Genomic DNA, 57,671 nt, shown 5'->3' on the forward strand with positions numbered 1-57,671 from the left:
AGTTAGCGGGTTTACCTAAGCCAGCGAAATGTTTATAAACTCTATCCGCTAACAAGAGCTGCCTGTAAATACTGTAGCAACGCGCTACAGTATTTTAAACTCTCCAACAGAAACAGTCCGTTTATCCGCCTCACTGATTTGATGCTTAACAACCTGCTCTACTGTGGCGCTAGACGGCCCTAATTGTAACCAAGCGTATAACTTCTCAATCTGCTCCACATCCCCAACCGCTAATACTTCGACGCGACCATCGTTTAAATTTTTTGCATAGCCCGACATTGACAAGGCTTGTGCTTGCCTGCTTGTGTGATAGCGAAAGCCAACACATTGAACTCGGCCTGATACGACAAATATACATTGTGAATTTTTCATAACGTTGCCTCATAAATTATATGAATGATATAGTTGAGACTCTATTCATTCACCGTTTGGCGGTGGCATTACTTCGAGTATAACGATTATGAAAGAAATCCCATTTCGTTGGATTGACAAATATCTCATTCACCTAAAAATCCAAGAAAAGTTCTATCTACTCTTCTTATTACCTCTTCTCGCCCTGGTTATTTTAACGCTTGTTTTAGATAGTGCTGCGGACTCTTTACTGGCTCACCTTTACCAAGAAGAAATGCTCTTGATGAAAGGGCTAATCGAGGCAGGTCAACTCACTAAAGATCAAGTGGCGCAGCTTGTCAGTAACTCTGACACCATCTCCCTAGGTTATGGCGCTGGCTCAGTTTCGGTCATGAATGGTGCATTCAGCTTAATCGCCAACCACGATCAAAACCTTTGGTCAGCGCTCTCAGCGACTCAAGTTTCAATCATTGCTATTACGCTATCTCTGATCGCGCTAGGTGTTTATTACATCATGACGTTCATCGGCGGTGCGATGTTCTCTATGAATAAAGCATTAAGCACGTTAGCGAATGGTGATCTCACCTGTCGTATGAACTACTTTCTCGTTCGTGATGAATTCAGTGAAATCGCAATTACTATTGATAAAGTAGCAGAACGTGAACAAAACATGGTGTTATCGATTCAAGAGTCTGTCGCACTAATGCAGCAAATCAGTTCTGACTTAAACCAATCGACACAACAAAGCTCAGACATCTCAGGTAATCAACAAGAACACCTGAATAGCCTAGCAAGCGCCACGGAACAAATGGCAGCAACGATTCGCGAAGTCGCAACACTTGCTCATGAGTCGAGCACTCAAACGATGGATGCTCGTGGTGTAGCGCAAAGCGGACAGTTGAAGGTTTCTAATACTCTAGAGTCTATCTCTAACCTTTCTCAAGAGATCCAATCGGCTTCGCAAGCGGTAGAAGAACTTGATGCCAACGCAGCACAAATCGATGAAGTAGTGGCGACCATTAATGGTATTTCAGAACAGACCAACCTATTAGCACTCAACGCGGCTATCGAAGCCGCTCGAGCTGGAGAACAAGGTCGAGGTTTTGCTGTTGTTGCTGACGAAGTTCGCGCTCTTGCGGGACGTACTCAACAAGCTACCGTCGAAATTCAAAGCATGATTGAATCATTACAACGTAACAGCCAATCGCTTACCAAACTGATGGAAGTGACGGTTAACAACGCGAATGAAGGCCAAACGTTGATGTCAGAAGTGAACGTTGAGATCGGCTCGTTAGCTGAGAAGAATCAATCAATATCTGACAGCAGTACCCAAATTGCGACCGCCTCTGAAGAACAAGGTGTGGTAGCTGATAATATTGCACAGAGCGTTGCGGAAATTCGTCACCAATCAGATAGCATTTGCGAAATGATCAGTAAGAGTAATTCCAATGTCGATCAGCTACGCAAGCAGAGCGACACCATGGAAGGCCTACTAACCGGTCTGAAAGCTTAATCATTAAGATCTGAACATAAAATATCGATACTTGGGCTGCTTCTGCAGCCCTTTCTTATTTGCTTTTCGATTTCACTTCCCCGACAATACGTCTCCTTCAAATTTCAACCAACAGAGTAAATCATGACTCCTTCTATTCATCTAGCTAAAGCCCGAGACAAATCGTTACGCCGCAAACACCCATGGGTATTTTCACGCGGTATCGATAAAGTTGAAGGCGAGCCACAACAAGGTGAAACTGTAGACGTATATGCTCAAAATGGTCAGTGGCTTGCGAAAGCAGCTTACTCTCCTGCTTCTCAAATTCGAGCTCGTGTTTGGACATTTGAAAAGGAAGAAATCAATAAAGCGTTTTTCATCAAAAGATTTAAAGACGCACAATCACTGCGTGAAGATATTATCGAACGCGATGGTTTGACAGGATACCGCTTAACGGCGGCAGAATCTGACGGCCTGCCAGGTATCACTATCGACAAATACCAAGACTTCTTAGTTTGCCAACTACTGAGCGCTGGCGCGGAGTTCAACAAAAGTATTATCGTTGAAGCGTTAGTTGAGTGCTTCCCTGATTGCAATATTTACGAACGCTCTGACGTAGCGGTTCGTAAAAAAGAAGGCTTGGAGCAAACTGTCGGTGTACTGCATGGCGAAGAGCCACCTAAATCAGTAATCATCGAAGAAAACGGCGTGAAGATCAGCGTGAACATCATGGAAGGTCATAAAACAGGCTTCTACATGGATCAACGTGATAGCCGTAAAGAATCGATGAAGTACGTTAAAGGCAAAGATGTTCTTAACTGCTTCTCATACACTGGTGGTTTTGGTCTGTATGCCCTTAAGGGTGATGCAAAGCGTGTAATCAACGCAGATGTATCTCAACTGGCTCTTGATACAGCTAAGTTCAACGCTGAGCTGAATGAGTTCGACATCTCGAAAAAGCGTGCTGTATTCTTAAACGCAGACGTATTCAAACTACTTCGTGAATACCGAGATCAAGGTACTAAGTTTGATGTCGTTATCATGGATCCACCAAAGTTCGTTTCAAGCAAAAACAACCTAACATCAGGTGCTAACGGCTATAAAGACGTTAACATGTTAGCGATGCAAATCCTGAAGCCAGGTGGAACACTACTTACCTACTCTTGCTCAGGTTTGATGGGTGCTGACCTATTCCAAAAAATTATTGCTGATGCCGCTCTAGATGCAGGCAGAACAGTGAAATTTGTTGAACGCTTCGAGCAAGCTGCCGATCACTTGATCGATACAGCTTACCCAGAAGGTTTCTACTTGAAAGGTTTCGCTTGTAAGGTGCTTTAATTTTAGAGTCTTAGAATCAAGCTTCTATAGCAAAACAGATGTATTAAAAAAGGGCCTTTCGGCCCTTTTTTGTTATTGGTCTGGTAAGTTCACAAAGAGTTGATTAACCAAGTTACTCAAATCACTACTTATCACACTGCCATCGCCTTGAGCGTTCACAGAGTCAAACTGATTCCCCGTATTATCAAGTACAATCGTTTGAGTTTGACCACTGTTACCTGAATCTTCAGAAATAGTGATCACTAAGTCCTTATCCCCTCCACCGTTATCCACTTTTTCAATAGCGATGTGTTCTAAAAGATCTGACATATTATTCTCAGTCGGCAGCAGTTGAGAGATATCCAAATGGTCTTCACCCAAAGCAAAGTCGGTAATGGTATCAACATCGCCTTGGAATGGTTGGTCAACCCATTGGAACAAGTCATCACCTTCTCCACCAACTAAGATATCGTCTCCTAGCCCACCGATAAGCGTATCTTCACCACCTTGGCCATAGAGAATATCGTCTCCTTCGCCGCCAGATAAAATGTCATCCTTATCGTTGGCTCGAGATTGGTCAAAGTCTTGTACATTGTCAGAAATATAATCGTGAATATCTCGCGCTGACACCGAAGACAATTGCTCACCAGTTTCCTGAGCTACATATTTCTGTATCGCTGCGACACCTTGACCTGAAATACCGTCAAATTGCACTAAGTCTCCGAACATGATGTCATCACCAGCTAAAGCATCAATTTGATCTTCACCTTGCAATAAACTCACTTCTTTACCAAGAATAACCTCTGACAATTTCGTTACGTCTATTGACGTTTCAACTAGGCCATCAGAGTCGTAATCTTCGAGAACATCTTCATCTAATGAGTTACCGAGCCCAATAGCGTCAACAGATGACATCAATGCGAGCAATTGATACATATGCTGACCTTGTTTATTAACGCCACCCTTATCATAGTAATCGTAAGAATTGCCATTAATGCTTAAATCACCAATTCTATCTCCTGTTAATGGTGAATATAGCTTGGCCTTATCGTCAATTAATACATTACCTTTATAATTAACAACGCCACTTGTATATCCGGCAGGCAATAAATCAGCCAGTGTTATAACTTGGTTCGTACTCAGATCATAATCGATCAATATTTCATCGAACTCACTTTTCATTAACCTACTGTCAGTAAAGGAAGTCGGCTCACCGTCAGAAATGAAATATGAAATGTTGTTCCCACCGCTTTGGTCAGCGAACCATTCAACAGCAGATTGGAATCCAGCTTCATAATTGGTACCACCTCCGCCAGCATCAGTGATCGCATCAAGTGCTGCGACGAACTGCTCTCTTGGGTTTTGACTGCTCAAGTCGACAGATACTGACGTATTTGAATTGTCTGAAAAATCCGTTATTAGAATATTAACTTGGCCGGAATGTTGCCCCTGAGAGCTAGCTAAAATCGCATCAAAAACAACCAACAGTTCATCTTTTGCGGTTTCAACATCTCTTCCCATGCTGCCCGACGTATCGAGAATAAACGCGATGTTGTAATCCTCACCAGCAACAATTTGAATCCCTTGAACGTCACCAACAATCAAATCGTTGTTCTCTGTCCCTTTGATATTATCATCACCGTGAGAGCCAGATTCCAAATCATAGCTTCTGAAACTTATATCTGCTGACGTGTTAGTTATTGCTTCATCACTATTAACCGATTCAGAGGATGAGGCAGATACAGCAAGCTCAAAGTCTAGGTCTCCTTCATAAGAGTAAGGAATGCGAAGCTCTGCACTAACATCACCAGAAACAGGTATAACAATAGAATATGATCCATCAATGTTTGGAGATATAAGCTGTCCCCCGATGTACAACTCAACGCCTTGAGGTATACCTACAAGAGTAAATTCATTACCTAACGATTCACTTCCATCGTTATCAACAAGTTCCGCTGAAATATCTAGTGGTATTACACTATCTTGAAGAACCGTATATTCTCCAGTCTCATTATCAATCTCGATTATCGAATCCGAGAAAATAATACGTTCAATACCATATAAATGGTCACCATCTTCGGTGGAAGGCGAATTATCACTAGATGTGTCTCTTTCAAGAGAATCTTTAACTAACCAATAAGGTACTTGGCTATGTTCTAGGCCTCTAAAATCAAGCTCGTATTCAGACAATTTGCCTTGATAGATAACAGTATCAGTTTCAACTTCGCTATCCTGAGACCCATTACCACCATAAAACGAATCGTTGCCACTAGTCCCAACAAACGTATCGCTACCCTGTTGACTCAAGTTAACGGCTTGCTGATCGCCAACAAACTGCTGAGCCGCCGCATTGTCAGGTGCAATCATCAAGTCATCACCTTGATTGCCATCATTAAAACCTGGAGACTGGTCAACATGGTCGAAATTAATACCACCAATAGATGTCTCACCGTTACTTACAAGGTTTCTAATATCGCTAGGTGATGTACCGAAATCAGGCACAGCTTGTGATTGTTGCAACTCCCCGACCGCAATAGTTATACGAGGAGCATCAGCAACCGCACTGACCGTAATATCGAGAGTATCGCTTACACCAGTGTTTGTAGTGTAAGTCACTGTCGGAACGTTACCTGACCAATGCTCAGATGGTACAAACGAGTAACTACCATCTTGCTCAACCGTCAACTCACCACCGGTTAGCGTGATAGTGTCACCAACGTTATAGGAAGTTCCTCCTACTTCAATTGACTGCAGTGATAATGTGTTATCTGTATCAGTATCGTTTGCTAACACGTTACCAGAGATACTTGTATCTTCATCTACAGTACGAGTATCTGGCTGCGTATTTGTAGCATTGTATTCATGAACAACCACATCAATACTGGTCGTAGTCGTAGCAGTACTTGCTGAGTCCTTTTCACTAGCGATCGCTTCTACATCAATAGTAAAATCGTCGTGACTTCCCGAAGGCGGTAAGACCGTTAGACTTGTCATATCCCAACTACTGATATCAAATGTCTCATTGGTAGTAGTGAATGTGTGAGAATTAACTCCATCACTTAGCTCAGAACCAATAGGGAAACCACTAACATTGACAGCCAAACTTTCAGAACCATCAGTATCATTTAAAGATGCTTGCAGCTCTGTCAGTGGAATACGTGTGTCTTGTGGACCTTCATTCGTTGTATAGACTTGATAGAACTCAACGCCATTTTCGTTTATTAGTTGTGATGTACGTATGTCAATATTATCGAGCTGAGATACATCACTGACTACGCCAAAGTTTGTGTTGTCTAAGTTGACAGGGCTCGCGCCATCTACAGAAACATTGACATCGAAATTACCAGGGCCACTTTGGTTATGATGGTAAATTTCTATCGGATAAAAACCAGAAACAGTTGGGGTGAATGCTCCACCTTGAATACTCCCGCGACTGTCGCCCCATCGAGCATCATCTGTAAGTTCTCCGCCGATTTTTATCGCTAAACTGTCGTCTGCTTTACCAACGAAATCATAAGATGTACCGGCTTCTAGATAAATTAGACCAGTGATTAGTGTAGCTTGACCAGCTCCTTGACTAGGGTCTCGGACGTCATTCGTATTGCTTGAAGAGGCACTATTCGCATCCAAATCATCGATGACATTAATCAAGGTATCAGGGTCAACACCATTACCAACACCATATTGAGAACCAACAGAGACACCATTCCACATACTTACGTTGAATTGTTGGCCCGGAAGTTCAATTCCATCAATGCTGGTTAACAAGTTAGGGGCATCAGCAATTGGAGTAACATTTATCGCGACAGTCGACTCTTCGCCTATATTTACACCATCCGTTGGTTTGAAACCAATCTGTGCATAATCTTGTTGTTGGTCGCCGATACCTGGGGTTGAGTGACTATCGTACCCAGATTCATCTTCATCCGGAGTGAATCGAACTCTATCTGCATCAAATTCGCCCTTGTCGATAACTTGACCAACCGAAATGTCATGCCACTGACCATCATCACCGAAATACTCAAACTGACCGTTATCTGGCAAATCGGTAATCTCGATACCTAGAGCTGAATCAGGTGAATCAACATCGCTTATTCCAAAGGAATCCCACTCGATGAAGGTAGATGTGTCTTCGTTTGTGTCAACCACACCATCAGAGGCAATAGGTGACTCATTCAGGTTCTGCTCGTTCAGCGTCACGTCGATTTCGGTCGACTTCACATCGCCAAGACCGCCCGCTTCTGTCGCCGTCACTTTCAGATTGTGCACGTTCGCCAGCGCTTCGAAGTCGTTCGACGCGGCCAACACACCCGCATCCGTTAGGGTAATCGCACCCGTTGAAGCGTTGATTTCGAACCAGCCGTTGTCGTTACCCGACGTGATGCTGTACGTCACCGACTCACCGTCCGCGTCTGTCGCACTCACGGTGCCGATCACGGTCGTGCCGTCTAGGTTCTCGTTGTAGCTGAAGCTGTATTCACCGTCGTCGTTGGTCCCAGTGAACTCCGGCGCGTTGTCGTCCAGGTTCTGCTCGTTCAGCGTCACGTCGATTTCGGTCGACTTCACATCGCCAAGACCGCCCGCTTCTGTCGCCGTCACTTTCAGATTGTGCACGTTCGCCAGCGCTTCGAAGTCGTTCGACGCGGCCAACACACCCGCATCCGTTAGGGTAATCGCACCCGTTGAAGCGTTGATTTCGAACCAGCCGTTGTCGTTACCCGACGTGATGCTGTACGTCACCGACTCACCGTCCGCGTCTGTCGCACTCACGGTGCCGATCACGGTCGTGCCGTCTAGGTTCTCGTTGTAGCTGAAGCTGTATTCACCGTCGTCGTTGGTCCCAGTGAACTCCGGCGCGTTGTCGTCCAGGTTCTGCTCGTTCAGCGTCACGTCGATTTCGGTCGACTTCACATCGCCAAGACCGCCCGCTTCTGTCGCCGTCACTTTCAGATTGTGCACGTTCGCCAGCGCTTCGAAGTCGTTCGACGCGGCCAACACACCCGCATCCGTTAGGGTAATCGCACCCGTTGAAGCGTTGATTTCGAACCAGCCGTTGTCGTTACCCGACGTGATGCTGTACGTCACCGACTCACCGTCCGCGTCTGTCGCACTCACGGTGCCGATCACGGTCGTGCCGTCTAGGTTCTCGTTGTAGCTGAAGCTGTATTCACCGTCGTCGTTGGTCCCAGTGAACTCCGGCGCGTTGTCGTCCAGGTTCTGCTCGTTCAGCGTCACGTCGATTTCGGTCGACTTCACATCGCCAAGACCGCCCGCTTCTGTCGCCGTCACTTTCAGATTGTGCACGTTCGCCAGCGCTTCGAAGTCGTTCGACGCGGCCAACACACCCGCATCCGTTAGGGTAATCGCACCCGTTGAAGCGTTGATTTCGAACCAGCCGTTGTCGTTACCCGACGTGATGCTGTACGTCACCGACTCACCGTCCGCGTCTGTCGCACTCACGGTGCCGATCACGGTCGTGCCGTCTAGGTTCTCGTTGTAGCTGAAGCTGTATTCACCGTCGTCGTTGGTCCCAGTGAACTCCGGCGCGTTGTCGTCCAGGTTCTGCTCGTTCAGCGTCACGTCGATTTCGGTCGACTTCACATCGCCAAGACCGCCCGCTTCTGTCGCCGTCACTTTCAGATTGTGCACGTTCGCCAGCGCTTCGAAGTCGTTCGACGCGGCCAACACACCCGCATCCGTTAGGGTAATCGCACCCGTTGAAGCGTTGATTTCGAACCAGCCGTTGTCGTTACCCGACGTGATGCTGTACGTCACCGACTCACCGTCCGCGTCTGTCGCACTCACGGTGCCGATCACGGTCGTGCCGTCTAGGTTCTCGTTGTAGCTGAAGCTGTATTCACCGTCGTCGTTGGTCCCAGTGAACTCCGGCGCGTTGTCGTCCAGGTTCTGCTCGTTCAGCGTCACGTCGATTTCGGTCGACTTCACATCGCCAAGACCGCCCGCTTCTGTCGCCGTCACTTTCAGATTGTGCACGTTCGCCAGCGCTTCGAAGTCGTTCGACGCGGCCAACACACCCGCATCCGTTAGGGTAATCGCACCCGTTGAAGCGTTGATTTCGAACCAGCCGTTGTCGTTACCCGACGTGATGCTGTACGTCACCGACTCACCGTCCGCGTCTGTCGCACTCACGGTGCCGATCACGGTCGTGCCGTCTAGGTTCTCGTTGTAGCTGAAGCTGTATTCACCGTCGTCGTTGGTCCCAGTGAACTCCGGCGCGTTGTCGTCCAGGTTCTGCTCGTTCAGCGTCACGTCGATTTCGGTCGACTTCACATCGCCAAGACCGCCCGCTTCTGTCGCCGTCACTTTCAGATTGTGCACGTTCGCCAGCGCTTCGAAGTCGTTCGACGCGGCCAACACACCCGCATCCGTTAGGGTAATCGCACCCGTTGAAGCGTTGATTTCGAACCAGCCGTTGTCGTTACCCGACGTGATGCTGTACGTCACCGACTCACCGTCCGCGTCTGTCGCACTCACGGTGCCGATCACGGTCGTGCCGTCTAGGTTCTCGTTGTAGCTGAAGCTGTATTCACCGTCGTCGTTGGTCCCAGTGAACTCCGGCGCGTTGTCGTCCAGGTTCTGCTCGTTCAGCGTCACGTCGATTTCGGTCGACTTCACATCGCCAAGACCGCCCGCTTCTGTCGCCGTCACTTTCAGATTGTGCACGTTCGCCAGCGCTTCGAAGTCGTTCGACGCGGCCAACACACCCGCATCCGTTAGGGTAATCGCACCCGTTGAAGCGTTGATTTCGAACCAGCCGTTGTCGTTACCCGACGTGATGCTGTACGTCACCGACTCACCGTCCGCGTCTGTCGCACTCACGGTGCCGATCACGGTCGTGCCGTCTAGGTTCTCGTTGTAGCTGAAGCTGTATTCACCGTCGTCGTTGGTCCCAGTGAACTCCGGCGCGTTGTCGTCCAGGTTCTGCTCGTTCAGCGTCACGTCGATTTCGGTCGACTTCACATCGCCAAGACCGCCCGCTTCTGTCGCCGTCACTTTCAGATTGTGCACGTTCGCCAGCGCTTCGAAGTCGTTCGACGCGGCCAACACACCCGCATCCGTTAGGGTAATCGCACCCGTTGAAGCGTTGATTTCGAACCAGCCGTTGTCGTTACCCGACGTGATGCTGTACGTCACCGACTCACCGTCCGCGTCTGTCGCACTCACGGTGCCGATCACGGTCGTGCCGTCTAGGTTCTCGTTGTAGCTGAAGCTGTATTCACCGTCGTCGTTGGTCCCAGTGAACTCCGGCGCGTTGTCGTCCAGGTTCTGCTCGTTCAGCGTCACGTCGATTTCGGTCGACTTCACATCGCCAAGACCGCCCGCTTCTGTCGCCGTCACTTTCAGATTGTGCACGTTCGCCAGCGCTTCGAAGTCGTTCGACGCGGCCAACACACCCGCATCCGTTAGGGTAATCGCACCCGTTGAAGCGTTGATTTCGAACCAGCCGTTGTCGTTACCCGACGTGATGCTGTACGTCACCGACTCACCGTCCGCGTCTGTCGCACTCACGGTGCCGATCACGGTCGTGCCGTCTAGGTTCTCGTTGTAGCTGAAGCTGTATTCACCGTCGTCGTTGGTCCCAGTGAACTCCGGCGCGTTGTCGTCCAGGTTCTGCTCGTTCAGCGTCACGTCGATTTCGGTCGACTTCACATCGCCAAGACCGCCCGCTTCTGTCGCCGTCACTTTCAGATTGTGCACGTTCGCCAGCGCTTCGAAGTCGTTCGACGCGGCCAACACACCCGCATCCGTTAGGGTAATCGCACCCGTTGAAGCGTTGATTTCGAACCAGCCGTTGTCGTTACCCGACGTGATGCTGTACGTCACCGACTCACCGTCCGCGTCTGTCGCACTCACGGTGCCGATCACGGTCGTGCCGTCTAGGTTCTCGTTGTAGCTGAAGCTGTATTCACCGTCGTCGTTGGTCCCAGTGAACTCCGGCGCGTTGTCGTCCAGGTTCTGCTCGTTCAGCGTCACGTCGATTTCGGTCGACTTCACATCGCCAAGACCGCCCGCTTCTGTCGCCGTCACTTTCAGATTGTGCACGTTCGCCAGCGCTTCGAAGTCGTTCGACGCGGCCAACACACCCGCATCCGTTAGGGTAATCGCACCCGTTGAAGCGTTGATTTCGAACCAGCCGTTGTCGTTACCCGACGTGATGCTGTACGTCACCGACTCACCGTCCGCGTCTGTCGCACTCACGGTGCCGATCACGGTCGTGCCGTCTAGGTTCTCGTTGTAGCTGAAGCTGTATTCACCGTCGTCGTTGGTCCCAGTGAACTCCGGCGCGTTGTCGTCCAGGTTCTGCTCGTTCAGCGTCACGTCGATTTCGGTCGACTTCACATCGCCAAGACCGCCCGCTTCTGTCGCCGTCACTTTCAGATTGTGCACGTTCGCCAGCGCTTCGAAGTCGTTCGACGCGGCCAACACACCCGCATCCGTTAGGGTAATCGCACCCGTTGAAGCGTTGATTTCGAACCAGCCGTTGTCGTTACCCGACGTGATGCTGTACGTCACCGACTCACCGTCCGCGTCTGTCGCACTCACGGTGCCGATCACGGTCGTGCCGTCTAGGTTCTCGTTGTAGCTGAAGCTGTATTCACCGTCGTCGTTGGTCCCAGTGAACTCCGGCGCGTTGTCGTCCAGGTTCTGCTCGTTCAGCGTCACGTCGATTTCGGTCGACTTCACATCGCCAAGACCGCCCGCTTCTGTCGCCGTCACTTTCAGATTGTGCACGTTCGCCAGCGCTTCGAAGTCGTTCGACGCGGCCAACACACCCGCATCCGTTAGGGTAATCGCACCCGTTGAAGCGTTGATTTCGAACCAGCCGTTGTCGTTACCCGACGTGATGCTGTACGTCACCGACTCACCGTCCGCGTCTGTCGCACTCACGGTGCCGATCACGGTCGTGCCGTCTAGGTTCTCGTTGTAGCTGAAGCTGTATTCACCGTCGTCGTTGGTCCCAGTGAACTCCGGCGCGTTGTCGTCCAGGTTCTGCTCGTTCAGCGTCACGTCGATTTCGGTCGACTTCACATCGCCAAGACCGCCCGCTTCTGTCGCCGTCACTTTCAGATTGTGCACGTTCGCCAGCGCTTCGAAGTCGTTCGACGCGGCCAACACACCCGCATCCGTTAGGGTAATCGCACCCGTTGAAGCGTTGATTTCGAACCAGCCGTTGTCGTTACCCGACGTGATGCTGTACGTCACCGACTCACCGTCCGCGTCTGTCGCACTCACGGTGCCGATCACGGTCGTGCCGTCTAGGTTCTCGTTGTAGCTGAAGCTGTATTCACCGTCGTCGTTGGTCCCAGTGAACTCCGGCGCGTTGTCGTCCAGGTTCTGCTCGTTCAGCGTCACGTCGATTTCGGTCGACTTCACATCGCCAAGACCGCCCGCTTCTGTCGCCGTCACTTTCAGATTGTGCACGTTCGCCAGCGCTTCGAAGTCGTTCGACGCGGCCAACACACCCGCATCCGTTAGGGTAATCGCACCCGTTGAAGCGTTGATTTCGAACCAGCCGTTGTCGTTACCCGACGTGATGCTGTACGTCACCGACTCACCGTCCGCGTCTGTCGCACTCACGGTGCCGATCACGGTCGTGCCGTCTAGGTTCTCGTTGTAGCTGAAGCTGTATTCACCGTCGTCGTTGGTCCCAGTGAACTCCGGCGCGTTGTCGTCCAGGTTCTGCTCGTTCAGCGTCACGTCGATTTCGGTCGACTTCACATCGCCAAGACCGCCCGCTTCTGTCGCCGTCACTTTCAGATTGTGCACGTTCGCCAGCGCTTCGAAGTCGTTCGACGCGGCCAACACACCCGCATCCGTTAGGGTAATCGCACCCGTTGAAGCGTTGATTTCGAACCAGCCGTTGTCGTTACCCGACGTGATGCTGTACGTCACCGACTCACCGTCCGCGTCTGTCGCACTCACGGTGCCGATCACGGTCGTGCCGTCTAGGTTCTCGTTGTAGCTGAAGCTGTATTCACCGTCGTCGTTGGTCCCAGTGAACTCCGGCGCGTTGTCGTCCAGGTTCTGCTCGTTCAGCGTCACGTCGATTTCGGTCGACTTCACATCGCCAAGACCGCCCGCTTCTGTCGCCGTCACTTTCAGATTGTGCACGTTCGCCAGCGCTTCGAAGTCGTTCGACGCGGCCAACACACCCGCATCCGTTAGGGTAATCGCACCCGTTGAAGCGTTGATTTCGAACCAGCCGTTGTCGTTACCCGACGTGATGCTGTACGTCACCGACTCACCGTCCGCGTCTGTCGCACTCACGGTGCCGATCACGGTCGTGCCGTCTAGGTTCTCGTTGTAGCTGAAGCTGTATTCACCGTCGTCGTTGGTCCCAGTGAACTCCGGCGCGTTGTCGTCCAGGTTCTGCTCGTTCAGCGTCACGTCGATTTCGGTCGACTTCACATCGCCAAGACCGCCCGCTTCTGTCGCCGTCACTTTCAGATTGTGCACGTTCGCCAGCGCTTCGAAGTCGTTCGACGCGGCCAACACACCCGCATCCGTTAGGGTAATCGCACCCGTTGAAGCGTTGATTTCGAACCAGCCGTTGTCGTTACCCGACGTGATGCTGTACGTCACCGACTCACCGTCCGCGTCTGTCGCACTCACGGTGCCGATCACGGTCGTGCCGTCTAGGTTCTCGTTGTAGCTGAAGCTGTATTCACCGTCGTCGTTGGTCCCAGTGAACTCCGGCGCGTTGTCGTCCAGGTTCTGCTCGTTCAGCGTCACGTCGATTTCGGTCGACTTCACATCGCCAAGACCGCCCGCTTCTGTCGCCGTCACTTTCAGATTGTGCACGTTCGCCAGCGCTTCGAAGTCGTTCGACGCGGCCAACACACCCGCATCCGTTAGGGTAATCGCACCCGTTGAAGCGTTGATTTCGAACCAGCCGTTGTCGTTACCCGACGTGATGCTGTACGTCACCGACTCACCGTCCGCGTCTGTCGCACTCACGGTGCCGATCACGGTCGTGCCGTCTAGGTTCTCGTTGTAGCTGAAGCTGTATTCACCGTCGTCGTTGGTCCCAGTGAACTCCGGCGCGTTGTCGTCCAGGTTCTGCTCGTTCAGCGTCACGTCGATTTCGGTCGACTTCACATCGCCAAGACCGCCCGCTTCTGTCGCCGTCACTTTCAGATTGTGCACGTTCGCCAGCGCTTCGAAGTCGTTCGACGCGGCCAACACACCCGCATCCGTTAGGGTAATCGCACCCGTTGAAGCGTTGATTTCGAACCAGCCGTTGTCGTTACCCGACGTGATGCTGTACGTCACCGACTCACCGTCCGCGTCTGTCGCACTCACGGTGCCGATCACGGTCGTGCCGTCTAGGTTCTCGTTGTAGCTGAAGCTGTATTCACCGTCGTCGTTGGTCCCAGTGAACTCCGGCGCGTTGTCGTCCAGGTTCTGCTCGTTCAGCGTCACGTCGATTTCGGTCGACTTCACATCGCCAAGACCGCCCGCTTCTGTCGCCGTCACTTTCAGATTGTGCACGTTCGCCAGCGCTTCGAAGTCGTTCGACGCGGCCAACACACCCGCATCCGTTAGGGTAATCGCACCCGTTGAAGCGTTGATTTCGAACCAGCCGTTGTCGTTACCCGACGTGATGCTGTACGTCACCGACTCACCGTCCGCGTCTGTCGCACTCACGGTGCCGATCACGGTCGTGCCGTCTAGGTTCTCGTTGTAGCTGAAGCTGTATTCACCGTCGTCGTTGGTCCCAGTGAACTCCGGCGCGTTGTCGTCCAGGTTCTGCTCGTTCAGCGTCACGTCGATTTCGGTCGACTTCACATCGCCAAGACCGCCCGCTTCTGTCGCCGTCACTTTCAGATTGTGCACGTTCGCCAGCGCTTCGAAGTCGTTCGACGCGGCCAACACACCCGCATCCGTTAGGGTAATCGCACCCGTTGAAGCGTTGATTTCGAACCAGCCGTTGTCGTTACCCGACGTGATGCTGTACGTCACCGACTCACCGTCCGCGTCTGTCGCACTCACGGTGCCGATCACGGTCGTGCCGTCTAGGTTCTCGTTGTAGCTGAAGCTGTATTCACCGTCGTCGTTGGTCCCAGTGAACTCCGGCGCGTTGTCGTCCAGGTTCTGCTCGTTCAGCGTCACGTCGATTTCGGTCGACTTCACATCGCCAAGACCGCCCGCTTCTGTCGCCGTCACTTTCAGATTGTGCACGTTCGCCAGCGCTTCGAAGTCGTTCGACGCGGCCAACACACCCGCATCCGTTAGGGTAATCGCACCCGTTGAAGCGTTGATTTCGAACCAGCCGTTGTCGTTACCCGACGTGATGCTGTACGTCACCGACTCACCGTCCGCGTCTGTCGCACTCACGGTGCCGATCACGGTCGTGCCGTCTAGGTTCTCGTTGTAGCTGAAGCTGTATTCACCGTCGTCGTTGGTCCCAGTGAACTCCGGCGCGTTGTCGTCCAGGTTCTGCTCGTTCAGCGTCACGTCGATTTCGGTCGACTTCACATCGCCAAGACCGCCCGCTTCTGTCGCCGTCACTTTCAGATTGTGCACGTTCGCCAGCGCTTCGAAGTCGTTCGACGCGGCCAACACACCCGCATCCGTTAGGGTAATCGCACCCGTTGAAGCGTTGATTTCGAACCAGCCGTTGTCGTTACCCGACGTGATGCTGTACGTCACCGACTCACCGTCCGCGTCTGTCGCACTCACGGTGCCGATCACGGTCGTGCCGTCTAGGTTCTCGTTGTAGCTGAAGCTGTATTCACCGTCGTCGTTGGTCCCAGTGAACTCCGGCGCGTTGTCGTCCAGGTTCTGCTCGTTCAGCGTCACGTCGATTTCGGTCGACTTCACATCGCCAAGACCGCCCGCTTCTGTCGCCGTCACTTTCAGATTGTGCACGTTCGCCAGCGCTTCGAAGTCGTTCGACGCGGCCAACACACCCGCATCCGTTAGGGTAATCGCACCCGTTGAAGCGTTGATTTCGAACCAGCCGTTGTCGTTACCCGACGTGATGCTGTACGTCACCGACTCACCGTCCGCGTCTGTCGCACTCACGGTGCCGATCACGGTCGTGCCGTCTAGGTTCTCGTTGTAGCTGAAGCTGTATTCACCGTCGTCGTTGGTCCCAGTGAACTCCGGCGCGTTGTCGTCCAGGTTCTGCTCGTTCAGCGTCACGTCGATTTCGGTCGACTTCACATCGCCAAGACCGCCCGCTTCTGTCGCCGTCACTTTCAGATTGTGCACGTTCGCCAGCGCTTCGAAGTCGTTCGACGCGGCCAACACACCCGCATCCGTTAGGGTAATCGCACCCGTTGAAGCGTTGATTTCGAACCAGCCGTTGTCGTTACCCGACGTGATGCTGTACGTCACCGACTCACCGTCCGCGTCTGTCGCACTCACGGTGCCGATCACGGTCGTGCCGTCTAGGTTCTCGTTGTAGCTGAAGCTGTATTCACCGTCGTCGTTGGTCCCAGTGAACTCCGGCGCGTTGTCGTCCAGGTTCTGCTCGTTCAGCGTCACGTCGATTTCGGTCGACTTCACATCGCCAAGACCGCCCGCTTCTGTCGCCGTCACTTTCAGATTGTGCACGTTCGCCAGCGCTTCGAAGTCGTTCGACGCGGCCAACACACCCGCATCCGTTAGGGTAATCGCACCCGTTGAAGCGTTGATTTCGAACCAGCCGTTGTCGTTACCCGACGTGATGCTGTACGTCACCGACTCACCGTCCGCGTCTGTCGCACTCACGGTGCCGATCACGGTCGTGCCGTCTAGGTTCTCGTTGTAGCTGAAGCTGTATTCACCGTCGTCGTTGGTCCCAGTGAACTCCGGCGCGTTGTCGTCCAGGTTCTGCTCGTTCAGCGTCACGTCGATTTCGGTCGACTTCACATCGCCAAGACCGCCCGCTTCTGTCGCCGTCACTTTCAGATTGTGCACGTTCGCCAGCGCTTCGAAGTCGTTCGACGCGGCCAACACACCCGCATCCGTTAGGGTAATCGCACCCGTTGAAGCGTTGATTTCGAACCAGCCGTTGTCGTTACCCGACGTGATGCTGTACGTCACCGACTCACCGTCCGCGTCTGTCGCACTCACGGTGCCGATCACGGTCGTGCCGTCTAGGTTCTCGTTGTAGCTGAAGCTGTATTCACCGTCGTCGTTGGTCCCAGTGAACTCCGGCGCGTTGTCGTCCAGGTTCTGCTCGTTCAGCGTCACGTCGATTTCGGTCGACTTCACATCGCCAAGACCGCCCGCTTCTGTCGCCGTCACTTTCAGATTGTGCACGTTCGCCAGCGCTTCGAAGTCGTTCGACGCGGCCAACACACCCGCATCCGTTAGGGTAATCGCACCCGTTGAAGCGTTGATTTCGAACCAGCCGTTGTCGTTACCCGACGTGATGCTGTACGTCACCGACTCACCGTCCGCGTCTGTCGCACTCACGGTGCCGATCACGGTCGTGCCGTCTAGGTTCTCGTTGTAGCTGAAGCTGTATTCACCGTCGTCGTTGGTCCCAGTGAACTCCGGCGCGTTGTCGTCCAGGTTCTGCTCGTTCAGCGTCACGTCGATTTCGGTCGACTTCACATCGCCAAGACCGCCCGCTTCTGTCGCCGTCACTTTCAGATTGTGCACGTTCGCCAGCGCTTCGAAGTCGTTCGACGCGGCCAACACACCCGCATCCGTTAGGGTAATCGCACCCGTTGAAGCGTTGATTTCGAACCAGCCGTTGTCGTTACCCGACGTGATGCTGTACGTCACCGACTCACCGTCCGCGTCTGTCGCACTCACGGTGCCGATCACGGTCGTGCCGTCTAGGTTCTCGTTGTAGCTGAAGCTGTATTCACCGTCGTCGTTGGTCCCAGTGAACTCCGGCGCGTTGTCGTCCAGGTTCTGCTCGTTCAGCGTCACGTCGATTTCGGTCGACTTCACATCGCCAAGACCGCCCGCTTCTGTCGCCGTCACTTTCAGATTGTGCACGTTCGCCAGCGCTTCGAAGTCGTTCGACGCGGCCAACACACCCGCATCCGTTAGGGTAATCGCACCCGTTGAAGCGTTGATTTCGAACCAGCCGTTGTCGTTACCCGACGTGATGCTGTACGTCACCGACTCACCGTCCGCGTCTGTCGCACTCACGGTGCCGATCACGGTCGTGCCGTCTAGGTTCTCGTTGTAGCTGAAGCTGTATTCACCGTCGTCGTTGGTCCCAGTGAACTCCGGCGCGTTGTCGTCCAGGTTCTGCTCGTTCAGCGTCACGTCGATTTCGGTCGACTTCACATCGCCAAGACCGCCCGCTTCTGTCGCCGTCACTTTCAGATTGTGCACGTTCGCCAGCGCTTCGAAGTCGTTCGACGCGGCCAACACACCCGCATCCGTTAGGGTAATCGCACCCGTTGAAGCGTTGATTTCGAACCAGCCGTTGTCGTTACCCGACGTGATGCTGTACGTCACCGACTCACCGTCCGCGTCTGTCGCACTCACGGTGCCGATCACGGTCGTGCCGTCTAGGTTCTCGTTGTAGCTGAAGCTGTATTCACCGTCGTCGTTGGTCCCAGTGAACTCCGGCGCGTTGTCGTCCAGGTTCTGCTCGTTCAGCGTCACGTCGATTTCGGTCGACTTCACATCGCCAAGACCGCCCGCTTCTGTCGCCGTCACTTTCAGATTGTGCACGTTCGCCAGCGCTTCGAAGTCGTTCGACGCGGCCAACACACCCGCATCCGTTAGGGTAATCGCACCCGTTGAAGCGTTGATTTCGAACCAGCCGTTGTCGTTACCCGACGTGATGCTGTACGTCACCGACTCACCGTCCGCGTCTGTCGCACTCACGGTGCCGATCACGGTCGTGCCGTCTAGGTTCTCGTTGTAGCTGAAGCTGTATTCACCGTCGTCGTTGGTCCCAGTGAACTCCGGCGCGTTGTCGTCCAGGTTCTGCTCGTTCAGCGTCACGTCGATTTCGGTCGACTTCACATCGCCAAGACCGCCCGCTTCTGTCGCCGTCACTTTCAGATTGTGCACGTTCGCCAGCGCTTCGAAGTCGTTCGACGCGGCCAACACACCCGCATCCGTTAGGGTAATCGCACCCGTTGAAGCGTTGATTTCGAACCAGCCGTTGTCGTTACCCGACGTGATGCTGTACGTCACCGACTCACCGTCCGCGTCTGTCGCACTCACGGTGCCGATCACGGTCGTGCCGTCTAGGTTCTCGTTGTAGCTGAAGCTGTATTCACCGTCGTCGTTGGTCCCAGTGAACTCCGGCGCGTTGTCGTCCAGGTTCTGCTCGTTCAGCGTCACGTCGATTTCGGTCGACTTCACATCGCCAAGACCGCCCGCTTCTGTCGCCGTCACTTTCAGATTGTGCACGTTCGCCAGCGCTTCGAAGTCGTTCGACGCGGCCAACACACCCGCATCCGTTAGGGTAATCGCACCCGTTGAAGCGTTGATTTCGAACCAGCCGTTGTCGTTACCCGACGTGATGCTGTACGTCACCGACTCACCGTCCGCGTCTGTCGCACTCACGGTGCCGATCACGGTCGTGCCGTCTAGGTTCTCGTTGTAGCTGAAGCTGTATTCACCGTCGTCGTTGGTCCCAGTGAACTCCGGCGCGTTGTCGTCCAGGTTCTGCTCGTTCAGCGTCACGTCGATTTCGGTCGACTTCACATCGCCAAGACCGCCCGCTTCTGTCGCCGTCACTTTCAGATTGTGCACGTTCGCCAGCGCTTCGAAGTCGTTCGACGCGGCCAACACACCCGCATCCGTTAGGGTAATCGCACCCGTTGAAGCGTTGATTTCGAACCAGCCGTTGTCGTTACCCGACGTGATGCTGTACGTCACCGACTCACCGTCCGCGTCTGTCGCACTCACGGTGCCGATCACGGTCGTGCCGTCTAGGTTCTCGTTGTAGCTGAAGCTGTATTCACCGTCGTCGTTGGTCCCAGTGAACTCCGGCGCGTTGTCGTCCAGGTTCTGCTCGTTCAGCGTCACGTCGATTTCGGTCGACTTCACATCGCCAAGACCGCCCGCTTCTGTCGCCGTCACTTTCAGATTGTGCACGTTCGCCAGCGCTTCGAAGTCGTTCGACGCGGCCAACACACCCGCATCCGTTAGGGTAATCGCACCCGTTGAAGCGTTGATTTCGAACCAGCCGTTGTCGTTACCCGACGTGATGCTGTACGTCACCGACTCACCGTCCGCGTCTGTCGCACTCACGGTGCCGATCACGGTCGTGCCGTCTAGGTTCTCGTTGTAGCTGAAGCTGTATTCACCGTCGTCGTTGGTCCCAGTGAACTCCGGCGCGTTGTCGTCCAGGTTCTGCTCGTTCAGCGTCACCGTAGCTTCAGCTGTCGAGCCGTAACCGTCGGTCATCACCATCTGGTAATCACCACTGTTCGAGCCTTGATCGAAGTCGTTCACCTCCGCCGCCACGCCCGCTGCCGTGATGCTGATATTGCCGGCCGCATCCACACTGTAGAAGCCGTCTTCACTGGTGGTGCTTAATGTGCCGTCACTGTGTTTGAACTCGTATATGGTCACGCCATCCAGATCGCTGCCTGACAAAGTGCCAACCACCGCGTCCGCCACTTGGTTTTCCGCGTACGTCACCGTTTGCGCATCAAATGAAGATTGGTCATTTACTGGCGTAACCCCAACATCAACCGTAATGGTATCAGTACCACCTTGGCCATCATTAACCACAACAGTAAAGCTATCGCTTCCGTTGTAGTTCTCGTTTGGGGTGTATGTCCAATTACCATTTTCATCGACGACTACAGAGCCATTCTCTGGCTCTGTACCTTTACTGAACGTTAACTGATCATTATCTGCGTCTGTTGCATTGAGGGAGCCGCTGACTGGAGTATCTTCATCTGTAGTGACAGAAACATCGTCACCGACCGGTGAATCATTAATAGGAGTAACACCGATATTCACGGTTATTGTGTCTGTGCCACCTTGCCCGTCAGAGACTTCTACAGTAAAGCTGTCATCACCGTTGTAGTTTTCATTAGGTGTATAAGTCCAGTCACCGTTTCCATCAACGACGACGGTGCCGTTCGAAGGATCTGTAGCTTTAACGAAAGACAGAGTATCGCCATCTTCGTCTGAAGCCGACAAGGTTCCGTTCACTGGCGTATCTTCATCTGTGGTAAAAGAGACTGTGTCACCGATAGGTGAATTATTGTTATCAACGAAAGTGGGATTTTTATTAGGTTGCTCAAACGAACGGAAAGCATCAAGAAGACTCAAGCTTTGAGTACGAGACATTCCCAGCGCTTCAAAACCCGTTGTTACGAAGTCGGTACCAGGGATAGTTTCTTCGCCATCTCGCTCGATAGTTCCGCTCGCACTTAAACTAGAGCCATTCTGGCCTGCAGCGGTAGCGAACTCTTCACCTAACTCTGTTGGGTCTTGACCTTCTTCTAATGCAGCAAAAATATTCGCTATGTCTTGGTCAAGTTCAACTTCCCCACCTTCTTCTGGTGAAAAGCGCTTTGCTGATACCTGAGGTTCATTGGACCCGTTCTGAGATTCAAGAACGACATCCCCTGTTTGTAGTGGTTGGCCTTCTTCTAAGACTTTAATCGTACCATCTACCGAGATAACAATGCGCTGGCCAAGTGCTAATGCACCACCCAAATTCAATGTTGTCATGTCCATATAAACCCCTAAAAAAGCATTTCTTGTCATTAACGTCAAAATAGTGACATTATATTTATAATATTAGTTAAAATATAACACTTAAAGTCATATAATTCCTAGTTATGAATCTAGTATTTAACAACTTGAGTGACAAGCTAATGACGGTGATCACATCGCATAACAATCTTAGTGCTCACAACAGTAATATAAGTTATTGTGTTTGCGGAAAATAATAGATTTTAAAACGTAAGATTGACGTATCTAAAAATACCATAAAACGCACGATGATCGGTTAACATTTTAACAACCATTTGCGAACGCCAGCTTAGCGATCGTAATTTTTTTGGCGGTTCATCTAAATTTCGTATATAACATCACGAATTCAAGATTTAGATGCGAGCTAACTTTAGGGAGATGCACATTGAATAGGCTTCAAAAGACAATATTAGGGTTAGCTATAGCACTGAGTTTACCGACTAAAGCCCAGACCTTAGAGCAAGCCGTTGCGTTTACTTTAGAAAGTAACCCTGAAATTAAAAGTGCTTATAATGAATACGTCAGTAAGCGCTATCTTAATGACGCTTCTGGTGGTGCTTACCGTCCAAGTATAGACTTAGATGGCGGTATTGGTTATGAGCATACTGACCTTGCGACCAATTCAGACACAACAGACCTTACTCGAAAAGAAGCCACTATTACCCTTACTCAGCTTATCTGGGATGGAGCTAACACCTCGAATGATATTGATCGTACCGCAGCCGATGCCGAATCTGTTCGCTATCAGTTGCTTTCCAATGCGCAAGATATCGCGTTAGAAGTAACCAAGGTTTACCTCGACGCTGTAAAGGCCTATGAAGTACTTTCTCTTTCTGAAAACAACCTAGCCACGCATAAAGAGATATACAGCGACATTCGTAAACGTGTCGAATCAGGTATTGGTTCAACAGCAGATATGTCACAGGTAGAAGCTCGTATAGCAAAAGCACACGGTAATTTACTTGCGGCGCAAAACAACCTTTTTGACACTCATACACAATTCAAAAGGCTTGTTGGTCAATCTCCACTAGGGTTAACCTTCCCTCGAGCAGATTCGGGCGCTATCCCTTACACGGTTGATGGAGCATTAGCAAAAGCGTTTAACCAACACCCTGTGATAAAGATTGCACAAGCCGATGTAGACTCAGCGAAATTTCAGTACAAACAATCTAAGAGCACCAACTACCCAACTGTTTCTTTTGAAGCAGCTCAAACCTGGCGCGATGATGCCGGTGGCACTCCAGGCAGCAGTGACGAATTTTCTGCGATGGTTCGTTTAAGATACAACCTTTACAACGGTGGTTCAGACCAAGACCGCGCAGAAAGTGCCGCTTATCAACTAAACAAAGCGAAAGACCTCCGTGAAAGCACCTACCGCAATGTAGAAGAGAGCTTGCGTCTTTCATGGAGCGCGCTGGATTTAACCGTTCAACAAAAAGAGTTCTTATCTGACCACGTAGACTCGGCATCAGACACGGTAATCTCGTATGAGAAACAATACCGCATCGGTAAACGTACTCTCCTCGATTTACTTAACACCGAGAATGAACTATTCGAGGCCCGTAAGGGCTATCTGGATGCCAAATACGATGAACAATACGCGAAATACCGAGTAATGAATGCAACAGGAAACCTGTTAACAGGGTTACGCGTCGAAACCCCTCAAGAATGGAATGAAAAGGTAGAATATTAATGAAGCTGATTAAGACTGTATTTCCGCTTTGCCTCATGATTGTCTCTGCCAACGTTTTAGCTGAAACAAGCAATGAAGAATTTGAATATCGAGCTCTTCCAGACATCACGCAAATTTATGATCTCGAAGATGATGATAATGACGGCGTAATTAACGCTCGAGATTTATGTCCAGATACTCAAATTGGCGCTGAGATAGATAACGACGGTTGTGGTTCATATTTCGAGTCATCAGAGAAAAAAGAGCTTCACATACTCTTCGCCAATAACTCTACGGAAATTAACCCTGCCTTTCTTAGTCAGATACGCCAGATGGCAGCATTTTTAAAGCGTTACGAGGGCACGACAATTGAATTGCAAGGCTATGCCAGTAAAGTGGGTAATGCCGAACATAATTTAAAGCTATCAAAAGACCGTGCATCACACGTAAGACGTGCGCTTATCAGCAATGGCATTCAACCGTCTAGAGTGAACATCGTCGGTCACGGTGATTCTGATTTTAGTAGTGATGACACCCAAATCAATCACGCATTACATCGGAAAGTTGTCGCTTCTGTTGCAGGATTTAAAGGTAACATTAAAGAAGAGTGGCACATCTTCACCAAAATAAAAAAGTAGCTTCTACACTACTTTCACCATACTGAATCGCTATCTTAAGTTAACGTTTCAGTATGGTGATAATTCCTTGAATAGCATGTACCTAAGCCGTCTATAATGTTAATCTTGCCTCGTTATCAACATAGAGAATTAATCCATGAGCAAACTAACAGCTGATACTCAAGCAAATCTAGAACTTTTCGTTTCTGAAACACAAGAAACTAAACTGGTATGGGGCCTTCGCAATGAAGAAGGTTGGCTAGCATGTGACTCAAGTGAATTCGAAAGCAGCGAAGTGATGCCTTTTTGGTCTTCAAAAGAAGATGCTCAGACTCACAACGTTGAAGAGTGGGCTGACTTTGAAGTATTAGAAATTCCACTAGATATCTTTGTAGAAGATTGGTTACTGACTCTTGCTGAAGACGGCGTTCTTGTTGGTACTAACTGGAATGCAACACTAGAAGGCAAAGAACTTGAGCCTTCTGACCTAGCGAAATTATACATCTAATTTCCAATATCGGTCGTGCGAATGCGTACGGCCGATATGCCTTTGATAAATCGAAATAAATTAGAGACCTCCCTCGCACAAACTCCGACTTACACCACCCGAAATTTGAACCAAGATCAAATTAATCATAGAATATCGTTCTTTATCTGATTGATAGTCTCTTGTGATTCACTCCGTTTTTATTACCTTTCTGCTTTTCATTAGTTTTAATTCTTACAGCCAAGTCTCAACGTTAGATCGTGACCACAATTCATCAATCTATGCCTCCAATTTAGACGTCAATGCGACTCCAAATGCTGATTGGAACGCACTTTATCTCTCCACTTTAAATCATTCTCCTGAGCGCGCATTAAACATGCTGCAAACACGTTATATGAGCTCAACAGCATACGGAGATAAGCTTTACTTAGCGTCCCTTCTGTATCAATACATGAGCCACCGCGATCAGCCATTCTATGGGACAACTTCAAACGACAGTGAATACCAAGTAATAGAAGAAGCGTTTATTTTTGCTTTGATGAAAGACGGCCAAGGCCAATATAACGAAGCGCAACAAGGTTTTTTGACCCTACTGGCTAAAATGCAATCGCGCAGTGATTTGACTGGAAGAGCGCTATTAAAATACCAGCTATGTCGTTCTCTCAACGAACAAGCAAAATACCATCGAGCAAACTATTATTGCTCCGCGCTTCAATCGGACTTACACGACATCGCAGACCCAGTGTTGCCTAAGTTTGGCACTTATCGAGTCATCGCCAACAATCACCATTTTCGTAGCGACTATCAAGCGGCGTTAAGCACCTACCTCGCACTGATAAACGTGTTCCCACAAGGGCATGATATTTCGGGGATCTATAACGATGTGGGTAATTTGCTCAAAGAGCTAAAACAATACGATAAATCAGCGCAGTACCTAGAAGAAGCGCTCGAACTAAGAGCCGACTCTTCAGATTTGATGAAAGCTCAAGTCCATCATAGCTTGGCTGACTTATATCTTAGTCAAGGTCAAAGCGACCTAGCGATTACCCACTTTAAGCAAGCCAAAGTACTGTTGAGTACCTCATCCCATAACTACGGTATCGCTCTGACAAACCTTGGTTTAGGAAAAGCCTACACACAAACCAACGACTATGATTTGGCGAGAGACTATTTAGTCGAGTCTCTATCCGACTCCAACGCACTAAACAACGATGTCATTCGCATCAACGCGTACTTAGCGATCAGCGACATGTTCGAAGAAAGAAAACTAACGCAGGAAGCGCTCAATTATGCACAGCAAGCTTTAGAGTTGGCCGAGCAAGTCACAAGGCATAAGTACATTGCCCAAGCCCTTCTTCAACTTTCTGACATTCATCAAGCATTGAGCGATTACCAACAGGCGTTTTATTTTTACCAACGATACTCGTCGATACAGATGGAAGCACGAGACATCGATAATCGATTAGCCTTTGAAGCACTAGACCTGACTCACGCTAAGTATGAGCAACAACTAGAAAGCTCGTTCTTGGCCAATCAAACACGAATTGACCGCTTTCAAATCGAGAAAATGGAACACCAGCGATTGATGTACAACATCCTTATCATTTTATTGCTGTGTACTGCGAGCTTTACGATATTGGTGAACAAAACGGTTCGTGCGAAAGCGGCTGTTGACGCAATGACAAAAGCGTACGGCCGCACCGAAATAATACGAAGAATCAAACGAGTAAAACGCTGTAAAGGCGCGTATAAACAACACGTTCTGGTTTTGCTAGACCTTGATAAGTTCAAGAAGATAAATGACGAATATGGCCACCCTACTGGTGATCGAGCACTGGTCCATATCAGTGAGCAAATTAGAAAGCACTTAATGAGTGATGAATTGTTTGGCCGCTTAGGCGGTGAAGAGTTTCTTATCATGCTGACCGACACTAAACCTTCTGAAGTACGAGAGCGTGTTGAAGAGTTGCACTACGCAATATCAAGCACTGTCTTCTTATCAGAAAGCAAAAAGCCACTTAATGTAACCGCGAGTTTTGCTTATCTAGCAACCTCAAACGCATTAAGTGACTTTGATGACTTGTACTCGGTTCTTGACCAAGCACTTTATCAAGCGAAGAGTAATGGCCGAAACTGCATCATCGATGCTTATAACGACCCGATTGACTTACCTGATGTTATTTATTCTCAGCCTGCTTGCGAACCAACTCAGCCATAATACCCTTGCGATCACCTAGGTAATCGTTAAGGCCAACTTTTCTTAGTTCACATGCAGGGCAATCACCACAACCGTCGCCGATGATGCCGTTGTAGCAAGTCAGGGTTTTATTGCGAACAAGCTCAAGTGCTGAATATTGGTCGGCCATCGCCCATGTTTCAGCTTTGTTCAGCCACATCAATGGGGTTTTGATATCAAGCTTCTTGTCCATGCCCTGTACAAGCGCAGAATTCATCGCTTTTACAAAATCATTGCGACAATCAGGATAGCCAGAGAAATCTGTTTCACACACACCAGTAATCACAGTTTCAGCTCCGATTTGGTACGCGTAAATACCGGCCAGTGTTAAGAAAAGAATATTACGACCAGGAACGAACGAGTTTGGCAATCCATTCTCTTGTAGCTCGTGTGATACAGGAATATCGTCACGAGTCAGAGAGCTGATCGCCAGTTCATTCAACAGCGTCACATCCATCACTTTATGCGCTTTCACACCAAGCTCTTTTGATAATGACTCAGCCACTTCAATCTCTAATTTGTGGCGCTGGCCATAATCAAACGTGATCGCATGAACTTCATCATACTCTTTTAATGCTTGAACAAGACACGTTGTTGAGTCTTGACCACCACTGAATACTACAACTGCTTTTTTCATCTTAAATCCTTACGAAAATCTTCTACTAGCGACTTATCTAGGCCAGTAAACAAATGCAACCTACGCGATGCTCAAATACTTGTGAGTTTGGATTGATAAGCGCCAATTGCGCTCAATGCAGGTATCAATACAAAGCTGCGTCGCTCGATCTTTTTGGCTGATTGGTTGTAATGCGATAACAGTTTCACCCGAAACATCCGCTCGCTCTAATAAACCATCTAGCTGATCGATGTCTTTTCCGGTTCCTACTGGATGCTTAATCTCGTTAGCGCGTTGTAAGGCACTATCTAAGATTTCCAGTTTCGCTTTCATTGCCACTTTTGGTGACACCGTAACCCACGTATCACTTGTTGCTTTGACTTCTGATGTTCCGCTGGTCTCAATCTGACAACGACAACCGTGTTGCTCAAATGCTTCAGTAAGAGGGACAAGATCATAAATGCACGGCTCACCACCGGTAATCACAATGTGCTTAGCCGTGTAACCTTGCTTGATGTATTCATTCACGATTCCTTGAGCATCAATCGCAGACCAAGTTGGTGAATCCTCTGTCTTAACCATAATATCGCCAAGGCTAGTTTCATCTTCAGGTAACGCTTCCCACGTCTGTTTGGTGTCACACCAAGAACAGCCTACTGGGCAAATTTGTAGACGAACAAAAACAGCAGGAACGCCGGTAAATACGCCCTCGCCCTGAATGGTTTCAAACATTTCATTAATCTTGTACAACTTACCCTCAGCTCAATCATTTGATGAAATTAATCAACCGCAGACCTTAAAGCACTTGCCGCTTTTGGTCAAACAAATGAGTACTGATAAATGAGTTGATCAAAGCCCTAGCCTGAACTTTCAAGTTCCCTTATCCTTTCGCCCATTAGATTTCGTTAGCTTTTATTTTTTAGTAAGGAACAACATGTACAAACTGATTGCTCTTGATATGGACGGCACACTGCTCAACAGTGAAAAAGTGATTTCTCAAGAGAACAAAGATGCGATTGCCAAAGCACGTGCTGCAGGTGTGAAAGTGGTTCTGGCTTCTGGTCGTCCTTTAGAAGGCATGCAGAGTAAGTTAGACGAGCTTTCGATCAACGGCGAAGATGACTTTGTGCTCTTCTACAACGGCTCTATGGTTCAAAACGTCTCTACAAAAGAACTCATTCATAGCGAAATCAGCCATGGTAAAGCCGCGAAAGAGATCGCAGCACTAGCTGAACAGCTTGGTGGTTATGTTCATGCATTCAGCAAGATTCATGGCTTAATCACGCCTGAAAACAATGAGTACACCGCTATTGAAGCGCGTATTAACGGCTTAGAGATTACCGAGTTCGACTTTTCTCAACTAGAAGACGACCACGAAATCATCAAAACTATGATTGTTGCTGAGCCAAGCAAACTCACCGAAATCATCAGCAAGTTGCCACAAGAGCTTAAGACTCAGTTTACTATCGTGCAAAGTGCACCATTCTTCTTAGAGTTCTTAAACCCAAATTCAAACAAGGGTGTGGGTATTGAGGCTATTGCTAAACATTTGGGGATTACTGCGGAAGAAGTGATCTGCATGGGCGATGCTGAAAACGATCACCATATGCTTGAATACGCGGGCATGGGTATTGCGATGGAAAACGCGATGGAAGAAACCAAGAAGCTTGCTGATTACATTACAGCAAGCAATGACGAGCACGGTGTAGCTGTCGCGATTGAAAAGTTTATCTTCAACTCGTAAGCACTAGATAGAGCCCTTTGCTTTATCTGTCTCATCCTAAAATACATTGATATAAAGAAGGCTGTGCATTGCACAGCCTTCTTTTTACATGAGTCGTTCCACTTATTATTGTCTAGCCCAAGGCAGACGAAATGCCACGACACCGAACAAAATCAAGATTGGAAAACGTAAGGTCTCAACAATAAAGGAAGCGATACCACTAAATGAGACAAAGCTGCCTGCCCAACTGATCAACAAATTGCCAACAAGTAACATCACAATAACCCCAACTACGATCTTAAATGAGAACTGACCCACCAAAGGTTTTGAGTCCGTTAACGTCACTAAACATGCAATCGTCATCAAAATCGCCAACCAAAAAGTGAATGTCGGTAGTGGCCAGATAACAGTCAGCACAACCGACATCAAGCATAAGCCCCACCACACAGCTTTAGAACTTAGTAATACACTAATATCAACATCAGGTTTCGCGTCTAATCTCACGATATGCCACGTCGCTAATGCGCCCATAACGCCGCCCATCAGTACGTCACTAAAGAATGCACTGCCAGAGTATGACTTAAACAGCATGATCCAAAGCAGACCAAAGACCACCAGCGCGAGCGATTTTTGATCAAACAAACGCTTTAGCTTCCAAAGAACTAACAAAGTTAAGCTAACCCACAAGGCGGCTAACAGACTTGGAAAGCTATACCCGCTACTCATTACCAATTTCAATGTTGGAAGGTAGGCATGCGGACGTGGAAACCCAAACCCTTGATGAGCAATTAAAGTCAGCAGAGTCACTGATATTAGCGTGAAACCAAATTTCAATGCGAAATTACGGCCAAAATGCCAAGCGACTAGCGGCAAGATCACGATAAAGATCCACGGCTTTGCTAATAAGTCTGTCAAAAGTACCGTATTAGCAAAAACATTCGGCAGGTTGTCGAACGTGTTTTGAAGTGAAACAATCCCGTTCAATTCTACTTGATGAACTTTAGGCGCTGCGCCCACCAGCTCAGTCACGTAAGTCACAGGCTGATTTGTCGCGGATAAAAAGAATTCGTTAATCTCAGACCATTGCTCTGGGTAACGATATTGGTTTGCTTCCAATTCGGTTGGCGGCAATAACATCGCGCGACTCACTTCCACTCCATAATGAGGAGCGAACCAAATTGGTAGCTCAAAGCCACCTAACTCATTTCGAGCTTGGTAGCTGATTACTTCAGAATCAGAAATACAATCATACACAACGGCACTGTCGGTATAACCCAATACATCACCGACCGTGACTGACAAACCCGCCTCTTCCCATGTTTCACGTTGCGCAGCCACCGCTGGCGGTTCACCAGAAACAACGGTACCACCCGGCAAAGATAAATGACCTGTGATCAATTCATCAACCAACACGATTTGGTTATCAGCACGTACTACACACAAAGCGCCCGCGATATGATCAGGCAAGGTGTTGTTAGCCCAAGCGGAAGTAGCACTCAAAAGAGACAAAATAAAAGCTAATAGATATCGAATAACCAACGAATTTACCTAAAAATAAGAGAAGAAAGAGAAGACTGCTAATGCATCGAGCCTATTGTAATCAAACCCACACAAAATCGCTGTCTATGTTTTGTTCAAAGCCTTTCTCATCCATTGAATGTGAGGTGTGAACCCCATTTTTTGATAGAAGTCCTTGGCAGGTGAATTAAAGTCCCAAACCTCGACAAAAACCTGGGTGACACCATAGTCTTCAAAAGTAGATTCAACGCGATTAAACAACATTTGAGCCACATCCGCTTTTCGGTATTCTGGCAACACAAAAAGCTCATCGACACTGCCCATCTGAACCGGTTTACTCACGGTAGAAATAAGCTCACAAAAATGTCCCGAGATGAAGCCAACAATCAGCTCGCCCTTTAATGCCACATACACCAAGCACTCAGGATCATCTAAGTATCGTGCAATACTCTTTTCCTGTTCTATCTCTTCCGCCGTTTTAAAATGTTCAGGACACGCAATATGATGATGGTGGTGAAGATCAAACATCAACTCATTCAGTTGCTCTAGATCGGTGTGCTTTGCAGCCCTTAAGGTGACATTCATGACAAGTACGCTTCTCAAACCTAATTGATAATTAAACTGAGTCTAGTTTACTTGCAGTGAGTATCTATACAAGTTATTGAATTAATTCGTTGTTTGAACTGCGTGTTTTAGATGCAAAAATGGCCACATAGAGTGACCATTTTTTTTGATTTGGATTGAACCGATGAAACGTGTATCGACGCTCTCGCTTTATGCGCCGTTGTCTTCTTTCTCTTCATTGAGTTCAGCAAGCTGTTGTTCCAGTTCAATAAGCTTAATTTCCGCTTCCACTTCGGCAACTCGCTTTTCAGCGTCAGTACGATTATCTTGCGCTAAGCCGTCTGCCGTCACTTGGGTTCGCTGAGCATTTCGCGCGTCATCCGTATCTTTCATAGAACCCGCAACACCCCCAGTCACGCCACCTAACGCAGCACCCTTAACAGCTAAGCTTGCGTCTCCAGTCAGCGCACCCGCTGTCGCTCCTATTAAAGCACCGCCTATTGCACCACGGTTACGCGCTGCGTTTTCATTTTCGTTGTCAGTTGCAGGCGATGCACAACCAGAAAGAGTCACAATCAGTGTCGCTAAAAGGAAAGGTTTAGTGAATGTCATAGGAGTCTCGCTTAGTTCTTCGTTTGGAATGAAGCCATCTTAAATAGAACCGTTAGCGAGATAAATAAAGCCAAGTTTAGACGATACATAATGTTCAGCTATGTATCATTCAACCAACACATCATTAGAGGATGACATATATCACTTGATTGAACTCTGCCCATCAAAAATGAAACAGCGAAAAAACAAAAAGCGACCAATAAGGTCGCCTCAATAACTCTTCTCTCTATAGCTTTTTAGTTCAACTTAGCCTTGGACCAAAAATTCTGCATATCGGCTGCGCTAACAGGTGGCCTTACACCGCAATCCCGATAATGGTTTTTATCACCTATACCCAGTATCTTGCCATTTGCCTCGTCAATCATAGCGGCAACTTGAACACCGTCTCCTTGATGGCGAGTCAGCACCACAATTTCGCCAGCTCTTTGTGACTTCACCGCACCCAAAATTTGATACTCGTAGCGGCCTTTTCTTGAATTGACGATCATCTTGGAGTTAATTGGATCAGCATCATACCCTACGCCAATATCAAACACGGCTTGGTACAAATCGACACCTGTCTTGGAGACGCATTTAAATATCTTGGGATAGCTCAAAGGCTCTAGTAATGTCCGACTCGCTTCATCCTTTGAAATACTGGCATTCGCAACGCCACTAACAAGTAAAGCAATCAACAAAAAGTAAGCTCGCATAAAAAGACCTCATTATTGGTATTTCATAATGAGGCCATAGTAAATGCGATGAATGGTGAGATGAATAAAGCCGAGTTTAGATAAAGCATCACGCCTAGTTATGCTTCAATAATCCAGAACAAGCTCAATCTAAACCACCACACCAAAGCCAAAGTTCAACCTAGCGTTTACTTGCCGAGCTTTTCGGCAATTTCCGTTAAGCTTGTTGGATCATCAATCGTTGAAGGCACCACATATTGCTCACCTTCTGCGATTTGTCGGATGGTTCTGCGTAAGATCTTACCGGAGCGCGTCTTAGGCAGTCTCTCAACCACCAAAGCTTGCTTAAAGCATGCAACCGCCCCAATCTCGTTACGAACCTTACCCACCAACTCAGCTTGCAGTTCAATGCCATCGACTTTCACGCCATCTTTTAGCACGACCAAACCGAGTGGCAGTTGTCCTTTCAAGTCGTCGTGAATACCCACAACAGCACATTCGGCAATCGCTGGGTGACCACCAACGATCTCTTCCATTTCACCAGTAGACAATCGATGCCCAGCAACGTTAATCACATCATCAATACGCCCCATGATAAATAGGTAACCATCTTCATCGAGATAACCACCGTCACCAGAAACATAATAACCCGGGAACTGACTCAAATAGCCGGATTCAAACCGATCATGATTGCGCCATACCGTGGGTAAACAACCTGGTGGCAACGGTCTTTTGAGTGCCACAAAACCTTGTTGATTCGTTTGTGCGATTTCACCCAACTCATTGAGGATCTCAACTTGATAACCCGGTACAGGTTTGGTTGAAGAACCCGCTTTCACAGGCAAAGACTCAAGTCCTGTAGGATTTGCAGAGATAGCCCACCCCGTCTCCGTTTGCCACCAGTGGTCAATAACTGGTTTGCTGGTATGAGATTCAACCCAATCCAATGTTGGCGGGTCTAAGCGCTCTCCCGCCATAAAAATCGACTTGAGCGATGATAAGTCATACTTGGTGAGCAACTCGCCTTCAGGATCTTCTTTCTTGATTGCTCTAAACGCTGTTGGCGCGGAAAACAACACATCGACGTTGTACTCTTCGCACACACGCCAGAATGCCCCTGGATCTGGCGTTCTGACAGGCTTACCTTCAAACAGAATCGTAGTACAGCCATGAATCAGTGGCGCATAAACAATATAGGAATGCCCAACGACCCAACCGACATCAGAGGCCGCCCAAAACACGCCGTCTTGTGGCATATCGTAAATAGTGCTCATCGAATACTTCATGGCAACTGCATGGCCGCCATTATCACGGACAACACCTTTGGGTTTACCTGTCGTACCCGAGGTATACAAAATGTATAACGGGTCTGTCGCCAGAACGGGCACACACTCATGAGGCTCAGCGCCTGCAACGCCTTGTTGCCAATGCAAATCACGTTCGTTGTTTAACTCTGCAAGGCATTGCTCTCTTTGGAACACTACTACTTTTTCAGGCTTCCAGCGGCTATCCATGATTGCGCGGTCAACCATCGGTTTATACGGTAGAACTTTGTTGATTTCGATACCACATGAGGCGGTAATCAAGACTTTGGGTTCAGCATCTTCAATTCGTACTGCAAGCTCGTGGGGCGCAAATCCGCCGAACACCACAGAGTGCACCGCACCTAACCGAGCACAGGCTAACATTGCCATGGTTGCTTCAGGAATCATTGGCATGTAGATAACCACACGATCGCCTTTGGTTACGCCCTGTTCTGCCAACATACCAGCGGTCTTAGCCACTTGTTCGCGTAGCTCATTGTAAGTGTAAGACGACTTGATGCTTGTAACGGGCGAGTCGTAAATCAGCGCGACCCTATCACCACGGTCATGTTCACAATGATAATCCAACGCTAACCAGCAGGTATTCATTACCCCATCAGGAAACCATCGTTCAATGCCATTATCGTCCGTTTGTAAAATTGTTTTTGGTGGTTCAAACCAATCTATCGCTTGTGATTGTGTTTCCCAGAACGAATTTGGGTCTTCCCTCGCCCATTGATACTCGGTGATGTAATCTGTTTTTCTAGTCATTCGATTCGTAGCAGACATAGTGCCTCCTCCATGATTTATCCATTTGTCCAAGCGCCTAGCTTTTGGCCGTTCACTTGGGTGCACTCTTTTCTCAGCGTTGTGTTCGTGAGCATCTAACCGTTCACGACAATCGCTTTACTTAGGAAAAGGCACACGGATGGCACCTTCCATGATCACTCGGGCACTACGACTCATTATCGCCCTTTCTATTTTCCAACCGCTTTCCGTCTGCAGAGCTTTAGCACCCACCTTTAAGGTTCCTGATGGATGACCAAAAGTCACAAAATCACGGGAACCCTCACCGGCTGCTAAGTTTACTAACGTACCCGGAACACTCGCTGCTGAAGCAATGGCGACTGCAGCTGTGCCCATCATGGCGTGATGCAGCTGCCCCATAGACAAAGCTCGCACCAGAAGATCGGTATCGTCAGCTGAAACCGATTTACCACTTGAAGCTTGATACGCTTGGGGCTTAGCAACAAACGCAACTTTAGGTGTGTGTTGGCGTAATTCCGCTTCTTCTAAGGAATCGATAAGCCCCATTGCAACTGCGCCATGTGCTCGGATGGATTCAAACAGTGCCAAGGCTTTTGCATCGCTGTTGATATCCGATTGAAGTTCAGTACCTTGATAGCCCACAGATTCAGCAACAACAAAAATAGTCGGTATACCGGCGTTAATGTACGTCGCTTTAATACAGCCCAGCTCAGGAACATCTAAGAAATCGACAACATTCCCTGTTGGAAACATAGAACCACTCGCGTCTGCTGGGTCTAGGAAATCAACTTGGATCTCAGCGGCGGGAAAAGTGACACCATCGAGTTCAAAATCTCCCAACTCTTGAACTTCACCATTAACGATAGGCACGTGAACAATGATGGTTTTTTCTATATTCACTTGCCATACTCGGACCTCGACCACACCATTTTCTGGAATACGGTTTGAATCGACTAAGCCACTATGAATAGCAAATGGACCAACCGCTGCTGATAGGTTTCCGCAGTTACCACTCCAATCGACAAACGGCTTGTCTATCGCAACTTGCCCAAAGAGGTAATCAACATCGTGATCGGCTCTATTGCTCTTCGAAACAATCACGGTTTTACTGGTACTGGATGTTGCGCCTCCCATACCGTCGGTTTGTTTACCATAAGGATCTGGGCTGCCAATCACACGCAGAAGTAATGCATCTCTCGCTTCTCCAGCAACTTGTGCTGAATCAGGCAAGTCATTCAACTTGAAGAAGACACCTTTACTCGTTCCTCCCCGCATATAGGTTGCAGGCACTTTTATCTGTTTAGTGTTCATTACAAGCTCCTACTGGGCGAGAAAGTCTTTGGCGAAACGTTGCAACACGCCACCAGCGCTATACACGTTCACTTCGTCTGCGGTATCTAGTCTGCAGGTTACTGGCACATCAAGCTTTTCACCGTTTTTACGAGTGATCACTAAAGCCAAATCAGAACCTGCTTGGATGTCACCGTAAACGTCGTAAAGCTCGGTGCCGTCTAACTCTAAAGTATTTCGATCCGTTCCCGCTTTGAATTGCAGAGGCAACACGCCCATACCGACTAAGTTGGTTCTGTGGATTCGTTCAAACCCTTCTGCCACAATTACTTCAACACCTGCTAAGCGCACCCCTTTGGCTGCCCAGTCACGTGATGAACCTTGTCCATAATCCGCACCCGCCACGACAATCAAAGGCTGTTTACGGTTCATGTAGGTTTCTATCGCTTCCCACATTCGCGTAACTTGACCTTCGGGTTCAACTCTTGCTAGTGAACCTTGCACGACTTCTCCAGCGTCCTTCACCATTTCGTTAAACAGCTTAGGGTTGGCGAATGTTGCTCGTTGCGCGGTTAAGTGATCACCTCGATGGGTCGCGTAAGAGTTAAAGTCCTCTTCCGGCACTTCCATTTTCGCCAAGTACTCACCTGCTGCACTCGAAGCGAGAATCGCATTTGATGGCGATAAGTGATCGGTGGTGATGTTGTCACCCAGAACTGCTAAAGGTCTCATCCCTGAAAGGCTTCGCTCTCCCGCAAGAGCCCCTTCCCAATAAGGTGGTCTGCGTATATAGGTACTTTGAGGTCGCCAGTCATAAAGCGGTTCAGAAGTCACCAGCTCTTCGTCTGGCTGGAACATTTTTACGTAGATTTGTTGGAATTGCTGAGGCTTAACATGCTCACCGACAACCGCATCAATTTCTGCATCACTTGGCCACAAATCACTTAAATAGATTGGTTGGCCGTTATTGTCTGTACCTAGGCTGTCTTTTTCGATATCAAAGCGAATCGTACCCGCTAAAGCATAAGCAACCACCAATGGCGGTGACGCTAAAAACGCTTGTTTAGCATAGGGATGGATTCGACCATCGAAGTTTCGATTCCCAGATAACACAGCGGTTGAATACAGGTCGCGGTCGATGATCTCTTGTTGGATTTTAGGATCCAACGCCCCACTCATTCCGTTACAGGTAGTGCACGCATAGCCGACGATACCGAAGCCTAATTGTTCAAGTTCAGGAAGCAAACCTGCAGACTCAAGATATAACTTGGCAACTTTTGAGCCTGGAGCGAATGACGTTTTCACCCACGGCTTTCGAACTAATCCAAGCTGATTGGCTTTCTTAGCGACCAAAGCAGCGGCGACGACATTTCTTGGGTTACTGGTATTAGTACAAGAGGTAATCGCAGCAATGATCACGGCGCCATCTGGCATTTGGTCGTCGGAATATTGTTCAGCGTGTTGCTCTTTCCAAGAAGCTTGACTGATCCCTTGCTTGGCAAGTTCGCTGGTTGGTAAACGGCGATGAGGATTGGATGGCCCTGCAAGGTTGCGTTCAACTTTAGACAAATCAAACTCCAGCACACGTTCGTATTGGGCAGACTCTAAGTCATCAGCCCAAAGCCCAGTTTGCTTGGCGTAACGCTCTACCAATTCAACCTGTTCAGGCTCTCGCCCTGTAAGCTTGAGATATTGAATGGTCTGTTCATCGATATAGAACATACCCGCAGTCGCGCCATATTCTGGTGTCATGTTAGATATGGTTGCGCGGTCGCCAATGGTCAGTGCACGTGCGCCTTCGCCAAAGAATTCCAAGTAACTTGAGACAACCCTTTCATTGCGAAGAAACTCAGTAATTGCGAGCACGATATCCGTTGCGGTTATCCCTTCTTGTCTCTGACCGGTAAGTTTAACGCCCACAATATCAGGTAAACGCATCATAGACGGACGACCGAGCATCACAGTCTCAGCTTCCAAACCACCTACACCTATTGCAATAACACCCAGAGCATCAACATGAGGAGTATGACTGTCGGTGCCGACACAGGTATCGGGAAACGCGATACCCTCTTTGGATTGAATCACCGGAGACATTTTCTCCAAGTTAATCTGGTGCATAATTCCATTACCCGCAGGAATCACACTCACGTTTTTAAACGCGGTTTTACACCATTCAATAAAGTGAAAACGGTCTTCGTTTCGACGCTCTTCAATGGCGCGGTTTTTGTCAAACGCTTCGCTATCAAAGCCTGCGTGTTCCACTGCCAGAGAGTGATCAACAATCAATTGAGTTTCGACTACTGGGTTTACCTTGGCAGGGTCTCCGCCTTGGTCGGCAATCGCGTCTCGTAATCCAGCCAAATCAACCAAGGCTGTTTGACCAAGAATGTCATGACACACCACTCGCGCAGGGTACCAAGGAAAATCTAAGTCACTCTTGCGTTCAATTATCTGTTTTAAGCTATCTTCAAGCGTTTCAGGGGCACAGCGTCTTACCAATTGTTCCGCCAATACTCGCGACGTATACGGCAAGGTTTTATAGCTGCCCGGAGATATCGATTCTATCGCTTCGCAAGCGTCGAAATACTCTAAATGAGTACCGGGTAAAGGCTTACGGTACTGATTTAGTTCAAGGTTCTGGGTCCGTTCAATTTTCACATCAGACATACATCCACCATTATCTGTTAGATTCTATTCGTTGTTTCTTGAGGCCTTGTCATATGAAGACGGAAGTCACCTCAAGACATAAGTCGGCTCGTTATAGAGGGCTAACGTAGATGAATAGGTAGCCAGTCTTGATGCTCTGGGCCTGTGTAGTCTGCGCTTGGACGAATGATGCGATTGTTTTCTCTTTGTTCGAACACGTGCGCCGTCCAACCTGTGAGGCGGCTCATCACAAAAATTGGCGTGAACAGTTTGGTTGGGATATCCATGAAGTGATAAGCCGATGCATGGAAGAAGTCAGCGTTACAAAACAAGCCTTTCTCTCGCTTCATAACGGCTTCAACGCGCTCAGACACGGCATAAAGCTGTTCATCACCCACCTCTTGGGCAAGCTCTTTTGACCAGCGTTTGATTAAGGCGTTTCGTGGGTCGCTTTCACGATAAATGGCATGACCGAAGCCCATGATTTTGTCTTTATTAGCAAGCATCTTCATGATGTTCGCTTCAGCTTCATCGGCAGTTTTCCAATCTTGGATCATTTCCATCGCGGCTTCATTTGCACCGCCATGCAAAGGACCTCTCAATGTTCCGATCGCCGCTGTAACGCACGAATGAATATCCGACAAGGTTGAAGCACAAACACGAGCAGCAAAGGTTGAAGCGTTAAACTCATGTTCCGCGTAAAGGGTGAGCGAACAGTGCATCACCTTCTTATGGAGTTCACTTGGCGCCTTGTCTGTAAGCATCTTCAAGAAGTAGCCACCTAAACACTCTTCACTTTGATCTTCAGTATCAATTCGCACACCATCATGGCTAAAGCGGTACCAATAACAAATAATGGCAGGGAAAAGCGCAAGCATGCGTTCGGTCGCAGACAGTTGTTCAGAAAAGTCAGATTCTTGCTCTAAATTACCTAGCATTGAACACCCCGTTCTCATCACATCCATAGGATGAGCATCAGCAGGGATCAGTTCTAAGGCCGCTTTCAATGGCTGAGGTAAACCACGCAGGCCAACTAACAAGGCTTTGTATTCATCGAGCTCTTTTTCAGTGGGTAAGTGACCTCTTAGTAACAGGTGAGCCACTTCTTCAAACTGAGCGTGATTGGCAAGGTCAGTAATATCATAGCCACGATAAGTTAAACCCGTTCCTGACTGGCCTACGGTACATAGCGCGGTGGTTCCAGCACTTTGGCCACGTAGCCCTGCACCACCAATCGCAGGTGTACCGGTTGGTTTCGCGCTTTCATTCTTGTCTACGTTATTGTTCGCCTTTGACGCATTGTCGACAGTTGCTTTATCACTCAAAGATACAGACATGTTGAACTCCTTTTCTTTGTTAGCCGCCTGCACTCTTTGGTGCTGACTATTTATATGTCCGACGCTTTTAAAAATCGGAACTGGATATGGCGACTAACCATTTCACGTTATTGGATTAAGTTGATTTTTATTAATTGAACTGAGATTTATTCTTCACTCGAAAACAACTGATCAAGCTTGTTCTCGTAATCGTGGTAATTCAGGTGTTCGTACAGCTCTTTACGGGTTTGCATTGAATCCAACAGAGCTTCCTGATTGCCTTCAACTAACAAGTGTTTGTATACATTTTCCGCGGCTTTGTTCATCGCACGGAATGCACTCAATGGATAAAGCACCATGTCGACACTTGATTGGGCTAGTTCGTTACAGTTGTAAAGTGGCGTTTGCCCAAACTCGGTGATGTTGGCCAAGATAGGCACATGCTTACCCGTTGCTGATTTCAGCGCCGCCGAGAACTTCACGTATTGGTCGAGCTGATTCATCGCTTCAGGGAAGATCATGTCCGCACCCGCTTCAACACACGCAATAGCTCGCTCAATCGCACTGTCTATTCCTTCAACCGCCAATGCATCCGTACGAGCCATAATTACAAAGCTTTCGTCAGTTCTGGCATCGGTTGCCGCTTTCACTCTATCGACCATCTCTTGCTGACTAACAATTGCTTTATTTGGACGGTGACCACAGCGTTTCTGAGCCACCTGATCTTCCATGTGAATTGCCGCTGCTCCCGCCTTTTCCATCGCGCGAATCGTACGTGCGATATTGAACGCGCCACCGAAACCCGTGTCGATATCCACCAGCAAGGGCAAATCACACGCATTGGTAATACGTTCAACATCCACCAACACATCGTTTAGTGTGGTGATGCCTAAATCAGGCAAACCATAAGACGCATTGGCGATGCCTCCACCAGACAAATAAATGGCCTGATGACCCAAGTTCTTTGCCATCATCGCGCAGTACGGATTCACCGTGCCGACGATCTGTAGTGGATCGTTGTCTTGCACAGCTTGTCGGAACTTTGCTCCTGCTGATAACTTCATAATGACGCTCCCTGTTAATTGTTTGTTTTTATCTAACTTTTATAACTACTGATGTTTAGCTTTCGCCAACGCAGATCCGCAGGCCAATATCAGTCGCCTTTTAATCAAGATCTTTGGATTGAATTTGTTGCTCTATAAGCAGCCGACTGCCCGAGATGTGTCTTCGCATTAGCATTTCTGCTAGCTCTTCATCACGGTTACGAATCGCTTGTAGGATGTATTTGTGTTCATCAAGCGCCTCTTTTGGTCGAGACTGTGCTCTAGGCGATTGGTAGCGATACATGCGTAATAAGTGATAAAGCTCATCACACAGCAGAGAAATGAGTTTGCTATTGCGGCTGGCTTTAATGATTCGATAATGGAAATCGAAATCCCCATGTTGGTGGAAGTAGGAAGAACCTTCGACTTCATCGATGTGCTTCGAATGTGTCGACAATAACCCTTCAAGCCCAATCAACTCTTCTTGCGTGATGTGTCTCGCCGCTAATCGAGCCGCCATGCCTTCTAATGCCTCTCGCACCGCGTAAAGCTCAAATAATTTGTCAGCCGAAAAGGTAATAACTCGCGCGCCAACATGAGGAATGCGTTCAATAAGCCCTAGCCCTTCAACCCTCATTATCGCTTCACGTAATGGCCCTCGACTTACCTCGAAGCGTTTAGCTAGCTCAGGTTCCGAGATCTTACTGCCCGGAGGTAATTCACCGTTAACAATCGCCTCGACTAAGTATTCAGTTAGGCTTTCAGACTTGGTGTTTTCTTTATCGCCCACACGAGTTTTCGTGTTTGCACTTAAGGTGAGATCTTTTATCGCAGTATTCATATTCACGCTGCTCACTTCTGATTGTTGAACCTTAATTGTCAACAATTCCATAACATGAACATAAAATACACGATTAAATTGTCGACAATCAAGTAAATTGTCGACAATTTAGACTAAGGTAGTATTTTTATTAATCGGTAGAGAAGTAGTAAAACGAAGCAATGAAAGACAATAAATACATGTTATTAAACAAATTAATCCATGAAAGAGCATACCAAACCCTTGCCTACACTAAATTACTCGAAAACAATGTGTCGACAACCTTAGACTCAACTTACCAAACGCAGATCCATCAATGATCTCAACTAGAATATAGGTATCAGCATCCCTCATCTCCGTTTAACTCCAAACCACAGGTATAAAAAAGGCGCACTGATGTGCGCCTTTCATTCATCGAACTCGTTCTAACCAGCCAACCTTTGGTCAAGCAACCTGACGAGTGACCTCGAGGTATTTATTGATGTCGACAAAATCAATCTGTTCCGGTTTGAGATACTCTTCGGCATAACGAACATGCGTACCACTGGTCAAGAACAATCTAAACAGTTCAATATCAATATGCTCATCCAGCGCCATTTTGTGCATGATGTCGACAGCGACACTAATTGGCTTCGCTTTCTTGTAAGGTCGATCGGCAGCGGTTAACGCCTCAAAGATATCTGATATCACCAGAATGCGTTCTGGGATTGAAAGGTCGTCACCAGTCAACTTCCTTGGATAGCCTGTACCTTTAAGGGTTTCGTGGTGAGTTGACGCATAGCGAGGCACGCGGCTTAACTCTTTCGGGAATGGTAGGTTTTCAAGCATCTTGATGGTGCCAAGCATGTGCTCATTTATCTTGAACCTGTCTTCAGCGGTCAATGTGCCTCGTGCAATACTCAGGTTATAAACTTCCCCTAGATTGTATAAGTGCTCAGGAACGTCCATTTTAATCTGATATTTTGGGTCAAATTCTAATGGTCTATCTCTTTTCACTATATGCTCCGGCTTATCACTCAGAAGCGGCTCTGTCGCAGGCAAGCTTGAACTCGATGCCCTATTCATCGCTTCAATTGGCGATAGGCCGAGTTGATCGTCGAAATTACGCGTCCAAGTCGTTTCAGCAATAGAACGAATACGTTCGACCTTATCATCACTCATGAATTCACCACCCACGTTCGATGTCGCGATAAACTCAAAGTCATCTTGTAGTTGTTGCTTCGTCGCTGCGAGATCATCGGTTATCTGCTGCGTGGGTAGCTTTCCTTCAAGTTGTTTTCTCAACGCTGTAATTTCAGCATCACGCCAAAGTACTTCAAATCGCGTCCTCACCTCGTGAATTCGGTTGTAGTTCGCTTCTAGCTTCGAACCTTTATCGACGATGTGCTCAGGTGTCGTGATCTTGCCACAATCATGAAGCCAAGCTGCAATTCTAAACTCACGGCGCTCATCATCATTCTCAAACTTAAAGTCTTTGAAGTGCTCAGATTGTGATTGTTCAGCCGCGTCAGCCAGCATCAAACCCAGTTCTGGCACACGATTACAATGCCCTGCCGTATAAGCGGATTTATCATCGATCGCTTGAGCGATAAGCTTGATAAACGACTCAACAAACGCCTCTTGAGTTTGCTCATGTTGCTTGAGTTCTGTCGACATCTCCTTGACTGCAACCGACAACTCCCATATTTCCTTAATTCGAGTATCCAGCACGGTCACGCTGTCATAATCACGCAGTTTAATCTTACTCGTCTCTGCTTTTAATTGACGAATAGGACGGACAATAGGCGCACCAAAGATCCAAGCTACAGGTAAGGTTAGGCTCATCAAAAGCACGGTCACGCCAATAGAGGTCGCCACTCGCTTGTTCACCGCACTGTAAATTTCCGCTTCTGGTATCGCTACTGCAAAATATTCAGAGTACTGCTCGCCCGTCTCAATCTTTTTCAGATATAAACGCTTAGCTTCACCATTGAGCACAATCTTAACCATTTCGCCTTCGGTGGTCGCTGTCGCAGTTCTATCATAAAGCTCCGTATAAGGAATAGTTGTGCCTGTATTTAGAGCCGGATGTTGAAACCACTTTTGCGATAGTGCGGCTTTCTGTTCATCCGTTAATGCATTTATGGCTTGGTTGATGATTGGTAACAGCTGTTGATGTTTATTCTGTAGCACAATGTGGAACTGATTTGGATAGCTCGCTTTCAAGTCCGAGAGCGCATCATTAACTTTGAGGTTTGCATGGAAAAACTTATCCAAAGAAAACGACAGTACGGGCTTAGCGTCCAGTACAGCGAAATATTCGCCATTCTCAACGGCATCCAATGCCGATTCCATGTCGGAAAACTCAACAAGATCGATATTTGGGAAGTCTGTTCTCAACTGAGGGGTAATCGACCACCCTGATAGAATCGCAACTTTTTCACCTTCAAGATCAGCGTAATTTGATAGGGTTTGAACGTCACCTCGAGTGACAACAGAGAAAGGCAGTTCATAGATAGCGTCAGTGTATAAACCTTTAACACCATTGCTTTCGTAGTTCTGAATCGAATGTAGGCCATCAATGCTTCCTTCATGAAACTTGCCGGTTAACTCCGCCCACGAAAAACCATTCACAAATTCAAACCTAACCCCGCTCATCTCACTGATCATTTTTAAGAGATCAATCGCGTAGCCGTGTGGTTCCCCAGATACAGAGAAATCCATCGGCCCCCAATCATTTTGATTAGAGAACAACAAAGGCGGTGTTTTTTCTATGATGGCTTGTTGCTCAGAAGACCAATTGATTTCACTAGCCTGAGGAAGTACTTGTGTCGTTTCAATATCGCGGTTAGACGCAATAATGTTGCCGGATTTGGAATATAAGAAAGATTCAACCTGACTGTCTTCATCAAGGTCCAACGCGCTCGCAGATAACTTACTTGCCAGAGATGACAAGACAATATCTATGCCTATCACATGTTGTGTATCACCAGCAGCTTTTGATTCGAAGGCTAAAGAATAGGTTTGTCCGGTGATCTGGAGATGTTGGAAAAGGTAAGGCTGCGTTTTTTCAACCGTCTCTGTATTTGCGGATACGTACCAAGGCCTTGTCGTCGGAAAGTAATTGCTCGGTTCTGTCTTTGACTCTCTGAGGTTAAACTCAAGGTCATAGTATTTAGTCGTGCGGATACGGCCGGCTTCTTTGTCACTGATCTCAATCACAACCCAGCGATCTGAGCGATCAGCACCGATTTTATCTCTAACAAACGGAGAAGATTCCAGATTAATAATTTGGAAGAAACGTTCGTTAGAAGAACCTATATAGATACTGTAAAACAGCGGATTATCTTTTATCGCTTCAGAGAGGATTCCACGCGACTCTTCTCGAGAGATTTGATGGCTAATAGAACGATGCACTGAAGAGAGTAAACGAGCAGTATTTATCGCGTCGGAATCGACGTTACCGATATAGTCGCTTAAGTCCTGAGATACCATGGTCAACTTCGACAAGGTATGCTCCGTCGCCATTTTTTTACTGAAGTAATATTGAAGTGAAACCGCAACAATCGCCGTCAGTACCGTTGCAAGCAAAAACATCCCTCCAACGGTAAACCGTAACGAGATTTTTGTGTTCGTCATTATTCTATCCTTGAATAACCACTAGCCCAGAAATGTAACATGCTAGCAATATTTATATTATTACTACGGCATACTATCTCTAGCAACACATTATTCTATATATTATTTAAGATCTCCCTATATCCCCCTCTGCGTCGCAATAACCTCGTATTTAAATGACATTTAACAATATAAATCAGCAACTAATTACCATAATTAATTTAATGGTATTTGTTTTCATAAAATGGAAACACCTCACGCCTTTGTTATGATGCTTATTATATTATTTACTTTATGCTATAAATTTAGATATAAAGTTTTAACATCAAGTCAGTTCGTTAGTATCGACATAACCTTATGTCAGAACATCTTCGAGCATTATCAGGCGAGCCTATGACGGATAATTTCTCCCCTTCTGCCAGCACGATTGTGGCAAAAGATTCTAAAAGCAACGAGCATGCAGTCAGCGATTTTGCTATTTCTGAGTACTTATCGAAGCCTTTTAAAATCGAATTCACAGTCATTTCAAAGAACTTCGTTATCGATGATCAACTGGGCCAAAAACTCTCTGTCACCCGCTTTGTTAATGACACCGATAACTTGACTGCGACGCGAGTATTCAACGGCATTGTTACACAAGTTCAACTGCTGGGTATGGATAGCAATCTGCAGTACTCTAGTTACCGCGTCACCCTAAGGCCGTGGTTTTGGTTATTGAAACACGCCCATTCTTTCCGTGTTTATCAAAGCCAGTCGACCAAAGACATCGTTTCAGACGTGCTAACCCAAGCCGGTTTCAGCGGATCCTTTAAGGCTGGCACGATGCCTTCATCGAAACGTGAATATTGTGTTCAATACGATGAAAGCGACTTTGATTTTGTAACACGCTTGTTGGCTGAGGAAGGTGTTCACTACTTTTTCCAACACAGCGATTCCGATCATCTAATGATGCTTCAAGATGCGCAGAGCCCTTTTCAAAAGTCTGATGCCAGTAAACTCGATATGATTGAAGTCCCTTCAGGCAGTAATCCACTCATCAATAAATGGATGCCACAAGGTCAGTTTCATGGTGCCAGCATCGAGTTAACCAGTTATGACTACTCACAGACTAAACTTGTGAGCAGTAAAGAGAAGAAATCCAGCCATACAATCGCTAACAATACCAAGTTAACGAAACAGTTTTATCCGAAACTTGGCATCACGGGTGGAATGGAAGATCTCGCCAGTAACCTAGTTAAACGACGTATCGAACAACTAGAGCAAAACTATCAAACTGTCGAAGCCGAAGCACAACACGATTCATTTGAATTGGGTACGTGGTTCTCACTGTCATCCCACTTAGACAAGTCTCAACTCGGCGATTATCTGGTCACGGAACTCCACATTCGATACAGCACTGAAAACCATTGCGAGGCACGCCTCACCCTACTTGATACTTCAATTCCTAATTACCCGACACCGCGAGATAAGGCCAGAATACACGGTCTACAAAGCGCAATTGTCGCAGGAAGCACCGCAGGGGAGATCAATCAAGATGACCAAGGCAGAGTTCGTATTCAATTTCATTGGGATACGGAAGCCTCTGGCGACAAAACAAGTTGTTATGTGCGTGTCGCTCAGATGATGGCAGGCAGTGGCTACGGTGCTCAGTTTATTCCGAGAGTAGGACAAGAGGTACTGGTCAGCTTTATAGATGGCGACCCAGACCAGCCGATTATTACAGGAAGTGTTTACAACAGTAAAAACCCGCCCCCTTACAAAGAAGCCAATTCGACCAAAACAGGTATTAGCACGAAGTTGAGTGGATTGGCCAATGAGCTCTATTTCGATGATAAGAAAGACAACGAGCTCTTGTATATGCACGCGACCAAAGACTTCACCAAAGAAGTGGAAAACAATCTGACTGAGACAATCAAAGGTGAGCTGCTACAGAAGACCACCAAGCAAGTTACCGTCTCAACAGAAGATAATTACACACTGAGTTCAGACAAAGCGATCAGTGAGAAAGGCAAATCAATCTCACTAGAAGCCGATGACAAGATAGAACTGACGGTAGGATCGAGCAAGATCACCATGTCTTCATCTTCCATCAGTATTGAAGCCAGCAACATTGATATTAAGGCGAGCAGCGCACTCAACCTTGAAGGGATGAATGTAACAAGCAAGGCAACATCCGCCAATAAGATATCCGGTGTCACAACGGCTCTCGAAGCAACAAGCTCCAACAGTATTAAAGGACTCAGTGTCGCCATTAAAGCGGATACGACACTGTCAGCTGAAGGGTCATTAAGTGCCGAATTCAAATCTGGTTTGAAAGGCACTTTCGATGGCGGTGTGATGGGTGAATTGAAAGGCGCAATTGTTAAGGTGAATTAATGTGTTCAAAGAAAGTCGACTATCAATATCAAATCGCGATGGAAGATCATCAGTCGCCACGAACAAAATTCAGGTAGAACGAAAACATGTATAAGAAAATTCCATATCAGACTGGCAGACAACTGCTCGACAGGTTCTCGAGCTCTGAAGAAGCACAAGCACTGATTGATGAAGAGCTCAACATTGATGATTCCATTGAAGCTTTATTGGAAAACGAACTCTATTTCGACTTGGTTCAGCTTCTTGCGCATGGGCTGCCTGTTCGAGAAGCTATTTGGTGGGGTGCGCATACACTCGATGCAAGAAATGATGTGTGGTCTACAATGCAAAAGCAGTGTATTTCAACAGCCAAGGCTTGGGTAAAATCTCCTTCAGAAGAACAGAGGCGTAAGAGCGAGCTCTTTTCCAACAAGCTTAAATTGAATTGCGGGCCATCTTGGTTGGCTCAAGCCGTATTCTGGAATGGAGCTGGCAGTATCGTGGCACCAGATTTACCCAGCGTTCTGCCCGACCCGTTCCTATACTCTAAAGCAGTTGCAGGCGCGATCAACCATTCAGCGGCCTTACCCAATTGGGATAAAACCAACGAGTACTATAAGAAATCCGTTGGTATTGCTCTCGAGCTTGCCAAAGGCAGCAAATCATAAAGTTACGGATGACAGGAGTGAACGATGACATTAGCCGCACGATTAACTGACATGCATGTTTGCCCAATGCAGACACCCGCGGTTCCACCTATCCCCCATGTAGGCGGGCCAATCAGTGGACCCGGTGTACCAACAGTTCTCATTGGCAATATGCCAGCCGCAACGCTTGGAGACATGTGCGTTTGTGTCGGACCTCCAGATAGCATCATCAAAGGCAGTGCCACTGTGCTCATAATGAGTAAACCCGCTGCGCGTATGGGCGATACTACGAGCCACGGAGGTACGATTGTTCTTGGTATGCCAACCGTGATGATTGGCGGTTAAATACCTTACATTTCATGGGGTTTCAAAAAATCGTGACATCGGTCCACTTTCTTAGATGAAGTTCAAAGTTTTAAGTAAATATCTATTTTGCATGAGACTTTTCAAGAAAAAGCTCTAGAATTAATAAATGTTAACAAGTGTTTACGAAACATAAGGAATATGTATCTAAAATAACACTTTGTGCGAGCGGGATAACAAATAGATTTTTTACAGGATGTATATGACAGAAATCGCCAACCTACTTGTTCCAATCTCGGATGAAGAGCCTTCAGGCTCTTATTTGAAGTTAGATCGAAGTGCCTATCGCAGTTTGAGAAACGTTTACAATAGCGCTCAATCTTCATTTCGACAGTTGGTTGAAACGCCTGATGCTTCTTCTGATCCCGCCATTGTTGACGCCAATACAGAAAATTGGGCTGAATTGAAAAGGGTTTCAGAAGAAACACTGACTTCCCAATCCAAAGACCTCGAGATATTAGGCTGGTACATCACTAGCCAACTTTTCACTTCACAACCATTTCATAACTTTGCTAACGCTGTCCCTGCTCTGAATCTTTTCATCGACCAATTTTGGGACACACTTAATCCAATGCTGCCAGAAGCTAAACTCAAAGCTGCTGACGATGCAGGGAAAGCAAAGGAGATGACTGAATTCCGAACAAAACCCCTACTTCAACTGGTTGGTGAGTCGTTTGACTCAAGCTCTGTGTATATCCCCTTTCAAATGCTCGATTTTTGCGCTGGTGTCACATTCGGTGATTACCTCACCGCTGAGCGTAAAGGCAACATTGCAGAGCTGAAAGAAACAGCGTTAAGTTCATTTGATCAAAGCGTTTCAGAGACACTCTTTCAATTAGCGAGTATTTATAGTGAATTGGAAGTTGCTGAGAAAAGCCTAGCTGAAAAATGCCAAGCCGTTGGCGCAACCGTTATCAGTTTCAACTTCATCAAGACCAACGTACGTGACCTGATTAAAGCGATACATTTTCTTGTTGGAGAAAAATTCGCGCCTTGGCCTTTAGATAATGACTTCCACATTCTACAGAACGCAGCTGAGGAGCCTCAGCAAAGCGATTCGATACATTCGGCATCCCAACAAGCAAACTCAACCTCGAACGACTCAGGTTCTGAACCTGAAGCAAGCCAATATTCAGGGCAAGCTAGTCCCGTGAATCAAGGCAACGGAAACGTTGCTAGTGGCAGTCCAGTTCAGACAGCGAACGGTCAACCTACTCAAACTCAAATGACCGTACAAAATGTATCGAGAATCAACGGCATTGTGAATCGTGACCATGCGTTTCAAGAGATCAGAAAAATCGCGGAATACTTTAAAGAAACAGAGCCTCATAGCCCTATCGCTTTCTTACTTGAGCGCTCTATTCGCTGGGGTTACATGAGCTTTCCTGAATTACTCCAAGAAATGGTTGGCAATGAAAGTGTCATAGCCCAGATCAATCAAATGACCGGAATGGACAACCTAGACAAGCTCGACTTGTCGGGAAAGTCGGTTCCTTTAACAACTTCCGCTCCGGTGAGAACTCCGGTAGCGACCTCGACTATTGAAGAGCCAGCAGCCGTATCGCCAGTTCCTGATAGTTCAAATAGCACGACAGATACAAACCAAACATCTGAATCGACTTCCAACTCATCATCGAGCAGCCTGCAAGATTTTGAGTGGTAAAGCACATTAATGCGTTGAGCAAGGAGAAAGTAATGGCTTCTATTTTTATGAGAATTGAGGGTACGACACCAAAAGGTGCGGCAACTGTAGAAAAAATCGGGGGTAAAGATGGATTCTTTGCACTTGATAGCGTTTCTTGGAGTGCAGTACGTGGTGTTGGTATCGATGTAGGTAATGCAAACAATGCGGACCAAGGCATGGTTGCTCTTGGTGAAGTCAACATGACGCGTGGCTGTGATGGTGCAACACCACATCTAACCACATTCTTATATGCGCCGGGTCCAGAAGGCCGCACTGTTGAAATCGTGATGACAAAACCAAACCGCGAAGGTTCTGGTGCTGATCCATACCTGATTCTAACGCTAAAAATGGCTCGTATGTCTAGCTACAACATGTCAGGTACCGATGGTTCACTTCCAAGCGAATCTTTCAGTTTAACCTACACACAAATTTCTAAGGCTTACTACATTGAAGCAGACGGCGGTAAGATCGAGAAAGGCCCTGAGGTTGGCTTCGATGCTACTACAGCTAAAGTCACTTCGACTGCTAAGTAATTAAACAAGGAGAGTTACCGTGGCACTAAATTCCCAACATAAACGCGTAAGTAAGAACCGCGTAAGTATTACCTATGACGTTGAGACTAATGGCGCTGTAGAAACCAAAGAGCTCCCTTTTGTTGTTGGGGTTATTGGTGACTACTCGGGCCATAAACAAGATAAAGAAGAAGTAGAAGATCGTACCTTCTATAACGTTGATAAAGACAACTTCGACACTGTAATGAAGCGTGTTGGCCCAGAGCTATCATTGAAAGTCGATAACGTTCTTGCGGGTGATGACAGCCAATTCGCGGCGAGCCTTAAGTTCAATTCGATGAAAGATTTCGAACCTGAAGCGATTATCGAACAGGTTGAACCGCTTAAGAAGCTAGTCGAAACCCGTAATCAACTGAAGGTACTGCTTTCTAAAGCCGATCGTTCTCGCGACCTAGAAAAGCTACTTAAAGAAGTTCTACAAAGTGCAGATACGATTAATGCTCTTTCTGATGAGCTTGGTATTAAAGAAGAAGGAGCTGAGTAATGAGTACTGAAACTGAGAATCAAGCGCAACCGGAGGCGGCGGAAGGCTCACTGAGCTTCCTAGACCGTGCGATTGAAGCAACCACTCAAACACCTGCTGACACAACGAAAGAACTGTTTTCTGTACTGACAGAACAAGCGCTTTCTGGCACGGTCACGTGGGATAAGAACGTTACAAAGACCATTGAAAACGCTATCTCTGAGATTGACAAGAAACTGTCTCAACAGTTATCTGAAGTCATGCAACAGAAAGACCTACAAAAGCTTGAAGGTTCTTGGCGTGGTCTACAAAAACTGGTAAAAGAGAGCGAACTTGGCCGTGATCTTAAGATCAAAATGGTCGATTACACTCAAGAAGAACTGCTTGATCAATTCGAAGATGCACCTGCGATTGACCGTAGCCCACTATTCAATGCAGTTTACCAAGGCGAATTCGGTACTGCTGGTGGTGAACCTTACGGTACATTCATTGGTGACTACGAGTTTAGCGCCAAAGATGAAGATGTTGCCCTACTTCGCTACATGGGTGAAGTTGCTGCAGCGTGTCATGCACCCTTCATTGCTGCTGCAAATGCTGAGATGTTCGAGTTTAACGACTTCCAAACGTTCTCTGAAGGTAAGCCGGTAGCCGCTGGTTTCGACTCTCCTGCTTACGCAGCATGGAATTCATTCCGTGAGAGTGATGATGCACGTTACGTAACGCTAACACTGCCTCGCACGCTGGCTCGTCTACCTTATGGTGACAAAGGTCTAAGTACGGATGTGTTCTCTTATGAAGAGCTTGGCACTGATATGGATGGCAACCCTAAACCAACCAGCAATGATCAGTTAGTTTGGTCAAATGCAGCGTATGATTTGGGTCTAAAAATGACTCAAGCTTATACCGCTTCGGGCTGGTGTACTTCCATTCGTGGACTTGATAACGGTGGTAAGGTCGAAAACCTTCCTAACCTAACTTACAAGTCTGAAGCTGGCGATCTACTTCAGCAGTGTCCAACAGAAGTTAACCTGACTGATGAGCGCGAGAAAGAGCTTTCTGACCTTGGTTTCCTTCCTTTGGTTCACTACAAGAGCTCTAACTACGCAGTATTCATCGGCGGTCAAACAACTCAGAAGCCTAAAACTTTCACTGACCCAGATGCAACTGCAAACGCTGCAATTTCTGCCCGCCTGCCTTACATCATGGCGAGTAGCCGTATCGCCCACTACTTGAAAGTAATGGGTCGAGACAAATTAGGCTCGAACCTTGAAGCTCCTGATATTAAACGAGAGCTACAACTATGGATCGACCAATACACCAACGCTGGTGCAATTGGTAATGAGCAACGTGCAAAAACCCCTCTTTGTGAATCTCGCATTGAAGTGGTCGAGCAACCTGGTAAGCCGGGTGCCTACTCAGCAGTCGCTCATTTAAGACCTTGGTTACAACTTGAAGAACTGACAACTTCAGTTCGAATGGTTGCGAAGATTCCAGGCTAATATGGATTTGGCCGGAGCAATCCGGCCAAAAATTTTGTATGAAGTTAAATACAGAATGGCAAAACAAATTCAATCAATTAGATGACACAGATAATACCTTTATGAAAGAGGCTTTATCTCTGTTATCTGAGATAGACAAACACTCCTTAAGCTCTAAATCCTCACTAATTTCATTGATATCAACACTTATATCAACAATCGATACTAAGCTCAGTTTGCAACTTGATGAAGTCTTACATGAACCTGAGTTTCAAAAGCTAGAACGTAACTGGCTAAGCCTTCAACAACTTGTTTCCCTCCCCGTCAGCTACCAAAGAGCACATGTGAAGCTGCTCGATATGAATTGGGCGGAGATCTCTAGTGACGTCAATCAAGCCTATTCAACCAAATCCAGTGACTTGTATAACAAGATCGGCAATAACGAACTGAATACCTTAGGTGGACACCCTTTTGGTTGCATCACGTTTAGTCACCCTATTTCGATGGACATCGATTTTGACGCTGATTACGACGACCTGTTTACCGTAGAACTGTTAGGTAAATTAGGCGAAGCGACACTCTGCCCTATGTTGTTTTCGCCAGTATCCACGTTCTTTGGTGAAAGCGGCGCCGATTGGTTATCAGACATTGAGCGTATCAACAAAATCCTTTCCGGCCCTGATTTTAAGGCGTGGCAAGATTTACGAAGCAAACCCAGCTCTCGATTTATCGGCATGGCGCTTCCTCAAGTACGCCTTCGTGATGCTTACAAAAACCGACGCGCTGGCTTTATTTATAACGAGCAAGGTAAAGGCGCTTGGGGTTTAGCCAATATGGTGCTTGCGACCACTATCATGCGCGAGTTTCACCGTGTGAACTGGTTTGGTTTTTTGAAATCCCGTTGGAACGATAAGCTTCAAGGCGCCGTCATCAACCTCCCTACGAATCACTATTTCGATAGTCACCTGCAAAAGCCAGTAACGGACATTAGCTTGTTCGGACAACTGTCGAATTTCTACGCGCAGAGCGGCTTTATCCCATTAGCGAAGAGTCCTTTAACCGATAAGTTTTACTTCAATGGGAACAATTCGATTTGGCAGTGCGGACAAAGTGACAACGACAAAGTGCTTACTCAGATTCAAACCACACTGATGTCTTGTCGAATTGCGCACTACTTAAAAGTTCAAGTAAGAGAAATGATCGGTAGCTTCAACAACGCCACAGAATGTGAGTTATTTTTGACGCACTGGATTGACAAGTTCTCGAGCAACGTTTCCTTCGCTAATGAAGAAACCTTATCCAAATACCCATTAAGTTTCGCCAAAGTGAGTGTCACTGAGTCAAGCTCTCAAGCTGGCAGCTTCGCCTGTACTTTACGTATCGTTCCTCAATACCAGTTTGACTATTTCAGTGGTGAAGTGGTTCTAACGACTGACCTAAACGAGGTGGCGTAATGAGCTTTTGGAAAACCTTCATCAGTGATTCAAAGCCCTATCAGGATGCTGAAATTGAAGACATCAAGTTCCATCTCACCAAACTCTTAGAAGCAGAAGCATCACTGACCGATATCGATAACAGGTTGGTTGAAGTCAACCGTTCTAATTTGAAGTTTGGCATCGAAGATATTCAGTTACTGAGTGCGACCCTTGAAAAGACTCAGCTCACCCTACGCATAGAAACATGGATAAAGAGCTTTGAACCACGATTACACGACATCTCCGTTGAGCTTGGAGAACGTAAAGAAGGTGACAACTCATTGTCGTTCAACATCATCGCCAAGGTCAAAACCAGCCATGGTGAACAGGATCTTATCTTTGATTCCAAAATCGCATTAAGCGACTTAACGACCTCTTTAGAAGAAGATAACTATGACTGAACCTATTATGCGTTACTTCGAGCAAGAACTGGCCTTTGTGCGCCGTTCATTAGGACAGTTTGGTCAGGAATATCCGACGCACGCTGAAAAGCTCAATATTCATCAAGGTAAGATCGAAGATCCAAGTATGGCTCGCCTACTAGATGGCGTAGCACTGCTGAATGCGAAGGTAGAAAAGAAACTCTCAGAGCAGCTACCTGAAGTCATTGAAGGCATTTTAAGTGTCCTCTACCCTTCTTATATTCAAACGGTTCCTAGTGTTGCTTATCTTGAATTGCTTGCCGAAGATGGCCCGATTGAGTCGAGTACTTTGCCAAAAGGTTCGCTGTTTTCGAGCACCAACACCAAAAACGAATGCCTATTTAGAACCGTTGACGAACTCAAAATAGCCCCGTTTAATTTAGGTAACATCAAGGCTTTAAGCGCTCCATTTAGCTTTAACAGACCAAAATCAGCCAATCAAAGCTCTGCCGTTGTTCAGATATCTTTAAGTACCGGCGACCCAGAAGTACATTTCAGCCATTTGGAATTAAATGATCTCGATTTCTTCGTCAAAGGGTTTGAAAACAACGCAGACTCACTAGTCGAGCTTCTTCTCAACAATACCTTATCGATCTCGATTTCAGACAGTGAATGCGCTCGACACGTCACTGTCGATAGCCACCAGCTTAAGAATCGAATCAGCGACCTAGAGTTTAAATTTCTGCCGGAACACGGTAATCAATTTACGGGTTATCAACTGATCAACGAATTCTTCTTTTTTAAAGAGAAGCGACAGTTCTTCAGACTTAAGAACTTCGCCGAATACGCCAGCCAGTTTGACGAATCAGAACTCGTCATTAACTTGTTCATGTCGTCATTACCGTCTGAGTTTATCCGCCTATTCAATAAAGATGTCTTTAAGCTCAATGTGATACCCGCGATTAACTTGTTCGAACAAACAGGCGAGCCGATCCCATACGATCACAGAACCCTTTCTGTTCCAGTCAATGCCGACGCGCACAGTGACAACAATATCGAAATCATTGAAATTCAGAACGTTTACGAAATCACGCCCAATGGTGAAATACCTTTGGTCCCTCTTTTTAAAGAAAAATATTCGCACAACCAACAGTACGACTACTGGCAAAGCAAACACAATCACTTCGGTGAAATGAGCATTGCGATTTCGTTATCTGAAACGCCAAACACTGAATTCAGTAAGCTGCTCGGCACTCACTTACTGTGTACTAATGGTAAACAGGCTTGTGGTGTGAGCGGCACTTTGGAATGCCTAGAGAGTATTGATTTACCCGGTGAATTTTCACCTATTTATCCACCTTCAGCACCTATTCCAAAAGAAGTAGACCAAAACATCCATTGGGAATTTATTAGTTTGCTGAACACCAACTTTTCATCATTGGTGCAATCAAGTAATCCAGTGGCTGACCTTAAGCACATGTTGAGTTTGTGCAGTCGTGAACAGGTATCAAGCGCTGAAATTCAGATGATTCACTCCATTACATTTAACTCTCAAGTGTCCGCTATTCGCGTATTGGGCAAAAACGTGTTCTCTCCCGGTACAGAGATTGAACTGACACTTGATGCGACCTCCCCTTATTTGGCGTTTGCCGATGTGTTGAATCGCTTCTTCCAGCAGTTTTGTAGCTTTGACCGATATATTCAACTCAAGGTCCGTATCTACGGACGAGATGGTGTCATTAAGAAGTACCCTAAAATTCACGGCAGTCAATTGTGCTTATAGCTCAGCGAATATCGGTAACACCGCCAACGATACATAGCCAAAGCGATGGTCATAGGGAGATGATATGAAGCACTTCATCGAAGATTTAGCGACTCAGCCTGAAAAGTACGACTTCTCTCAGGCAATGAGATTGTTGGAACAACTTCAATCCCAAAGTACGACGCCGTTGCAGATCCAATTAAAATCTGAGGCTATGCCGACAGGTAACCCTCAAGAAATTCAGTACTTCTCGTTAAAGGGAAATAAGGCCAAGCTCAGACTAGCGAAGCAAGCGCTCTCTGGCGTTAAAGGCGTGATACCCAATTATATTTACGAAGAGTTGTTAGCTGCGATACACAATGAAGATCATTCGTTGCAAGATTTTCTAGACGTGTTTAATCAACGACACTTTGAAATCACCTATCGAACCAATGCACGACGTTGGTTGCTGGTTGAAAGCGAACAAAACCCGAAAAAAACAGCATTGTTAAACCACTTTGCAGCGCTAGGGAAAGAGCACAAAGAGTACCTGCAATATTCACTGTTACTGAGCCAACAAAGCCGCAGCCTTACCGCTTTGAAAAAGATCTTAAACGACTTCTTCCCTTACTCGATAGAGGTTGAATGTAAAACCTTTGAACGACGCCTTTTACCGGCGGATTCATTGACTCGAATCGGTACAAATCAGGATTTCAACAGTCGCTTAGGGCAAGGCTTTTTAGTAGGAAGAACCTGCCTCGCTCATTTTAATAACTTGAGTATTTTTGTTACACCGGAAAACAGACATGAGTTTTTAGAAATTCAGCAAGATGACCAATTTGCCAAAGCAGTGTTGTCTTTAACACAGCATTACTTAAAAGACAGCACGCCTGTTGCCATTTACCTGAACGTTAAGCGTTCATATTTAACCAGACCCCGTTTATCAAGCAACGTTTCTATTGCCGCTCGTTTAGGTGAGATTGACTACCTAGCACCGGAACGTAACCCCAATGAAACCGTAAAGATTTTGCTTTTGTAGTTCGTAATACGGAATGTATAGATTATAGAGATACAAGGAATTGACTATGACACAAGTAACTCTCACTAACTTAGTAGGAAAGCTATCTCCCGAGCTAAAGCAAGCGCTGGAAGCGTCGGCGGGCGCGGCAATGAACCAAGGTGTTGGAGCGATAGAAACAGAACACTGGATTCTTCAA

The 57,671-nt window shown here is 47.5% G+C and carries 35 protein-coding genes (2 of these 35 only partly in view); 20 read left to right on the plus strand and 15 right to left on the minus strand.

Annotation, left to right across the window (positions count from 1 at the left end; all coding sequences use genetic code 11):
- A protein-coding gene (locus QUF19_RS09225) for a TusE/DsrC/DsvC family sulfur relay protein (RefSeq protein ID WP_017082226.1) crosses the window boundary here: on the plus strand, positions 1-38 show its final stretch. The gene continues 292 nt to the left of window position 1, outside the view; the window shows 38 of its 330 coding nt (coding positions 293-330); its start codon lies beyond the left edge, outside the window; the stop codon is at positions 36-38.
- Between the two features lie 46 nt (positions 39-84).
- On the opposite strand, the gene yccX is transcribed toward QUF19_RS09225, so the two are convergent.
- Complete coding sequence (gene yccX, locus QUF19_RS09230; RefSeq protein ID WP_286291699.1) at positions 85-372, minus strand: acylphosphatase; 288 nt, start codon at positions 370-372, stop codon at positions 85-87.
- 88 nt (positions 373-460) lie between these two features.
- Between yccX and QUF19_RS09235 the strand changes: the two genes are divergently transcribed.
- Positions 461-1,864: a methyl-accepting chemotaxis protein gene (locus QUF19_RS09235; protein WP_286291701.1), complete on the plus strand. Its 1,404-nt coding sequence runs from the start codon at positions 461-463 to the stop codon at positions 1,862-1,864.
- Between the two features lie 123 nt (positions 1,865-1,987).
- Positions 1,988-3,181: a class I SAM-dependent methyltransferase gene (locus tag QUF19_RS09240; RefSeq protein ID WP_017110716.1), complete on the plus strand. Its 1,194-nt coding sequence runs from the start codon at positions 1,988-1,990 to the stop codon at positions 3,179-3,181.
- A 72-nt stretch (positions 3,182-3,253) separates the two neighbouring features.
- Here QUF19_RS09240 and QUF19_RS09245 read toward each other — a convergent pair whose 3' ends face one another.
- Complete coding sequence (locus tag QUF19_RS09245; protein WP_286291705.1) at positions 3,254-21,796, minus strand: cadherin domain-containing protein; 18,543 nt, start codon at positions 21,794-21,796, stop codon at positions 3,254-3,256.
- A 403-nt stretch (positions 21,797-22,199) separates the two neighbouring features.
- Here QUF19_RS09245 and QUF19_RS09250 point away from each other — a divergent pair, with 403 nt between their 5' ends.
- From QUF19_RS09250 to QUF19_RS09265, 4 genes are all read left to right on the plus strand, one after another.
- Positions 22,200-23,507: a TolC family outer membrane protein gene (locus tag QUF19_RS09250; RefSeq protein ID WP_434784906.1), complete on the plus strand. Its 1,308-nt coding sequence runs from the start codon at positions 22,200-22,202 to the stop codon at positions 23,505-23,507.
- Positions 23,507-24,124, plus strand: a complete 618-nt coding sequence (locus QUF19_RS09255) for an OmpA family protein (protein WP_286291707.1) — start codon at positions 23,507-23,509, stop codon at positions 24,122-24,124. The genes QUF19_RS09250 and QUF19_RS09255 overlap by 1 nt, the downstream gene beginning before the upstream one ends.
- 136 nt (positions 24,125-24,260) lie before the next feature.
- Positions 24,261-24,611 carry a DUF2750 domain-containing protein gene (locus tag QUF19_RS09260; RefSeq protein WP_010438559.1) on the plus strand — a complete coding sequence of 117 codons (351 nt, stop codon included), beginning with the start codon at positions 24,261-24,263 and terminating at the stop codon, positions 24,609-24,611.
- A gap of 163 nt (positions 24,612-24,774) precedes the next feature.
- A complete protein-coding gene (locus QUF19_RS09265; protein WP_286291758.1) occupies positions 24,775-26,808 on the plus strand; it encodes a tetratricopeptide repeat-containing diguanylate cyclase in 2,034 nt (677 codons plus the stop codon).
- Here the strand turns inward: QUF19_RS09265 and queC are convergent.
- A complete protein-coding gene (gene queC / locus QUF19_RS09270; RefSeq protein WP_102277915.1) occupies positions 26,768-27,463 on the minus strand; it encodes a 7-cyano-7-deazaguanine synthase QueC in 696 nt (231 codons plus the stop codon). The two genes, QUF19_RS09265 and queC, sit on opposite strands and share 41 nt — an antisense overlap.
- A 60-nt stretch (positions 27,464-27,523) precedes the next feature.
- Positions 27,524-28,192, minus strand: a complete 669-nt coding sequence (gene queE, locus QUF19_RS09275; protein ID WP_353505913.1) for a 7-carboxy-7-deazaguanine synthase QueE — start codon at positions 28,190-28,192, stop codon at positions 27,524-27,526.
- A 184-nt stretch (positions 28,193-28,376) separates the two neighbouring features.
- Between queE and QUF19_RS09280 the strand changes: the two genes are divergently transcribed.
- Complete coding sequence (locus QUF19_RS09280) at positions 28,377-29,186, plus strand: Cof-type HAD-IIB family hydrolase (RefSeq protein ID WP_286291768.1); 810 nt, start codon at positions 28,377-28,379, stop codon at positions 29,184-29,186.
- A gap of 105 nt (positions 29,187-29,291) precedes the next feature.
- Here the strand turns inward: QUF19_RS09280 and QUF19_RS09285 are convergent, their stop codons facing one another.
- The 11 genes from QUF19_RS09285 to QUF19_RS09335 all read right to left on the minus strand — a co-directional run bounded on the left by QUF19_RS09285 (position 29,292) and on the right by QUF19_RS09335 (position 45,335).
- On the minus strand, positions 29,292-30,704 hold the full coding sequence (locus tag QUF19_RS09285) for a bifunctional NUDIX hydrolase/phosphatase PAP2 family protein (protein ID WP_286291770.1): 1,413 nt from the start codon (positions 30,702-30,704) through the stop codon (positions 29,292-29,294).
- 84 nt (positions 30,705-30,788) lie between these two features.
- The gene (locus QUF19_RS09290; protein ID WP_017106725.1) at positions 30,789-31,268 is read right to left on the minus strand and encodes a GNAT family N-acetyltransferase; all 480 of its coding nucleotides are present in this window, start codon (positions 31,266-31,268) and stop codon (positions 30,789-30,791) included.
- A 189-nt stretch (positions 31,269-31,457) separates the two neighbouring features.
- Positions 31,458-31,859 (minus strand): YMGG-like glycine zipper-containing protein, encoded by a 402-nt coding sequence (locus QUF19_RS09295; protein ID WP_102436085.1) that lies wholly within the window; start codon positions 31,857-31,859, stop codon positions 31,458-31,460.
- A 236-nt stretch (positions 31,860-32,095) separates the two neighbouring features.
- Positions 32,096-32,551: a hypothetical protein gene (locus QUF19_RS09300; protein ID WP_286291789.1), complete on the minus strand. Its 456-nt coding sequence runs from the start codon at positions 32,549-32,551 to the stop codon at positions 32,096-32,098.
- Between the two features lie 167 nt (positions 32,552-32,718).
- A complete protein-coding gene (locus QUF19_RS09305; protein WP_286291791.1) occupies positions 32,719-34,623 on the minus strand; it encodes a propionyl-CoA synthetase in 1,905 nt (634 codons plus the stop codon).
- 117 nt (positions 34,624-34,740) lie between these two features.
- The gene (gene prpF / locus QUF19_RS09310; protein WP_286291793.1) at positions 34,741-35,913 is read right to left on the minus strand and encodes a 2-methylaconitate cis-trans isomerase PrpF; all 1,173 of its coding nucleotides are present in this window, start codon (positions 35,911-35,913) and stop codon (positions 34,741-34,743) included.
- 9 nt (positions 35,914-35,922) lie between these two features.
- A complete protein-coding gene (gene acnD / locus QUF19_RS09315; protein ID WP_286291794.1) occupies positions 35,923-38,559 on the minus strand; it encodes a Fe/S-dependent 2-methylisocitrate dehydratase AcnD in 2,637 nt (878 codons plus the stop codon).
- 101 nt (positions 38,560-38,660) lie between these two features.
- A complete protein-coding gene (prpC, locus tag QUF19_RS09320) occupies positions 38,661-39,875 on the minus strand; it encodes a bifunctional 2-methylcitrate synthase/citrate synthase (RefSeq protein ID WP_286291795.1) in 1,215 nt (404 codons plus the stop codon).
- A 146-nt stretch (positions 39,876-40,021) separates the two neighbouring features.
- On the minus strand, positions 40,022-40,918 hold the full coding sequence (gene prpB, locus QUF19_RS09325; protein WP_017100223.1) for a methylisocitrate lyase: 897 nt from the start codon (positions 40,916-40,918) through the stop codon (positions 40,022-40,024).
- A 100-nt stretch (positions 40,919-41,018) separates the two neighbouring features.
- On the minus strand, positions 41,019-41,738 hold the full coding sequence (locus QUF19_RS09330) for a GntR family transcriptional regulator (protein ID WP_286298860.1): 720 nt from the start codon (positions 41,736-41,738) through the stop codon (positions 41,019-41,021).
- Between the two features lie 423 nt (positions 41,739-42,161).
- A complete protein-coding gene (locus QUF19_RS09335; protein ID WP_286291803.1) occupies positions 42,162-45,335 on the minus strand; it encodes an HD domain-containing phosphohydrolase in 3,174 nt (1,057 codons plus the stop codon).
- A 372-nt stretch (positions 45,336-45,707) separates the two neighbouring features.
- On the opposite strand from QUF19_RS09335, the gene QUF19_RS09340 reads away from it, so the two are divergent.
- The 12 genes from QUF19_RS09340 to tssH form a co-directional block, all read left to right on the plus strand.
- Positions 45,708-47,690: a type VI secretion system Vgr family protein gene (locus QUF19_RS09340; protein ID WP_286291807.1), complete on the plus strand. Its 1,983-nt coding sequence runs from the start codon at positions 45,708-45,710 to the stop codon at positions 47,688-47,690.
- 86 nt (positions 47,691-47,776) lie between these two features.
- Complete coding sequence (locus tag QUF19_RS09345) at positions 47,777-48,337, plus strand: DUF6931 family protein (protein ID WP_286291808.1); 561 nt, start codon at positions 47,777-47,779, stop codon at positions 48,335-48,337.
- 24 nt (positions 48,338-48,361) lie between these two features.
- Complete coding sequence (locus QUF19_RS09350) at positions 48,362-48,661, plus strand: PAAR domain-containing protein (RefSeq protein WP_017110734.1); 300 nt, start codon at positions 48,362-48,364, stop codon at positions 48,659-48,661.
- 220 nt (positions 48,662-48,881) lie between these two features.
- Positions 48,882-50,342, plus strand: a complete 1,461-nt coding sequence (locus QUF19_RS09355) for a type VI secretion system protein TssA (protein ID WP_286291920.1) — start codon at positions 48,882-48,884, stop codon at positions 50,340-50,342.
- Positions 50,343-50,374: 32 nt separating this feature from the next.
- Positions 50,375-50,896, plus strand: coding sequence for an Hcp family type VI secretion system effector (locus QUF19_RS09360; protein WP_192890588.1), 522 nt, complete (start codon positions 50,375-50,377; stop codon positions 50,894-50,896).
- Between the two features lie 19 nt (positions 50,897-50,915).
- Positions 50,916-51,419 carry a type VI secretion system contractile sheath small subunit gene (tssB, locus tag QUF19_RS09365; RefSeq protein ID WP_017110737.1) on the plus strand — a complete coding sequence of 168 codons (504 nt, stop codon included), beginning with the start codon at positions 50,916-50,918 and terminating at the stop codon, positions 51,417-51,419.
- The gene (gene tssC, locus QUF19_RS09370) at positions 51,419-52,897 is read left to right on the plus strand and encodes a type VI secretion system contractile sheath large subunit (RefSeq protein WP_102277928.1); all 1,479 of its coding nucleotides are present in this window, start codon (positions 51,419-51,421) and stop codon (positions 52,895-52,897) included. The genes tssB and tssC overlap by 1 nt, the downstream gene beginning before the upstream one ends.
- A 38-nt stretch (positions 52,898-52,935) precedes the next feature.
- Complete coding sequence (locus QUF19_RS09375) at positions 52,936-54,330, plus strand: type VI secretion system contractile sheath domain-containing protein (protein WP_286291932.1); 1,395 nt, start codon at positions 52,936-52,938, stop codon at positions 54,328-54,330.
- Positions 54,330-54,752: a type VI secretion system baseplate subunit TssE gene (gene tssE / locus QUF19_RS09380; RefSeq protein WP_050644664.1), complete on the plus strand. Its 423-nt coding sequence runs from the start codon at positions 54,330-54,332 to the stop codon at positions 54,750-54,752. Before QUF19_RS09375 ends, tssE begins: the two co-directional genes overlap by 1 nt.
- Entirely contained in the window at positions 54,745-56,496 is a 1,752-nt protein-coding gene (gene tssF, locus QUF19_RS09385) for a type VI secretion system baseplate subunit TssF (protein WP_286291935.1), read from the plus strand. Before tssE ends, tssF begins: the two co-directional genes overlap by 8 nt.
- A gap of 64 nt (positions 56,497-56,560) precedes the next feature.
- Positions 56,561-57,493, plus strand: coding sequence for a type VI secretion system baseplate subunit TssG (locus QUF19_RS09390; RefSeq protein WP_286291937.1), 933 nt, complete (start codon positions 56,561-56,563; stop codon positions 57,491-57,493).
- Between the two features lie 46 nt (positions 57,494-57,539).
- Positions 57,540-57,671, plus strand: the 5' end (the start) of a protein-coding gene (gene tssH / locus QUF19_RS09395) for a type VI secretion system ATPase TssH (RefSeq protein ID WP_286291939.1). 2,481 nt of this gene lie beyond the right edge of the window; the window shows 132 of its 2,613 coding nt (coding positions 1-132); it begins with the start codon at positions 57,540-57,542; its stop codon lies beyond the right edge, outside the window.

It is taken from the genome of Vibrio sp. FE10 (assembly GCF_030297155.1).
GTDB lineage: Bacteria > Pseudomonadota > Gammaproteobacteria > Enterobacterales > Vibrionaceae > Vibrio > Vibrio apostichopi.

Excerpts from the sequence above, each read along its gene's own strand:
- QUF19_RS09290 (WP_017106725.1), bottom strand. The coding sequence starts at position 31,268 with ATGAATGTCACCTTAAGGGCTGCAAAGCACACCGATCTAGAGCAACTG.
- queC (WP_102277915.1), bottom strand. The coding sequence starts at position 27,463 with ATGAAAAAAGCAGTTGTAGTATTCAGTGGTGGTCAAGACTCAACAACG.
- acnD (WP_286291794.1), bottom strand. The coding sequence starts at position 38,559 with ATGTCTGATGTGAAAATTGAACGGACCCAGAACCTTGAACTAAATCAG.
- QUF19_RS09390 (WP_286291937.1), top strand. The coding sequence starts at position 56,561 with ATGAAGCACTTCATCGAAGATTTAGCGACTCAGCCTGAAAAGTACGAC.
- prpC (WP_286291795.1), bottom strand. The coding sequence starts at position 39,875 with ATGTCTGTATCTTTGAGTGATAAAGCAACTGTCGACAATGCGTCAAAG.
- QUF19_RS09340 (WP_286291807.1), top strand. The coding sequence starts at position 45,708 with ATGACGGATAATTTCTCCCCTTCTGCCAGCACGATTGTGGCAAAAGAT.
- QUF19_RS09260 (WP_010438559.1), top strand. The coding sequence starts at position 24,261 with ATGAGCAAACTAACAGCTGATACTCAAGCAAATCTAGAACTTTTCGTT.
- QUF19_RS09240 (WP_017110716.1), top strand. The coding sequence starts at position 1,988 with ATGACTCCTTCTATTCATCTAGCTAAAGCCCGAGACAAATCGTTACGC.
- tssC (WP_102277928.1), top strand. The coding sequence starts at position 51,419 with ATGAGTACTGAAACTGAGAATCAAGCGCAACCGGAGGCGGCGGAAGGC.
- QUF19_RS09245 (WP_286291705.1), bottom strand. The coding sequence starts at position 21,796 with ATGGACATGACAACATTGAATTTGGGTGGTGCATTAGCACTTGGCCAG.
- QUF19_RS09360 (WP_192890588.1), top strand. The coding sequence starts at position 50,375 with ATGGCTTCTATTTTTATGAGAATTGAGGGTACGACACCAAAAGGTGCG.
- prpB (WP_017100223.1), bottom strand. The coding sequence starts at position 40,918 with ATGAAGTTATCAGCAGGAGCAAAGTTCCGACAAGCTGTGCAAGACAAC.
- QUF19_RS09280 (WP_286291768.1), top strand. The coding sequence starts at position 28,377 with ATGTACAAACTGATTGCTCTTGATATGGACGGCACACTGCTCAACAGT.
- QUF19_RS09255 (WP_286291707.1), top strand. The coding sequence starts at position 23,507 with ATGAAGCTGATTAAGACTGTATTTCCGCTTTGCCTCATGATTGTCTCT.
- QUF19_RS09330 (WP_286298860.1), bottom strand. The coding sequence starts at position 41,738 with ATGAATACTGCGATAAAAGATCTCACCTTAAGTGCAAACACGAAAACT.
- prpF (WP_286291793.1), bottom strand. The coding sequence starts at position 35,913 with ATGAACACTAAACAGATAAAAGTGCCTGCAACCTATATGCGGGGAGGA.
- QUF19_RS09345 (WP_286291808.1), top strand. The coding sequence starts at position 47,777 with ATGTATAAGAAAATTCCATATCAGACTGGCAGACAACTGCTCGACAGG.
- tssE (WP_050644664.1), top strand. The coding sequence starts at position 54,330 with ATGAGCTTTTGGAAAACCTTCATCAGTGATTCAAAGCCCTATCAGGAT.
- QUF19_RS09355 (WP_286291920.1), top strand. The coding sequence starts at position 48,882 with ATGACAGAAATCGCCAACCTACTTGTTCCAATCTCGGATGAAGAGCCT.
- QUF19_RS09350 (WP_017110734.1), top strand. The coding sequence starts at position 48,362 with ATGACATTAGCCGCACGATTAACTGACATGCATGTTTGCCCAATGCAG.
- tssF (WP_286291935.1), top strand. The coding sequence starts at position 54,745 with ATGACTGAACCTATTATGCGTTACTTCGAGCAAGAACTGGCCTTTGTG.
- QUF19_RS09375 (WP_286291932.1), top strand. The coding sequence starts at position 52,936 with ATGAAGTTAAATACAGAATGGCAAAACAAATTCAATCAATTAGATGAC.
- yccX (WP_286291699.1), bottom strand. The coding sequence starts at position 372 with ATGAAAAATTCACAATGTATATTTGTCGTATCAGGCCGAGTTCAATGT.
- QUF19_RS09295 (WP_102436085.1), bottom strand. The coding sequence starts at position 31,859 with ATGACATTCACTAAACCTTTCCTTTTAGCGACACTGATTGTGACTCTT.
- QUF19_RS09235 (WP_286291701.1), top strand. The coding sequence starts at position 461 with ATGAAAGAAATCCCATTTCGTTGGATTGACAAATATCTCATTCACCTA.
- QUF19_RS09335 (WP_286291803.1), bottom strand. The coding sequence starts at position 45,335 with ATGACGAACACAAAAATCTCGTTACGGTTTACCGTTGGAGGGATGTTT.
- QUF19_RS09305 (WP_286291791.1), bottom strand. The coding sequence starts at position 34,623 with ATGTCTGCTACGAATCGAATGACTAGAAAAACAGATTACATCACCGAG.
- QUF19_RS09300 (WP_286291789.1), bottom strand. The coding sequence starts at position 32,551 with ATGCGAGCTTACTTTTTGTTGATTGCTTTACTTGTTAGTGGCGTTGCG.